Origin of the sequence: Pseudomonas sp. G1002, from assembly GCF_013385455.1 — a bacterium.
Taxonomy (GTDB): Bacteria; Pseudomonadota; Gammaproteobacteria; order Pseudomonadales; family Pseudomonadaceae; genus Aquipseudomonas.
On the sequence record NZ_JACAPY010000002.1, the window covers coordinates 1 to 57,671 of the forward strand.

A 57,671-nucleotide genomic window follows, 5' to 3' on the forward strand; every position below is an offset into this window, starting at 1 on the left:
GATACAACCGCGTCCAGGCAAATGGCAGGACACCCTCCAACGAGCCGTCTGTGAGGGTCAGCAGTTCCTCACCAGTAACCATCGAAACCGGACAGCCATTGGTACAGGTATTCGCCGAACAGACCGAAGCATCCCCATTGGGGTTTTTCGCCGAAGCCGGGGCATCATCCACATGTTCTTGCTTCACCAGCGCCGTGCGTGCCGCTTTAGGCTTTCGGACCAGCGCTGCCGGATTCGAAACCTCGTTTACACCGGCCTTCAACGGCACGGCCGCTGCCTTGATCGACACTGGATCATTTTTAAGCGACACCGGCTTAAGCACACTGGGGTGCCAGTCCAGCCGTGGTGCCTCGCCCAACTTGGCCATCTGCTCGAGTAACACCCGTGCCCGGCCGGACCTGACCTTGCCCAGCACCTGCGGGCCCAAACGCACCGCCACACCCATGCCGCCGGTGGCCAACAGCAACAGCAGGTTGAGCAGTACCTCGGAAGTCATTTCCCCCAGCAGCTCGTTCATGTCCGGCGGCGGAAGCAATTGCGCCCAACTGAACATCGCCGACAGATAGATGAACAACAGCGGTTCATCGCTCAGCACCAGAAGACCGTTGGCAATGGCCTCATTGCTGAGCTTCAACAGCTCTTCAAGCTCGCCTTGGGAGAGGTACTGCAGCAACTTTTCGCTATTGGGTTTGATGTCCGCCAGCCAGTCGTACAGGTTTGGAATACCGTCCCAAAGGCTGTACAGCGTGTTCGTAATCCCTCGCACAAACGCGGCGTCCATCAACTTGCGACGGTCGAGGGCGCTGGCGTTTGAGTACTGTTTCCACTGCTCTTCGAAGGTGCTCGTCCATTCACTGCGCAAGCTGCTTTCCAGTGAGCTGATCACCGACTGATAGGAGGCGTAGAGCGCCTTGACGTGATCTTTGGAAACATCGGGGTAGAAGCTGACCTGATACTGCTGGTCGCGCGTGCAGTCGGTGATTTCGAGGATGCCGCTGGGGCCGATGGTTTTATGAATGGGGGGACCGATCAGGCTGCCGTCCTCGGCGATGGCCTGGAGCATGACCGGCGTGTTGCCGATCGGCACAAACCGCTTGCTCTCAAACATATGCACCAGGGTCAGCGCACCATTGGGTTTGCACATTGCAACGGTGGTACTGGGGGCTTTAGAGGAAACAGGCGCGACCAGCGCGACCTCATCTCCAACCTTGAACACCTGCTCGACTTCCAGCGACGAAAAGCTCCAGAAGCTCTCAGCCCAATCGTCAAACGTGTTAAGGCACTCCCTGAAGTTACGAAAGACCGCTTCAACGTCCTTCGTCTCCACATCCATGGGAGCCAGGGCCAACCTGCCTATGGCGGGATTCAAGAGGCAGCCCCATCGGGCAGGGCATTAATCGAAAAAAACATCGGCGTTCCCTCGCGCTGTGTGATCAGGCGAGGGACTTTGCAGAGGTTTGTAAGAGAAAGAAGTCAGAGCTATCCACTGCTACTGATAGGACGTTTCGCCAAATCCCCGGCTAAACCGACCCGTTTTCGTAAGCCAAATCTCCGACAAAAATAAATCCCACAAAACCCACATATGCAACAAATCCAACTTGACAGCTTCCATTCCCTTGGCGTCTATTGACGTACCCGCTGGATCATTTCGCAGATGTCCCAGGATGCTCAATGAAGACTGATACCTCACTGACCCACATGCCCAGCGTCCTGCACGCAGCCGAAAGCATCCGCCAAGGCACACTGACCCCTGTGCAACTGGTCGAGCAAAGCCTCGAAGCCATCAAAACCCACAATCCCACACTGAATGCCTTCGGCGACGTCTACACCGAATCCGCGCGGGAGCAGGCTGAAATCCTGACCGCAGAAGCGCAGGCCAACCAATTTCGTGGCCCGCTCCACGGCATCCCCTTCGGCATCAAAGACCTGTTCTCCACCGCCAATCTGCGCACCACCCGCGGTTCGCTGACCGGCCTGGACAACGTCCCCACCCAGGACGCCCCGATCATCCGCCGCCTCAAGGAGGCCGGCGCGATCATCCTCGGCAAGACCGCCACCACCGAATTCGGCTGGACCGGCGCCAGCACCTCCCGGGTTTTCGGCAATGGCCGCAACCCCTGGAACCCCCAGCTCACCAGCGGAGGATCCAGTTCCGGCTCGGCCATTGCGGTGGCAGCACGCATGGTCCCGGCCACGCTGGGTTCCGACGGCGGCGGTTCGGTGCGCATTCCCGGCGCCTTTTGCGGTGCATTCGCTCTTAAAGGCTCTCTGGGGCGCATCCCCACCTGGCCCTGGTCCGCCACTGAAATGCTCAGCCACGCCGGCCCGATCACCCGTACCGTGCGCGACAGCGCGTTACTCTTCGATATCCTCTCCGGCCCCGATCCGCTGGATCACCAGGCCTTGCCCGCGCCCACCGAGTCCTACCTGGCGCGCTGCGACCAACCGCTGGGCCCCGTGCGTGTGGCGTATTGCCCGACCTTGTTCGATACGCCGGTGGACCCGGTCATCGCCGCCACCGTCGAAGCGGCGGTGCATTACCTTGCGGATGAGCTGCCGGTCACCGTCACCACCCTGGCCCTGGACTGGCAAGACCCGCTGGCCACCTTCGAAACCCTGTGGGTCGGCGGGCGCGGGATCGCCTATGGCAAATCCCTGGCCGATCGCCTCGACCAACTGGACCCGGGTTTCGCTGCGCTGATCAAGCGCTCCGCCGATTACGATCTGGCGGCCTACCTCAAGGCCGTGCAGCAACGTGCACTGTTCGCCAATCAGGTACACGCGCTGTTTAATGACTACGACGTACTGCTGATGCCGACGATGCCGATCCTTCCGTTCGCCGCCGACCGGGTTGCCCCCGAGGGCTGGCCGGGCGAGGAGGGCGCGGTGCCCTGGGCCCGCTGGACGCCGTTTACCTATCCGTTCAATATCACCGGCAACCCCGCTGCCAGCCTGCCCTGCGGCTTCAGCCCGAGCGGTTTGCCGATTGGCCTGCAGGTGATCGGCCCACGTTTTGCCGACGCCCAGGTGCTGCAATTCTGCGCGGCCGTCGAAGCCATCGCCCCCTGGGATCAGCACCTTCCCCCGATGCTGATGCCCTGATTGATTGCACCCGGAGTGGGCTCAAAAGAAGCCCGCCCGTGATAAACGCTTTGTGTTGTCCTGCCCTTTCACACCCTGATGAGTGAGAGGTACCCGTGACCCTGTCCATGGCTGTATTACGTTCTATGCTCCCCGCTGGACCGGCTCGCGCCGCGTTTCGCCGTGGGGCGCGCAATACCGGCCGCCTGAACCTGCCCTGGAATACCTCTTTTATGCTCAACCAGCCACGTCTCGACGAAATCATGCTCCTGCTCACCCAACACCAGCGCGTCAAGGCGTCGGACCTGGCGCAGGCGCTGTTCGTCTCCGAAGAAACCATCCGCCGCGACTTCAAGTACCTGGAAGAAGCCGGCAAGCTGCGGCGCATCCACGGCGGCGCGATTCTGCCGCGACTCAACGAAGAACAGCCGCTGCAAGTGCGCAGCCGCATCAAGCCCCAGGCCAAGACGCGTATCGCGGTGTGTGCAGCGAAGCTGGTGAGCGAAGGCATGGTGCTGTTCCTCGACACCGGCACCTCGACCCTGGCCCTGGCCCAGCAACTGACCGCGTTCAGCCAGTTGCGCATCATCACCAACTCCCTGGACATCGCCCGCTTGATCACCGAGCAAAGCGCCAACCAGGTGCTGGTGGTGCCCGGTGATGTGCGCCGCAACGACAACGCGCTGATTGGCGCCCACACCCTGGAATTCGTCCGACAGTTCCACTACGACATTGCCTTCATGGGCATCGGCGCTGTCGACCTGGAGCTGGGGTTCATGGACTACCAGGAGCCCGAGGCGCTGCTGCGCCGGGAACTGACCAAACACAGCCTGCGCAGCGTGATCCTGGCCGATGACGCCAAGTTCGGCCACCGCACCTTTATCAATACGCTGCCGTTCAGCGCCATCACGACCCTGGTCACCAATCGTGCGCCGTCCAACGACTTTGCGACCCGCCTGGAGCAAGCCCATGTCGATATCCTTTACCCCTGAGTTGCTGGTGCCCAGTGAACAGGACCTTGAAACCTTCGAGGCGCTGTTCCGCGACACCTCGGCCATCGGCGCGACCAAGGCCGGTGGGCTGCATCGCCTCGCCGCCTCGGCTGAAGACGGCGCCGTGCGCGACCTGTTCGCGGCCTGGCTGACTGAACGCGGTTTTGACGTGCGTGTGGATGCAGTGGGTAACATGTTCGGTTTGATCACCTTTAATCCAGAAGCGCCCTACGTGCTGTGTGGTTCGCATCTGGACAGCCAGCCGAGTGCCGGGCGTTTCGATGGGGTCTATGGCGTACTGGCCGGCGCAGTCGCGGTGGCCAGCCTGGCTCGCCAACTGCGCGAGCGCGGCGAAGTACCGGCGTGCAACCTGGCGGTGGTGAACTGGACAAACGAGGAGGGCGCGCGTTTTCAGCCCAGCCTGATCGGCAGCAGCGTGTTCACCGGTGACCTGGCACTGCAGGACGCCTGGGCCTGCCGCGATGGCGATGGCATCAGCCTCAAGCATGCGCTGCAGCAGATTGGTTATCTGGGGGAGGGCCGCGTCGAGCTGGACGTCGCCGGTTATGTGGAAATCCACGTCGAACAAGGTGATGGTCTTGAGCGCGACGGGCTGGCCATCGGTGTGGTGCGCGACACCTGGGCCGCCCTCAAGCAACGGATTCGGTTCATCGGTGAACAGAACCACACCGGTCCTACACCCATGGCTGCACGCAAGGATGCCTTGCTGGCCGCCGCCCACGCGATCACTGCGGTGCGGGCCGAGGCCGACCTGCACGGCGTGCTGCTGCACAGCTCGGTGGGGCGCCTGGAGATCTATCCCAATTCCCCCAACGTGGTGCCTTCCAGCGTGACGTTGCATGTCGAGTACCGCTCGCCCGACACCGAATTACTGGCCGCAGCCGGTGCGCGCCTGGACGCCAGCCTCAAGGCCACCGCCAGCGCCACGTCGACTGACTACAGCATCGAAAGCCGCGCCCTGCGTGAGCCGAGCCACCTGCATCACGGTTTTGCCGAGCTGGCCTACGGGGTCGGCCAGCAACTGCGCTTGCCCATCGGCAATAGCGTCACCGTGTCAGGCCACGACGCCATCAGCCTGAGCCGGCATTACCCGGTGTGCCTGCTGTTTATCCCGAGCAGCAATGGCGTGTCCCACAACGAAGCGGAATTCACCAGCGAACAGGACATGCGCAACGGCCTGCACATGCTGACCGCGTTGCTGCACCGCGCCTGTTCCACCCCCAACGCCTACCGCTGAGGTCTGCCATGTCGAGTCGTTTGCAAGCAAAGTCACGGCTGCTGGGCGCCCTGGAGGCCGCCGGCTTGTCTGCCCATGTGGTGGTCGAAGAGGGCACCGCCGGGATTGCCTCGCCGGTACGCCTGGCCACCGAGTGGGCCGGTTTTACCGTCAGCGCACCGTGGGGCCAGTGTTACGCCAAAGTCTTGCATGACGACATGCGCGCGCTGATCGACATTGAACGCACTGCCCGCGCCACCCAACTGGCAGCTGATTGCGACGTGACGCCGGGTGTGCGCCTGGTGGATGCCACGGCCGGCGTGTTGCTGCTGGATGCGTTGCCCACCAGCGAGTGGCGTTGGGCCCGCCTCGACGAATTGATGCAGCCCCAGCGCCTGCAAGCGCTCTGGGCCCTGAAGAAACAATTGCACCAAGGCACCTCGCCGGGCTTCGCCCGCTCGCCGCTGCAAGACATCCAGCACCTGCGCGAATTATGCGTGCGCTACAGCGTGGCCTTGCCCATCGACCACGCCTGGATCAGCACCTGCATTGACCTGGCCTGGACCTCGCTGCAACTGAACGCCAGCGACTCGGTGCCGCTGCACGGCGACGGCGTGGCGAGCAACGTGATGATCGGCCCGGACGGCGCCTTGCAACTGATCGACTTCGATTACGCCGGCAGTGGTGATCCCTGGTACGACGTGGCCATCAGCCTTAACGAGTTGTACGTCTTCGAAAACGACTGGCGCGAAGGCATCCATGCCTGGGCCGGCGAGTGCCGTGAAAGCGACTATGCGCGCTGCCGCTTGTACGCCTTGATCAACGATTGGTACTGGACGCTCTGGGGCCTGTGGGTCGGCGCTACCTCGGCGCGGCCGCTGGAGTTTTCCAAGGTCGGGCAGTGGACGCTGTTGCGCTGCCGCCAAAGTCTGCAAGACCCGCGGTTTGAAGGTTGGCTACGTCAGGTACAGGAGGGGCAGGCATGAAAGCGTTAGGTGAGGCGTGTACGCCACAAGAGTGTCAGCTGGAAGCGGCGGTGCGCGGGGTTGCCAGTTGGGGCGGCACCGGCATTCGTTATGAACCGGTCAGCGGCGGGATTTCCAACACCAACTGGCGGGTGGAAGTGGCCGGGATCGACACTGCGTATTTCTTCAAGGTGCCGGGCGTGGGCACCGAGATGTTCATTGACCGCCGCACGGCCCACGACGCCAGCCTCAAGGCGGCGCAAACCGGCTATGGCGCGCCGGTGTTCGCATTCCTTGAAGAGTTCGGCGTGGAAGTCTTCGAGTTCATGGAGGGCTGGCGCGCCTCCTCCAACCACGACTTCCTCGACCGCGACGTGCGCCACAACGCACTGCACGCCCTCAAGGCGTTCAACGACCAGCCGCCACTGGTGCAGACCAAGACCGTGTTCGACATGATTGCCGAGCACCAGCGGCAGGTGGAGCAGCTCAACGGCTGCAAGCCCGCCGACGACGCCTGGCTGCGCCGCCAATGCGACCGCGCCCGGGGCGTGCTGCAAGCTTCCGGCATCGACCTGGCTCCCTGCATGAATGACACCCTGGCGGGTAATTTCATGCTCAACGACCGTCGGCAAATTCGTCTGGTGGACTTCGAATACGCCTCCAACAACGACCGGCATTACGAACTGGCGCTGTGGTTCGGCGAGATGTTTTTCACTGATGAAATGGAACTGGCCCTGATCGAGGATTACTTCGGCCAGGTCACCCCGCAGAACCTCGCGCGCATCAAGTTGCACAAGGCCCTGGCGGACATCAAATGGTCGACCTGGGCGATGGTGCAGCACGCGGTGTCGCAGCTGGATTTCGACTTCTACAAATACGGCACCTGGAAGCACATGCGTGCCCGCAGCATCATCAACGATTCGCAATGGGAAACCTGGCTAAGACAGGCTTGAGCCTGCGCCGTACAACAATAATGCATTGAATGAAGTCACTTGGGCGCTGATTGGTGCCTGCGTTTTCACTGCTTGATTTTTGTTTGATCACACAAAAAAACGATCCACAAATTCAAGGAGCACCCGACTCATGAAATCTGATAGCGCACCACCCGGACGCCTGAAAAGCCAACTCTTTGGCGTGTACTTTTTCCTGTTGCTGATGCTCGCCTTATTCCCGCCGTTCTATTTGAGCGTGAGCGGCAGTACCGCGTTGGTACTGGGCATACCGTTGCCGATCTTCTACTGGATCGCCATTGCCGTCCTCGCAGGCCTGGGCCTGTGGGCGTTGTACGTCGCCGAATTGAAGGCCGGCGAAATACCCGAAGAGGGAGATGCGCAATGATCAGCACCGCCAGCGATGCCAACCTCTTTATCACCTTCGGCGTCATCGGCCTGTTCCTGGCCGGGATGATCGCCGTGCTGTACGCCACCAACCGCGAGAGCACGAGTTTTTCCGATTACGCCGTAGGCGGGCGCTCCTATGGGCCGTGGTACATCGCCATGTGTTACACCAACTCGTGGTGGCCGGGCTCGACCTTTACCGCGTTTTTCGCCCTGACCATCGGCGGCGCCCTGGGCTTCTACGGCATGGTCTACGCCACCCTTGGCGTGACGGCAATGTACCTGATGGCCCGCCGCGCGTGGACCTGGGGCCAGCGTTTCAACCTGCGCACCCAGCCGGACTTGCTCGGCATGCGCTTCAACAGCCCGGTGGTCAAGCGCGTGGCCTCGATCATCGGCATCATCTCGGTATTCCCGTGGGTGGTGATGGGCATCCAGGGTTGGCGATGTTGTTCCAGTTCGCCAGCTTCGGCCGCTGGGGCGTCACCACCTGCCTGGTCGCCGGCGTGGTGGTGGTGCTGGTGCGCCAGTACTGGACCGTGAGCATGGGCATGCGCGGGCTGATCATGACCGACATGTTCCAGGGCCTGATCGCCTATGTCGTGTGTGCGGCGCTGTGTGTGTTCCTGCTGTTCGGCGACCAGGCGTCGTTCTCCAACCTGGCGCACCTGCCGGCGAAAATGTTGCTGATTCCCGGCGCCAGCGGCACCGGTTACGGCCCGCTGTACATGTTCAGCCTGATCTTCACCGGCGTGATCGGCTCGATGTGCTGGCCCATGAGCTTCCAGCGCATCTACACCGCCAGCGGCGTCAAGGCGGTGAAGAAAGGCACGCTGTACACGATCCTGTTGGTGGGTGGTTTCTACGGGATTCTGATGCTGTTTGCCGCGGCCATCAGCCAGGACCCGAACGTCATCGCGCACCCGCAACAAGGCTGGTTCCTCTCGCTGTTCGACATCGGCGGGCCGTGGATGCTGGCGCTGGCGATCGTCATCGTGCTGGCGGCGAGCATCGGCCACGTCGACGGCTGCGTGCAGGTCTGCGGCACCCAATTCGCCAACGACCTGGCTACCTGGAACACCCCGCGTACCGATCGGCAACTGACGCTGTTGGCCAAGTCCGGGATGGTGGTGTTTATCGTTGCCGCCTCGGTGCTGGCGTACCTGACCTTTGATTACGCGCGACTGCAATTGCTGGCGCAGATTTCCTACCAGGGGATTATCCAATTGGCGGTGCCGCTGTTCTTCGGCATTTTCAGCCGCCGCGGCAACAAGGAAGGCGCGATTGCCGGGATGCTGGCGGGGATCGTGATGGCGATTGTGCTGACGACGATGTATCCGGACGACATTCCCGGGCTGGGGTCGTTGACCAGCGGGATTGTGGGGCTGGTGGTCAATGCGGGGATTTTTGTGGCGTGTGCATTGGTGATCAAGCCGAGTGAGGAGGAGAGTGCGCGGGTGGAGCAGTTGTTTGAGATGGCGGCGCCGGGGCGCGAAGTGCCAATGGGGGCAAGGCCGGTCCTGAACTGAACCCACTTCTCTAACCCAATGTAGTTCCAATGTGGGAGCGGGCTTGCTCGCGAATGCAGACTGTCAGTTAAAGCATCAGCGACTGATATACCGCATTCGCGAGCAAGCCCGCTCCCACATTTTTGATTGTGTTTCTACACAGCATTCCCGTTTTGTCGCAGGCGTTTGTAGAGGGTATTACGGCTGACGCCAAGCTCTCTGGCCAGGTGAGAGATATTCCCGCCCACCGCCTTCAGTCGCTCATTCAGGTCCAGACTGTCATCCACTGCATCACACACCGGCACCACCCCATTCAAATCCACAAAAAAATCATCCGGCAAATGTTCCGCCCGAATCGGCTGCTCTTCCGCCATGGCCAGTGCCACCTGCAACACGCTGCTCACCTGGCGCAGGTTCCCCGGCCACGGATGCTGTTCAAACAAGGCCAGCACCTCGTTAGTCAACCCGGCCCACTGCGTCGGCTCGCGATGCTGTTGCCACAGCTGCTTGAACAACGCCTGTTTATCCGTGCGCTCCCGTAGCGGCGGGAGCTCCAGGGTCAGGCCGCCGATGCGGTAATACAGGTCTTCGCGAAAACGCCCGAGCTGTACCTGTTCGCGCAGCGAGCGGTTGGTGGCGGAGATGATCCGCAAATCCACCGGGTACAACTCGCTGCTGCCTACAGGCTGCACACAGCGTTCCTGCAATACCCGCAACAGCCGGGCCTGGGTCGGCAGGGGCATGTCGCCGATCTCGTCGAGGAACAGCGTGCCTTTGTCTGCCTTGCGGATCAGCCCGATGCTGCCTTTCTGGTTGGCGCCGGTGAATGCGCCTTTTTCATAGCCGAACAGTTCCGACTCCACCAGTTCGGCGGGGATCGCTGCGCAGTTGACCGCGATAAACGCTTGTTGGCTGCGAGAGCTGGCCTGGTGCAGGGCTTTGACGAACACTTCCTTGCCGACACCGGTTTCACCGTGGATCAGCAACGGAATATCCTTTTCCAGCAGGCGCTCGGCCTGACGCACGGCCTTTTCCACGCGGGCATCGCCGAAGTGCAGGGTCTTGAGACTGATGGCCGTGGGGCCAGGTTCGCGGGGCTTTTTCGTTTCCACAAACACGCGAGCCTGCACTGGCGCCTGTTTCGGCCGTTTCAGCAGGCACTGGAAACGGTTGCGTCCGGCGGCTTGCAGCGAGAAGGGCAGGCCTTCGGGCTGGTTGAGCAGTTCCAGCAACGAGACCTTGAACAGGCTGTCGATCAATACCCGCGACAGGCTGATGCCCAGCAGGTTGTCGGCCCGGCGATTGGCCGACAGTACCTGACCGCTTTCATCAAAGATCAGCAGTCCGGCCCACTGGCTATCGAGGTTGTTCAGCCCGGTGTTGAACGTCAGCTGGAAATGCTCACCGCGAAACAGGTTGAGGATCAGCCGGTTCTCTACGGTCTGGCTCATCATCTTGACCATGCCGAGGGTGTGGGAGGGCGGCAGGTAGCTGTCGCTGGACACATCCAGCACCGCGATGATTTCCCGCTGCGCATCGAAGATCGGCGCTGCCGAGCCGGTCATGAAACGGTTGGCCTTGAGGAAGTGTTCGTCATGTTCGATATGCACTGCCTGGGCACAGGCCAGGGCGGTGCCGATGGCGTTGGTGCCGCTGGAGCGCTCCATCCAGCTGGCGCCGGCGCTGAAACCACGGGCCAGCTTGGGGTCGATAAAGCGTTGGGTGCCCCACGAAGTCAGCACCTGGCCCTGGTTGTCGGCAAGCATGATCAGGCAGTTGGAGTTGCTGAGGATGTTTTCGTAGTAGGGCAGCACTTCCTGGTGGGTGGTCTGCACAAGGGAATGCTGGCTTTCCAGCAACTGGCTGACGCCGTCTGCGGGCAGTTGGTCGAAGCTCGGTGTGCTCTGGTGATCCAGGCCATAGGCCCGGCAGCGGCGCCAGGAGTCCTGGATGATGGCATCGTGCGCCAGCGGTGTGCTCATGGCGGTGACCCTTGCTTTATTGTTGTTCTGGGGTGCGGAAGGCCCGTTCAGTGTTGTTCAGAACTGTTCATTGTCAACCCGCCGATTGTTCAGTTGTTCAGCCTGACCTGTTCATTTCTGTTCAGAGGCGAATCGCTGTTTTGCCTAACTCGTTGACCGGCCTGAGGTTTGGGTTGTTGGCACGGAACTCGCTCTGTGCTCCTGCCAGAACCATTCCAATAATAAAAAGGTCGTGTCATGTCATTGACCCTGGAGCACGTCACTCGCGTTGTCGAAGGCCAAACCTGGATCGACGACGCCAACCTGCGTTTCGAAGCCGGTTCCTTCAATGTATTGCTGGGCCGCACGCTCTCCGGCAAGACCAGCCTGATGCGCCTGATGGCCGGCCTGGACAAGCCTGACAGCGGGCGCATCCTGATGAATGGCGTGGACGTCACCCAGAAGCCGGTGCGCCTGCGCAATGTGTCGATGGTCTATCAGCAGTTCATCAACTACCCGACCATGACCGTGTTCGAGAACATCGCCTCGCCGCTGCGCCAGGCCGGAGTCTCTGCCGAGCAGATCCAGAGCAAAGTCCTCGAAACCGCGAAAATGTTGCGCATCGAGAAATTCCTCCAGCGTCACCCCCTGGAACTCTCCGGCGGCCAGCAGCAACGCACCGCCATGGCCCGGGCGCTGGTCAAGGATGCCGAGCTGATTCTGTTCGATGAGCCCCTGGTGAACCTGGACTACAAACTGCGCGAAGAACTGCGCCAGGAAATGCGCGAGCTGTTCAAGGCGCGTCACACCATCGCCATCTACGCCACCACCGAACCCAACGAAGCCCTGGCCCTGGGCGGTACCACCACGATTCTCCACGAGGGCCGGGTGATCCAGAGCGGCAAGGCCGCCGAGGTCTATCACCAGCCGCAAACCGTGCTGGCGGCCGAGCTGTTTTCCGAGCCGCCGATCAACCTGATGCCCGGGCGCATCAGTGGCAATGAAGTGAGCTTCGCCAACTTCGTGCACTTCCCGCTGAACGTCGACCTGCGGCCCATCGGCGAAGGCGAGTTTCGCTTTGGCGTGCGTCCCAGCCATATCAGCCTGGTGCCGAGCAACGATGATGACCTGGAGCTGGCAGTGACCGTGGAAGTCGCCGAGATCAGCGGCTCGGAAACCTTCCTGCACGTACGCAGCGAACACTTCCTGCTGGTGCTGCACTTGCCCGGGGTGCATGAGTACGACGTCGACGCGCCGATCCGCATCTATATCCCCACCCACAAACTGTTTGTGTTCGATGGCCAGGGACGGCTGGTCCAGGCCCCCGGCCGACGTGTCGCGAGGGTTGCCTGATGGCCGAGATCCATTTGCAGAACCTGGCCCACAGCTACAGCTCAAAGCCAAACGGCCCCGAGGACTACGCGATTCGCGAGATGAATCACGTCTGGGAGCAGGGCGGCGCCTACGCGTTGTTGGGGCCGTCGGGCTGCGGCAAGTCGACCTTGCTCAACATCATCTCCGGCCTGCTCAGCCCGTCCGAAGGCCAGGTGCTGTTCGACGCCAAGGTGGTCAACGAGCTGACCCCGGAAAAACGCAACATCGCCCAGGTGTTCCAGTTCCCGGTGGTGTACGACACCATGACCGTGTTCGATAACCTGGCTTTTCCCCTGCGAAACCAGGGCATGGCCGAGGCGAAGATTCACAGCAAGGTGCAGGAAATTGCCGAGGTGCTCGACCTGCAAAACCTGCTGGACAAAAAGGCCCGCAACCTCACTGCCGATGAAAAGCAGAAAGTCTCCATGGGCCGCGGCCTGGTGCGGGATGACGTGTCGGCGATCCTGTTCGACGAACCGCTGACGGTGATCGACCCGCACCTGAAATGGAAGCTGCGGCGCAAGCTCAAGCAGATCCACGAGCAGTTCAACATCACCATGGTCTACGTGACCCACGACCAACTGGAAGCCTCGACCTTCGCCGACAAGATCGCGGTGATGTACGGCGGGCAGATCGTGCAGTTCGGCACGCCCCGGGAGTTGTTCGAGCGGCCCAGCCACACCTTTGTCGGCTATTTCATCGGCAGCCCTGGGATGAATCTGATTGAGGTGCAGGCAGAGGCGGGCGGTGTGCGCTTTGCCGGGACACATCTGGCGTTGCCCGAGGCGTTGCAGCAGCGCATTGGCGAAACGCCTTACAAAAGGCTGCAGGTCGGCATCCGCCCGGAATTTATCCATGTGTGGGATGAGCACAATCCCGACGCGCTACAGGCGCAAGTCACCCATGTGGAAGACCTCGGCACCTACAAGATCATGACCCTCAACCTCGATGGCGCACCGTTGAAAGTGCGCCTGGCCGAAGACAAACCGGTGCCCGAGGGCCAGGCGTCCATCAGCTTTCCGGGGCAGTGGCTGATGGTGTATGCCGATGACTACTTGCTTGAGGTGCAGCCATGAACAAGGTGCAGAACAACAAGGCCTGGTGGCTGGTATTGCCGGTGTTCCTGCTGGTGGCCTTCAGCGCGGTGATCCCGATGATGACCGTGGTCAACTACTCGGTGCAGGACATCTTCGACCAATCCAGCCGCTACTTCGTCGGCGCCGACTGGTACAAACAGGTGCTGCTGGACCCGCGCCTGCATGACTCGCTGCTGCGTCAGTTCATCTACTCGGCGTGTGTGCTGTTGATCGAGATTCCGCTGGGCATCGCGATTGCCCTGACGATGCCCACCAAGGGCCGATGGTCGTCGCTGGTGTTGATCGTAATGGCGATTCCGCTGCTGATTCCGTGGAACGTGGTCGGCACCATCTGGCAGATCTTTGGCCGTGCCGACATTGGCCTGATGGGTTCCACGCTCAACGCGATGGGCATCAGCTACAACTACGCCGCCAACACCATGGACGCCTGGGTCACGGTGCTGGTGATGGACGTGTGGCACTGGACGTCCCTGGTGGCGCTGCTGTGTTTCTCGGGGCTGCGGGCGATCCCGGATGTGTACTACCAGGCGGCGCGGATTGATCGGGCGTCCAGCTGGGCGGTGTTCCGACATATCCAGCTGCCAAAACTGAAGAGCGTGCTGTTGATCGCGGTGATGCTGCGCTTCATGGACAGTTTCATGATCTACACCGAACCGTTTGTGCTGACGGGCGGCGGGCCAGGGAACGCCACCACCTTCCTCAGCCAGACGCTTACCCAGATGGCCGTAGGCCAATTCGACCTGGGCCCGGCGGCGGCGTTTTCGCTGGTGTACTTCCTGATCATCCTGTTGGTGTCCTGGCTGTTCTACACCGCCATGACCCACTCCGACGCCAACCGCTGAGGCCGCCAACATGAGCAAGCGCAAGCTGATCCCGCTGCTGGTCTACATCCTGTTCCTGCTGGTGCCGATCTACTGGCTGCTGAACATGTCCTTCAAGAGCAACACCGAAATCCTCGGCGGCCTGACCCTGTTTCCGCAGGACTTCACCTTCGCCAACTACAAGGTGATCTTCACCGACCCGAGCTGGTACACCGGCTACCTCAACTCTCTGTACTACGTCAGCCTCAACACCGTGATTTCCCTGAGCGTGGCGCTGCCGGCGGCCTACGCGTTCTCCCGCTACCGCTTCCTCGGCGACAAGCACTTGTTCTTCTGGTTGCTGACCAACCGCATGGCGCCGCCGGCGGTGTTTTTGCTGCCGTTCTTCCAGCTGTATTCGTCCATTGGCTTGTTCGATACGCATATCGCGGTGGCCTTGGCCCATTGCCTGTTCAACGTGCCGCTGGCGGTGTGGATTCTCGAAGGTTTCATGTCGGGCGTGCCCAAGGAAATCGACGAAACGGCCTACATCGACGGGTATAGCTTCCCCAAGTTTTTCGTGAAGATCTTCATCCCGCTGATTGGCTCGGGGATCGGCGTCACGGCGTTTTTCTGCTTCATGTTTTCCTGGGTCGAGCTCCTGCTGGCACGCACGCTGACGTCGGTGAACGCCAAACCCATCGCCGCAGTGATGACCCGTACGGTTTCGGCCTCCGGCATCGACTGGGGCGTGCTGGCGGCGGCGGGGGTGTTGACCATTTTGCCGGGCATGCTGGTGATCTGGTTCGTTCGCAACCATGTGGCCAAGGGCTTTGCCCTGGGCCGGGTCTGAGGAGTCGATGATGGAATGGATGGCCTGGACCACCCCGACTGCACTGTTCTTTGCCGCGATCGGCCTGCTGCTGGTGGGCATGACGACGTGGGAATTGCGCTCGCCGAGTATCCCCCGGCGCGGCTTTTTACCGATCAGCACCACCCGTGGTGATCGTTTGTTTATCGGTCTTCTCGGCAGCGCCTACCTGCATTTGTTGGTGATCGGCGTAACCGGCTGGAGCATCTGGGTGGCGTCCGCGCTGTCTCTGGTGTGGCTGTTGTCTGTGATGCGCTGGGGCTAGCTGCCCCTTTTGAACCCCAAAACCAGGAGGTCTCTATGTTCGATAAAAACAATAAGCTGCGACATAGCATTTCATTGGCGGCCGTGCTGGCGCTCAGCGGGCTCAGTGCTGCGGCCTGGGCGGATGCTTATGAAGACGCTGCGAAAAAATGGATCGGCAGTGAGTTCAAACCGTCGACCCTCACCGAAGCCCAGCAGCTTGAAGAGCTGAAGTGGTTTATCAAGGCCGCGGAGCCGTTTCGTGGGATGAAGATCAACGTGGTGTCGGAAACCCTCACCACCCACGAGTATGAATCCAAGGTGCTGGCCAAGGCCTTCAGCGAAATCACCGGGATCAAGCTGACCCACGACTTGCTGCAGGAAGGCGACGTGGTGGAAAAGCTGCAAACCCAGATGCAGTCCGACAAGAATATCTATGACGGCTGGGTCAACGATTCCGACTTGATCGGTACGCACTTTCGCTATGGCAAGACAGAATCCATCACCGACCTGATGGCCAACGAAGGCAAGAACTTCACTTCACCCACCCTGGACATCAAGGACTTCATCGGTATTTCGTTCACCACTGCGCCCGACGGCAAGATCTACCAACTGCCCGACCAACAGTTCGCCAACCTGTACTGGTTCCGCGCCGATTGGTTCGAACGGGCAGACCTGAAAGCCAAGTTCAAGGAGAAGTACGGCTATGAACTCGGCGTGCCGGTGAACTGGTCGGCCTACGAAGACATCGCCAAATTCTTCAGCGAAGACGTCAAGGAAATCGACGGCAAGCGCGTCTACGGGCACATGGACTACGGCAAGAAAGACCCGTCCCTGGGCTGGCGCTTCACCGATGCCTGGTTCTCCATGGCCGGTGGCGGCGACAAGGGCCTGCCCAACGGTTTGCCGGTGGACGAATGGGGCATTCGCGTGGAGGATTGCCACCCGGTGGGCTCCAGCGTCACCCGTGGTGGCGACACCAACGGCCCGGCGGCGGTGTATGCCACGCAGAAATACGTGGACTGGATGAAAGCCTATGCACCACCGGAAGCGGCGGGCATGACCTTCTCCGAATCCGGTCCGGTGCCGTCCCAGGGCAACATCGCCCAGCAGATCTTCTGGTACACCGCGTTTACCGCCGACATGACCAAGCCGGGCCTGCCGGTGGTCAACGCCGACGGCACGCCGAAATGGCGCATGGCGCCATCGCCCGTCGGGCCTTACTGGGAAAAGGGCATGAAGAAGGGCTATCAGGACGTAGGTTCCTGGACGTTCCTCAAGTCGACGCCCGAGAAGCAGAAACTGGCGGCCTGGCTGTACGCGCAGTTCGTGACCTCGAAAACCGTGTCGCTGAAGAAAACCATCGTTGGCCTGACGCCGATTCGTGAGTCCGACATCAACTCCCAGGCCATGACCGACCTGGCGCCGAAACTCGGTGGGTTGGTGGAGTTCTACCGCAGCCCGGCCCGGGTGGAGTGGACCCCGACCGGCACCAACGTGCCGGACTATCCACGGTTGGCGCAATTGTGGTGGAGCCATATTTCGGAAGCGGCCAGCGGAGAAAAGACGCCGCAGCAGGCGCTGGACGGGTTGGCCAAGGATCAGGACGCGATCATGACGCGCCTGGAACGCTCCAAGGTGCAGCCGATTTGCGGGCCGAAAATGAACGAAGAACGGGATGCGCAATACTGGTTTGACCAGCCGGGTGCGCCGAAACCGAAGCTGGCGAATGAGAAGCCGCAGGGTGAGACGGTCAGTTATAACGAGTTGCTGAAGTCGTGGGAGGCGGCGCGCAAGTAACCCAGACGCCGCAGATCAAAAATGTGGGAGCGGGCTTGCTCGCGAAGGCGGTAGATCAGTCAGCAGATATGTGACTGACAGACCGCTTTCGCGAGCAAGCCCGCTCCCACATTGGGTTTGCGGTGTTTCTGCAAGGGGGGGCTATTTGGGATACAGCGGCGGCAAGCTGGTGCTGTCCCCCGCAGGGTCCTGCTCGCGCTCCGCCATCGGAATCGCCTTCACCGCCCGCCACAATTCCTCTCCCTGCCAATACTGCCCACTCTCGCTGTACAGCGCGCCGTTCAACCCATCCAGCGCATCCGACAACGGCACAAACCGCGCCGCCATATCCGCCAGGGTCTCCGGCTGCTGTCGCGCCCAGGCATCCAGCGCCTGACGCGTAGCCTGCGGGTCATTCGCCTGGCTCGCCCGCTTGAGGTCGTCCAGCAAAGTTCGCGGGCTCGGGCCGGTTTGCGCGGCACGCAAAATCGCCGGCTGCCAGCGTGCACGCCACCACAAACCGAAGCCCAGCAGGGTGGTGCAGGCCAGGATCAGGCTGGTCAGTTGCCAGATCCACAGACTGTCGTTGTCCGGCGCGGTGATCACGGTCGGGCTGGCCGGCGTGTCCACGATCAGGCTCGGGTTGGTCGCCACTTGCAGGGTGCGCGCCGGCAGGCTGGTGCGTTCCAGATGGTCTTCGTGGGTGTTCCACCACACCACTTCCACCGCCGGCAGTTCAAGCGCGCCAACGCGGTTGGGCACCAGCGCTTCGCGGTCTTCACGGCTGCCGATCAGGCCACGGTCGTTGTTCTGGTTGCTCAGCACCGGCTGGTCCGGGTAGCGGCGCAGGCCGGGGATGTCGCTCAGTGCCAGCGGTGGCAGTTGCGCGCCGGCCAGGCCTTCGGCTTTCAAGGTCAGGCTGCGGGTCAGGGAGTCGCCCACCTGTACGTGATCGGGCTCGGGGTTCCAGCTTTCCGTGAGGGTCAGGCTGCGGGCCGGCAGCCAGGGAGCGTCGGCCGGGTACATTGCCGGCTTGGCCTTGACCGTCAACGACAGCTCCGGCGAACTGACGTGAATCAGCTTGCCGGGCTTGGAACCCTGGGGGTTGTTGTCCTGGGCGGGCCGTGGCTCTACCAGGGTGGCGCTGAACGTCTGCGTCGGAATGGTCAGCGTGCCGCTGTGCTGCGGGTAGATGGCATAGCGGGTTTCGATCACACCGTGGCGGATGCCGTTGATGACTTTCTCGTAGGTGCGCGACTCGCCCAACTGCTCGATGCGCGTATCGGCGACCTGCAACGGCGTGAGGCTGCTGTCGTCATACAGCGATACCGAGTGGTAGACGCGCACGGTCAGCAACGCCTGGGCCTGGACGTAGACGCTGTCCTGGTCGAGGTTGGTTTCGATGAACACAGGAGCCAGTTGGGCCTCGGTGTTCTGGCTGACGGTTTCCACCACTTGCAGGGTAATCGGCTGGGTCTTGAGTTCGCCGATCTGCAACGGTGGAATCACCACGGTGCCGTTCTCCTTGGGCAGCAGGGTGATGATCCAGCGGGTGGTGGCGTGGTTGTCGCCGCCCAGGGTGGTGAGCTGGTTGATCTGGCGTGTGCCGCTCACTTCAAACAGCGGGTCCAGCGGCGCCAGGTCCGGCTTGCCGAACAGCGTGACGTCGTTGGATTCCACCGTCAGTTCCACCGTCTCCCCGGAATTGATGCGGCTGCGGTCGACACTGGCCACCAGGCCGGCGGCCTGGGCCTGGCTGGCCCACAACGCGAGGGTGAGAAGAAGGGCGGTGCAGCGGTTCATCGAGTCTTGTCCTGATGTTGTTGCTGTTCGTACCAGAATTTGCGTCGCAGCAACTCGCCGGGGTTGTCCGGGATCTGCCGCAGCCATTGTTCCAGGGCCTGGCGCTGCTCGCCTTCAAGCGTGCCGTCGACCGGGCGCAGGGGCGGGGTGGTGGTTTGTTCATCACCCAACTCGCTGCCGGGTACCTCGTTGCTGCCGGCGTGGGGCGTGGCCCCGGTTTGCGTGTCGGTCGCGCCGGGCTGGCCCTGGCCTTGGGACGTCTGCTCGCCACCGGTGGCGGTCTGGCTGCTGGCGCCCGGTTGCGCAGTCTGGCCGGGTTGGGTGGTTTCGTCATCCTCGTTTTTTGCAGGCTTGGCCGGCTCGGTTTTTTCCGGTTCCTGTTGCATCAGGCTTTCCACCAGCGCCTTGTTCTTCAGCGCCGGCTGCAAGTCTGGCTGGGCTTCGAGGGCTTGTTCGTAGGCATCGATCGCCGCTTCCAGCTCGCCGCTTTTGGCCAGGGCATTGCCCCGATTGTAGTGGGAGTAGGCGTCGCTGCCTTCGGCAAACCGCTTGGCGGCTTCGGCATAGTTGCCCGCTTCATACAGTGCGACGCCTTGCCATTGCGGGTCTTCGAAATGTCCGGCTGCTTCGGCCGGGCGTTTTTTCTTCAGCAGCAGTTGGCCCTGTTGGTCGGGGCGCAGCCACAGGTCCTGTAAGTCGAAGGCATAGCTGGGCTGCGGCGCGCCCAACAGCAGCAACGGCAGGAAGAACAGCCAGCCACGGCGCCCGGCGCAGGCGGCCAGCAGCAATAGCGGTAAGAGCAGCCAGTAACCCTGGTCGGCCCAGGTGTCGAGGTGCAGCAGTTGGCCGTCATTGCGCAGGCTTTGCGGGCCGTCCAGCATCCCGAGGTGGCGCAGGTCCTTGTCGTCCAGGCGTGCCTGGCGGTAGAGGCCGCCCATTTCGCTGGCGAAGGCCTTGAGGGTCGGGCTGTCCAGGCGCGGCACGAGGATCGCGCCCTGGGCGTCCTTGAGGAACTCGCCGCTTTCCTGGGTCACCGGCGTGCCTTCGCGGCTGCCAATGCCGAGGATCGACAGGCTCGGCGCCTGGTTGCCTTGCAGCTGCAGGCGGATCCCCTGGCGTTCCTGCTTGGACAGCGACGAGCCGATCAGCAGCAGCCGACCCTGGCCGAGGCCGCCATGCTTGAGCAGGCTCAGGGCCTTCTCCACGGCCAGGTCGGCACGGTGGCCGGGCTCGGGCATGATCGAGGGGCGCAGGGCTTCCAGCAGGTTATGGCTGGTGGCCAGGTCGTCGGACAGCGGCACCAGCGTATGGGCGCTGCCGGCGTAGACCACGATGGCGGTCTGCGCATCGCTGCGGGCCTGAAGCAGGTCGAACAGCTTGCGCCGTGCCTGTTCGAGGCGGCTGGGCGGGCTGTCGGTGGCGAGCATTTCCGGGGTCAGTTCCAGCAGCACCACCAGCGGGTCGGCGGGCTTCTGGCTGGACTGTTCGACGCGTTCCCAGCTCGGGCCCAGCAACGCCAGCACGGCCAGCAGCCAGGCGATGCCGAGCACCACCCATGGCGACTTGCTTTCGCGGCCACTGCCGCCGCTGAGCAGCGCGGCATGGAACGCCGGCGGCAGAATCATCTGCCAGCGCCCGGCGCGTTTCTGGCGGTGCCACAACTGCCACAGCAACCAGCCGAGCAGCGGCAGCAGCAACAGCCACCAGGGACGGAACCAGTGCGGCCACAGGGCGATCATCGACGCCTCCGCAAACGCAAGCGTTTGAGGCGTTCACGCCATTCAGGATTGGGTTGCAGGAAACGGCCCTTGCTTGAGAGTTTGCTGAACAGGCGTTGCAGGGCGTTATCCGGCCAGCGTTCCTGGATCACCAGCAGCATGCTGAGGATCAGCGCCAACGCCAGCGGCGCGCTGTACAGCGCCTGGGCGGGGCGGGCCTGGGTGGGTTGCTGGGCCACGGGTTCGAGCTGGTCGAGGGTTTCCTTGATCTTCAGCAGTTCGTTGCCGTCGCGGGCGCGGAAGTAGCGGCCGCCGGTGGCCTCGGCGATGGCCTTGAGGGCCGGTTCGTCGAGATCGAGGCTCGGGTTGACGCCGAGGATGCCCAGGGAGCCGGTTTGCTCGGGGTCTGCGCCGATGCCGATCGGGTAGATCTTCACCCCTTCTTCGGCGGCCAGGCGGGCGGCGGTCAGCGGGTCGATTTCGCCGGCATTGTTGGCGCCGTCGGTGACCAGGATCAGCACCCGGCTTTGCGCCGGACGCTGGCGCAGGCGCTTGAGGGCCAGGCCGATGGCGTCGCCAATCGCGGTGTTTTTACCGGCGATACCAATCCGCGCCTCATCCAGCCAGGTGTGCACGGTGCGCCGGTCAAAGGTCAGCGGCGCTTGCAGATAGGCCTGGCTGCCGAACAGGATTAATCCCACGCGATCACCTTCGCGGCCCTCCAGGAAATCTCCCAGCAGGTGCTTGACCAGGCTCAGGCGGCTGACGTCTTCGTCTTGCCATTGCATGTCGGGGAAGTCCATCGAGCCGGATACGTCCACCGCCACCAGCAAGTCGCGGCCGCTGGCTGCAATCGGCAAGGGTTCGCCGAGCCATTCCGGGCGGGCGGCGGCGGTCAACAGCAGCAGCCACAGGAACACAAACGGTGCTTGCTGGCGCCAGCCCGGCAGGTTGACCCGCGCGCGGCGGCGGGCCAGGCCTTCGAGGTCGCTGAGGAAGCTGACTTTCAGCGCCGGTTCGCCGCTGTCGGCCGCCGGCAGGATGAGGCGCAGCAACCAGGGCAATGGCAACAGGGCAAAGATCCACGGCCAGGCGAACTCAAACATGTTTGCGAATCCAGGTGTCGACGGCCTGGGTCAGCCCGGCGATGGCCTTGTCGTCGAGTTTGCATTCGGGCTTGTAGGCGCCTTCCACCAGCACCATCCAGCGGGTCAGGCCGGCGGCGGGGCAGCGGTTGTCGAGGAACGCCAGCCACTTGCGGCCATTGAGGGTGTGGCTCTGGCTGTAGGGGTAGTCGTTGCGGCACAGGCGCTTGAGCAGGCCGTTGAGCTGTTGCAGCCAGGCACCGGCCGGTGCGCCGTCGTAGGGTTTGGGCATCAGGGCCAGTTCGGCGAGGGCGGCGATGCGCAGCGGATCCAGGGGTTGTTCGGCACGGGCCAATGGGCGCTTGGCTGGCAGGAAACGGCGCAGCCACCACAGGCCCCAGCCCGCCAACGGGATGATCAGCAGCAACAGCCACCAACCCGGCGCCGGCGGCCAGAAGCCGATCACTGGCGGGGCAATCAGGGGTTGCAGTTGGTCGAGGCTGCTCATTGCTTTTTAACCGGGCGTTGCGGGTTCAGGTATTCGCGCAGTTGCTCGACCATTTCACCCTGGGTACTCAAGGGCATCAACAGCACCCGCAGCTTTTGCGCGAGCAGTTCCCAGCGTGCGCTGCGGGCTTCGGCCTGGGCCTTGTAGGCCTGGCGCAGATCAAAATTCAGGGTGTCCAGCTCCAGCTGTGCGCCGCGCTCGGCGAAGCGCAGCAGGCCGGCGGCGGGCAGGGCGTGGTCCAGCGGGTCGGAAACCGGCAACAGCAGCAGGTCGCAATGCCGCGACAACAGGCTCAGCTGTTGCTCGGCGCCTTCGGTCAGGGCGCGCTCGTCACAGATCACAATCACCAGGCTGCCCGGGCGCAATACTTCCCGGGCTCGGCGCAAGGCCATGCCGAGGGCGTCGGCTTCGGGGCGGCGTTCGGTGTTGAGGCTCTGGTTGACCCGTACCAACCGGTTGAGCAATTGCAGCAGGCTTTGCTTGCTGCGCCGGGGTTTGATTTCATAGTGCTCGCTGTCACCGAACACCAGCCCGCCGACCCGGTCGTTATGGCCCAGCGCCGCCCAGCCGATCAGGCTCGCCGCCTGAGCCGCCAGCACCGACTTGAACATCTGCCCCGAGCCGAAAAACAGCCGGCAGCTTTGCTCCACCATGATGAAGATCGGCCGTTCGCGCTCTTCATGAAACAGCTTGGTGTGTGGCTCCTGGGTGCGTGCGGTGACGCGCCAGTCGATGGTGCGCACATCGTCGCCGGCCTGATACACCCGCACCTGGTCGAAGTCGACCCCGCGCCCGCGCAGTTTCGAGTGGTGCAGGCCGATCAGCGGGCTGCGCTGGCTCGGCGTGGAAAACAGCTGCACTTCTCGCACGCGATGGCGCATCTCGATCAATTCGCTCAGGGTGACACGGGTTCCATCGCCAGCGTTCATGGGCGTCAAGCGACGGCAACGACGTCGAGAATGCGTTGCACCACGCGGTCCTGGTCGATACCGGCCGCTTCAGCTTCGAACGACAGGATGATGCGATGACGCAGCACGTCGAACAGCACCGCCTGGATGTCTTCCGGGCTGACGAAATCGCGGCCGGCCAGCCAGGCGTGGGCCCGGGCGCAGCGGTCCAGGGCAATCGAGCCACGAGGGCTGGCGCCATAGGCAATCCATTCGGCCATTTCCGGATCGAACTTGGCCGGGGTGCGAGTGGCCATGACCAGTTGCACCAGGTATTCCTCCACCGCATCGGCCATGTACAGGCCGAGGATTTCCTTGCGCGCGGCGAAGATCGCCTGCTGGCTGACGCGCCGCTCGGGCTTGGTTTCACCGTTGAGGGCTTCGCCACGGGCCTGCTGCAGGATGCGGCGCTCGACGGCGGCATCGGGGAAGCCGATTTTCACGTGCATCAGGAAACGGTCGAGCTGGGCTTCGGGCAGCGGGTAGGTGCCTTCCTGCTCGATCGGGTTTTGCGTGGCCATCACCAGGAACAGTGGCGACAACTCGTAAGTGCTGCGCCCCACGCTGACCTGGCGCTCGGCCATGGCTTCGAGCAATGCCGACTGCACCTTGGCCGGGGCACGGTTGATTTCGTCCGCCAGCACCAGGTTGTGGAAGATCGGGCCTTGCTGGAACACGAAACTGCCGGTTTCCGGGCGATAGATCTCGGTGCCGGTGATGTCGGCGGGCAGCAGGTCGGGGGTGAACTGGATGCGATGGAACTGTGCCTCGATCCCTTCGGCAAGCTCCTTGATGGCCTTGGTCTTGGCCAGGCCGGGAGCGCCTTCAACCAGCATATGGCCATCGGCGAGCAGGGCAATGAGCAAGCGCTCGATGAGTTTTTCCTGGCCGAGAATCTGCGTTGAAAGAAAGGTTCGCAGCGCAAGCAGCGCTTCACGATGTTCCATCGATGACGGTTCCTGGAGAGGTGAGACTGGGCATTGCGAAAAATGCCAGGCCTGGGGGCGTTACTTTAATGCATCGGAGGGGGTGGAGACTAACGGCGCGGGGGGTATTTTTCGGGAAATGTGGGAAATGTCTGAGGTTTTTTCCGATAGGCGCCTGCCTTTGTGGCGAGGGAGCTTGCTCCCGCTGGGTTGCGCAGCAGCCCCAGCAAGGCTGCCGAGTTTTTCCAGGCAGAACGCAGTTGGCTGGATTGGGGCCGCTTCGCAGCCCAGCGGGAGCAAGCTCCCTCGCCACATTGTGCGGATTTGGCAACTAGGCCCGGATATAGGTCCCGGTGCCCTTGAGAATGTTCTGCAGGGTTTCTTCCACTTCGGCCAGATCCGACTCGGCGGTGCCGTGGGTGATTGCCAATTGATCGTGGCCGCCCAATGCATCGGCATCCGCCGCGCCAATCTCCACCAACAGTGTCGTGGCACTCAGGGTGATCTTCAGCCCGTCCAGGGTCGACGGCTCGTAATCCCAGGTGACTTCCACCTCGTCCTCGTCCGGATAACGGGTCACCATGAACATCTCGCCCTTGTCGCCGTGGCAGCAGAGCATGGCCATGTTGTCTTCTTCGTCATCGCACGGGTTGACGATCAGGTGGGCGGTGGTGAGTTGCAATGGCATGGTTAATCCTGTCTGGGGAAGGGCGAAGCAGGGCAATTGTGCCATTGCGGCGAATTTTGTGCTGCATCGTGTATGAGGGGCTCCTAGCTGTTGCCGGTTTGGTTTTCCAGATCAAAGTCACTTAACAGCGTCAAGATCGACGTTTTGTTAGCCAACTCGCTCCAAGGGCCTTGATCAATGATTGCTCCGTTTGACATGACAATAACCTGATCAAAACGGTGCAGGTGGCGGACATCATGTGTGACGCATATCAATCCGCGTTTGCCGAAGATATCGAACAGCAGATCCCACACAGGCGTGGCCAGTTTTTGTTCAATGGACGCGCTGGGTTCATCGAATAAATTGAATTCCCCGGGCCTGTTGACGAGGCGCAGCAGGGACAGACGCTTTGCTTCGCCTCCTGAAATATTGGACGCGTTTTCGCTGAGGCTGCGGTTTAAAACGATTTCTTCCAGGTTCAGTTGCTCAATTGCGTGGTTCAAGTGTGGGGAGGGGGGGATTCCAAACAGTACGGAGTGATCAAAGTAGCCTTCCAGGAACTGGGGCGACTGGGGGCAATACCTCAGGTACCTCAAATGCGCTTGGGCACTCAGTTCGCAAATGGGCTTGTCGTCGATAAGCAACCTGCTTGTCAGTGAGGGGTTCAAGCCTGCCAGCACTTCCAGCAAGGTAGATTTCCCCGCTCCACTTGGCCCAGTGATGGCAACTGACTGACTTTGGGTAAATTCGATGGCTGTCTTGATGGTCAAGCGGATGGAGCTGGTGTCAGTCACGATGCAGGGATTAAGTATTAACGTTGATTTGGGCTTTAGCGGTATTTCGAGTTGGCCGTTGTCGTCGCCAAAATTTGGTAACGACAGTAGGTGCAGGAGTCGGCGCTGGTCTGCGAGAAATTGATCCAGTACCCGGTAGCCTTCTGTAAGCGCAGTAATGTTGATTAAGAAGCTGCCAGCGATTGAGAATGTCGCAACTAATTGCCCAAGACTAATAACGGGTTGTCCTGAAAGCTGATCCAATACCCCCCAGCCAAGTAGCCCTCCGGTGGCAAGGCTGATGAATAGGATCTTTATACCGTTTAAAAAACCGCCGGAGCTTGTAACTGTTACCGCGGCATTGGCGTATTGGGTGAAAGCTTCATTCAAAGGGTGTGTGGCAGTATGTTCTGCTCCTTCCAGTTTTATAGACTTCCCCGATTTTAAAGTGTTGAACAGAATGGCACCCAGCTCATCTTCTTGTTCGTTGATCCTGTCAATGTGCTTTCTCCGCCATCTTATGATTTTGTGGGCTGTAAAAAGATAGATAGCACTCAGGCCGATCACAGCGAGGAACACTCCGCTACCACCCATATACAAAAAGGCTCCCCCAACAATTAGCAACTCCAGGCACATAGGAAATGCGACAGTGACGAAAAACGTAAGCAATTTTTCGTGAGCCGTGATTCCGCGTTCCACAGACTTTATGAAGTGGCCAATGCGCCATGAGCTAAAGTGATGAAAGTCTTTGTGCAGTAATTGCCCAATCCAATTGATCGAAGCATCTCTTACGATTTGTTGGATTAGCTTGGATAATAGGAATATTTGCGCAGGGTTTACTAAGGCCTGAATGCATCCGGCCAGAATGAAGCCTGCAATCAGTATGAATAAGGTGTTCATTGTTGGCTGGTTGTTGCTAAGTGCGTCTACGACTTCTCCTAGCAGTAAAGGTGGCGCGAGCGCTATAAGTTTAAGCCCTATTGTGGTAAGGACGGTAGACGTAAGCAGAGCTGTATGCTGTTTGCATGCTATTTTAACAAGTGTTTGCATTTGGTCGCCTATAGGCATTCTTCGCTGCATTCATACTTATAGTGTAGGGGTGGGGCAGCTGAGTAGAGTGTGCTGGGGCGCTACCAAGTTTCCACTTCTAATAATGTTGAAGCGCTCAAGGCTGGGGATGTAGATTTGTATAACGCTACAGCCGTTGGCAAACTTGGTGAGTGTTCTGAAGAATATTTTCTTTCCGTCATTGGAAAGGCTGTTTTGTAATATTTGCAGCTGATGCGGGACGCTTGCTGAGAATTGTTTGTGTTGATGTTTAATGAGGGGCAGTCTCAAGTTCTTTATTGAGGAGAACTCAATGAGAGGTTTGAGCTTTTCTGAGCTAGACAGCAGCTCCAGGGTTTTCTTGTCCAGCTCCTCTCCTGCAGAGTCATACAGTTCGTTTGCTTGGAATTGCTCCGTCACCGCTCGCTGCAAAGCTACGTTAACGTCCAGCGAGCAACCTGAGCCAACAGATGCAATATGTAGATCGCCTGCGCCCGCTCTGGGGAAAGCTGCTGCAAAATAAACGCCTAAAAAATCTTTAATGACCACGATCTGGAGACGTTGGGCAGATTTTATTGCATACGGATTGTTATGTAGTGCCATCGCAAGGAGGGATGTGGACGGGGAGTATAAATTTATGGGTGGGCCGATTTTGCAAATTGCCATATAAAAAAGCGATAGAATGTGTCGCTCAATGACTTCGAGAATGCCGTGCAAGAGGGCCTCGTCTTCCGTACATCCGAATGCCATACCTGAATTGGATGAGTAGCGGGCTAGAAAATTTAAGTGAGAGTTTCCTTTGGGATCTTTGTTTTTGGCGATGGCTGGGCAGAGGAGCGCGTGTGGGACTAATAATTTTTCCTTTTTATCAAGGGTTGTGAGCGTTAAGCATTCAAGAGGCTCCTTGATTTGAGAGCAGTTGAAGAGTAAGCCATCGATTTTTGCTGGCGCTTGTGCAGCAACTGCCTTGCAGTGACACGTCGTAATACCAAGGGCGATTGGTTGGCCCGCGATAAGGTGTTCTAAGCTTTCAGCGAGTGCTCCAATAAGTGATTCGGGCCCTTTGCCTGCGCCCGATGCGACTAGTTGGCTATTTGCGTCGTACAGTTCCGTTGTCGCTACTAGGTTTTCTTTGTTTGCATACTGCGTAATCGCAGTTAGGCCAAGGCTATGAATGGTCTCTTTTATTTTTGATAGAGCATTGGTTGGGCTTAGTTCTCGCTCTGACATGCTTGCCTCGTTATTTTTGAATGCCGAAAGGATTTCCTTTCGGCATTTTTTAGCGGGTGCTTCATTTGTATGGAATGTCAGTTTGTGAGTGTGGCGAAGAAGTGGACCTCGGTCGCTAGTAAGCTTTCGGATGCGCCTGCGTTTTGCGGAAAGCCAGTCGGGATGGTTATTTCGGAGCGTTTATTACCCATTTCAATCACCTCGTTTCTATTTTGAATGAGAGGCACTCGATAGTGAGTTCCCCACTTGCGCGTAATTTCGCAAGTGATCAATTAATAGCAGTGGCCCTACCTCGATTCAATTGGTGTGAAGGCGCGAGCGTCCTGTGTTTGTGTAGGAATTATCTCGTCGGGGCGTGGGATGATAGTTGTCTATGTTTGATTTTTTGGCTTAGCTGCGGTTGTACGCAGCTGTTTCAATGGTTTGTGATGTTTATGGTTTTGTGAGAGGTAGGCAAACTAAGAGCGGTTCGACAAATCACTCATTTAGCTTTTGATGTGATTGGGAGTTCAGCCTCTCTATTGGGAAGGGGGCGACCACCGAGAATTTACCCTGATGATTCACTTTCTCAGGAGGCGTGCGGCATGCTGGCGAAAATGCGGCGAATTTTGTGCTGCATCGTGTGTCAGACCTTGAGGCATGACCTGGCGGGCAATATCAGTCATTTCCGGTACTCGGCGCCCCGGGATTTCTCCGAAAACACCCGGTTGCCCAAGTCGCAACCCGCCGGCAGCGTGCCGATGACCGAATATGTCGCAGCGTCGCAAGCAGCTTGCTTCCTACACTCGTTAAGCTGCGCAACGGATGTGCCTCGCCAGGAGTCTGACCTGCCCGTCGTACCGTCACCTGGCAAGGTGCGCATCTTATGGAAGTTGAATGTGACCTCATTGTCTTGTCCAGCTTCACCCACCTGTCACTCTGAATTCGTTACTGTAGACCGCGAACAGAGCTGACGGTCTCCCCGCAAGGGGATAACACGCGACGCTTCCATCAATAACAAGCCCAAGCGGAGTACCACAGATGGCGTTCTTCACCGCAGCCAGCAAAGCCGACTTCCAGCACCAACTGCAAGCGGCACTGGCGCAGCACATCAGTGAACAGGCACTGCCACAAGTGGCGCTGTTCGCTGAACAATTCTTCGGCATCATTTCCCTGGATGAACTGACCCAGCGTCGCTTGTCCGACCTGGCCGGTTGCACCCTGTCTGCCTGGCGCCTGCTTGAGCGCTTTGATCACAACCAACCGCAAGTGCGGGTCTACAACCCCGATTACGAACGTCATGGCTGGCAATCGACCCACACCGCGGTCGAAGTGCTGCACCACGACCTGCCATTCCTGGTGGACTCGGTGCGTACCGAGCTGAACCGCCGTGGCTACAGCATCCACACCCTGCAAACCACCGTACTCAGCGTGCGTCGTGGCAAGAAGGGCGAATTGCTGGAAATCCTGCCCAAAGGCACCCAGGGCGAAGACGTTCAGCAAGAATCGCTGATGTACCTGGAAATCGACCGTTGCGCCAACGCCGCCGAGCTGAGTGTCCTGAGCAAGGAACTTGAGCAGGTACTGGGCGAAGTGCGCGTTGCCGTCGCCGATTTCGAACCGATGAAAGCCAAGGTCCAGGAACTGCTGGCCGGTATCGACGCCAGCCCATACGTGATCGACGGCGAAGAAAAAGCCGAGATCAAGAGCTTCCTGGAATGGCTGGTGGGCAACCACTTCACCTTCCTCGGCTATGAAGAGTTTGTGGTACGTGACGAGGCGGACGGCGGTCATATCGAATATGACGCCAACTCGTTCCTCGGTCTGACCAAACTGCTGCGCCCAGGCCTGACGGCCGACGAGCTGCGCATCGAAGACTACGCGGTGAACTACCTGCGTGAGCCGGCCGTGCTGTCGTTCGCCAAGGCTGCACACCCAAGCCGCGTGCACCGCCCGGCCTACCCGGACTACGTGTCGATCCGCCAGATCGACGCCGACGGCAAGGTCATCAAGGAATGCCGCTTCATGGGCCTCTACACCTCCTCGGTGTACGGCGAAAGCGTGCGGGTGATTCCTTACATCCGTCGCAAGGTGACGGAAATCGAGCGTCGCTCGGGCTTCCAGGCCAAGGCGCACTTGGGCAAGGAACTGGCCCAGGTGGTCGAGGTGCTGCCCCGTGATGACCTGTTCCAGACCCCGGTGGACGAGCTGTTCAGCACCGTGATGTCGATCGTGCAGATCCAGGAACGCAACAAGATCCGCGTGTTTCTGCGCAAAGACCCGTACGGCCGCTTCTGCTACTGCCTGGCCTACGTGCCGCGCGACATCTATTCCACCGAGGTGCGCCAGAAGATCCAGCAAGTGCTGATGGATCGCCTGAAAGCCTCGGACTGCGAGTTCTGGACGTTCTTCTCCGAGTCCGTACTGGCTCGCGTGCAGTTGATCCTGCGGGTAGACCCGAAGAACCGCCTGGACATCGACCCGCTGCAACTGGAAAAAGAAGTGGTGCAGGCCTGCCGCAGCTGGCAGGACGACTACTCCAGCCTGGTGGTGGAAAGCTTCGGCGAAGCCCATGGCACCAACGTGCTGGCGGATTTTCCGAAAGGTTTCCCGGCCGGCTACCGCGAGCGTTTCGCCGCGCATTCGGCCGTGGTCGACATGCAGCACTTGCTCAGCCTGACCGAAGCCAACCCGCTGGTGATGAGCTTCTACCAGCCGCTGGGCCAGGTTTCCGGCCAGCGCGAGCTGCATTGCAAGCTGTATCACGCCGATACGCCGCTGGCGCTGTCCGATGTGCTGCCGATCCTGGAAAACCTCGGCCTGCGTGTCCTGGGTGAATTCCCGTACCGCCTGCGTCATGCCAATGGCCGCGAGTTCTGGATTCACGATTTCGCGTTCATCGCCGCCGAAGGTGTGAACCTCGATATCCAGCAATTGAACGACACCCTGCAGGACGCATTCGTGCATATCGTGCACGGCGATGCCGAAAACGATGCGTTCAACCGTCTGGTGCTGACGGCCGGCCTGCCATGGCGCGACGTGGCGCTGCTGCGTGCCTACGCCCGTTACCTGAAGCAGATTCGCCTGGGCTTCGACCTGGGTTACATCGCCAGTACCCTGAACAACCACACCGACATCGCCCGCGAGTTGACCCGGTTGTTCAAGACCCGTTTCTACCTGGCGCGCAAGCTCACCGCCGAAGACCTCGAAGACAAGCAGCAACGCCTGGAACAAGCGATCCTCACGGCCCTGGACGACGTTCAGGTGCTCAACGAAGACCGCATCCTGCGTCGCTACCTGGACCTGATCAAGGCGACCCTGCGGACCAACTTCTACCAGGCTGACGCCAACGGCCAGAACAAGTCGTACTTCAGCTTCAAGTTCAACCCGCACGCGATTCCTGAGCTGCCCAAGCCGGTGCCGAAGTTTGAAATCTTCGTCTACTCGCCTCGGGTTGAAGGCGTGCACCTGCGCTTTGGCAACGTCGCTCGCGGCGGCCTGCGCTGGTCCGACCGTGAAGAAGACTTCCGCACTGAAGTGCTGGGCCTGGTAAAAGCCCAGCAAGTGAAGAACTCGGTGATCGTGCCGGTGGGCGCCAAGGGCGGTTTCCTGCCGCGTCGTCTGCCATTGGGCGGCAGCCGGGACGAGATCGCGGCCGAGGGCATCGCCTGCTACCGCATCTTCATTTCCGGCCTGTTGGACATTACCGACAACCTGAAAGACGGCGCCCTGGTGCCACCGTTGAACGTGGTGCGCCACGACAACGATGACCCGTACCTGGTAGTAGCAGCGGACAAGGGCACTGCGACCTTCTCCGACATCGCCAACGGCATCGCCATCGACTACGGCTTCTGGCTGGGTGATGCGTTCGCTTCCGGTGGTTCTGCCGGTTACGACCACAAGAAAATGGGCATCACCGCCAAGGGCGCGTGGGTGGGTGTGCAGCGTCACTTCCGTGAGCGCGGCATCAACGTCCAGCAAGACAGCATCACCGTGGTGGGCGTGGGCGACATGGCCGGCGACGTGTTCGGCAACGGCCTGTTGATGTCCGACAAGCTGCAACTGGTCGCGGCCTTCAACCACCTGCACATCTTCATCGATCCAAACCCGAACCCGGCCAACAGCTTCGCTGAACGTCAGCGCCTGTTCGACCTGCCGCGCTCGGCCTGGACCGACTACGACACCAGCATCATGTCCGAAGGCGGCGGTATCTTCTCGCGCAGCGCGAAGAGCATTGCCATCTCGCCACAGATGAAAGAACGCTTCGACATCCAGGCCGACAAGCTGACCCCGACCGAACTGCTGAATGCCTTGCTCAAGGCGCCTGTGGACCTGTTGTGGAACGGCGGTATCGGCACCTACGTCAAGGCCAGCACCGAGAGCCACGCCGATGTGGGCGACAAGGCCAACGACGCCCTGCGCGTCAATGGCAACGAGCTGCGCTGCAAGGTGGTGGGCGAGGGCGGTAACCTCGGCATGACCCAGCTGGGTCGTGTGGAATTCGGCCTCAATGGCGGCGGTTCCAACACCGACTTCATCGACAACGCCGGTGGTGTGGATTGCTCCGACCACGAAGTGAACATCAAGATCCTGCTCAACGAAGTGGTGCAGGCCGGTGACATGACCGACAAGCAGCGCAACCAGTTGCTGGCGAGCATGACCGACGAAGTCGGCAGCCTGGTGTTGGGCAACAACTACAAGCAAACCCAGGCCCTGTCCCTGGCTGCCCGCAAAGCCTTCGAGCGCGTGGCCGAGTACAAGCGCCTGATGAGCGATCTGGAAGGCCGTGGCAAGCTGGACCGCGCCATCGAGTACCTGCCGACCGAGGAGCAGCTCAACGAGCGCGCCGCTGCGGGCAAGGGCCTGACCCGTCCGGAGCTGTCGGTACTGATCTCCTACAGCAAGATCGACCTCAAGGAAGCGTTGCTCAAATCCCTGGTGCCGGATGACGACTACCTGACCCGTGACATGGAGACCGCTTTCCCGCCGAGCCTGGTGGCGAAGTTCTCCGAAGCCATGCGTCGCCACCGTCTGAAGCGCGAGATCGTCAGCACCCAGATCGCCAACGACCTGGTCAACCACATGGGCATCACCTTCGTTCAGCGCCTCAAAGAGTCCACCGGCATGAGCCCGGCGAACGTGGCGGGCGCCTACGTGATCGTGCGTGACATCTTCCACCTCCCGCACTGGTTCCGTCAGATCGAAGCCCTGGACCACCAGGTCTCGGCCGACGTGCAACTGGAGCTGATGGACGAGCTGATGCGCCTGGGCCGCCGTGCCACGCGCTGGTTCCTGCGCAGCCGTCGCAACGAACAGGATGCCGGACGTGATGTTGCGCACTTCGGTCCGCACCTTGCCGCGCTGGGCCTCAAGCTCGACGAACTGCTGGAAGGCCCGACCCGCGAAGGTTGGCAGAACCGTTACCAGGCTTACGTCGAAGCCGGTGTGCCGGAGTTGTTGGCGCGCATGGTTGCAGGCACTACCCACCTGTACACCCTGCTGCCAATCATCGAAGCCGCCGACGTGACAGGCCAAAGTGCGGCAGACGTCGCGAAGGCTTACTTCGCCGTCGGCAGCGCCCTGGACTTGCCGTGGTACCTGCAGCAGATCAGCAGCCTGCCCGTGGGCAACAACTGGCAGGCCCAGGCCCGCGAGGCCTTCCGCGATGACGTGGATTGGCAGCAACGGGCGATCACCATTTCCGTACTGCAAATGGCCGATGCGCCAGAAGACATGGAAGCCCGCGTGGCCCTGTGGCTTGAGCAGCACCAGGACATGGCTGATCGCTGGCGCACCATGATGGTGGAGATTCGTGCTGCAGTCGGCACGGACTACGCCATGTACGCGGTGGCCAACCGTGAGTTGCTGGACCTGGCGATGAGCGGTCAATCGGTGCTGTAACTGGCTTGATTGAGCGGTAAAACCAAAAGCCCGGTATCGAAAGATATCGGGCTTTTTTGCATTTGATTATCGGCGTGTTATCTCAACTTGTGGCGAGGGAGCTTGCTCCCGTTGGGCTGCGCAGCAGTCCCGTTTTTGGGGCCGCTGCGCGTCCCAGCGGGAGCAAGCTCCCTCGCCACAGGTTAAAACAGTGTGATCAATTGCTGCGTAGTAGCTTGGCTTCCAGATGATCCAGATGCCGGGTCATCAAGTTGACGGCTTTGCCGGCATCGCCATGCTCCACCGCATCCACAATTGCCCTATGTTCCTGCCATGCGCAATACGTGCAAGCCTTGGCCTCAAACTGCGCAATCGCCAATGAGGTCAGCGGCACCAGGCTGTTGAGAAACTGTGCCAACGGTGCATTCCCGGCGATGGCTGCCAGTTGCAGGTGAAACTCCCCGGAGAGCCGAATCGCCGGGCCACGTTCGTCACGCTCGATGCAGTCGCGCTCCCGTGCGATCAACTCCCGCAGTTGGCGGATCTGCGCCGGTTTCGCCTGGGCACACGCCAACTGCACCACGGTGATTTCCGTCAGGCGCCGCGCCTCGAGAATCTGCTGGGTCTGTTGTGCATCCGGTGCCGCCACCTGGGCCCGATGGTTGGGCCGAAGGATGATCACTTGCTGGTGCGACAGCCGCGCCAGCACCCGGCGAATCACGCTGCGGCTGACGCCAAAACTTTGCCCGAGGCTCTCCTCGGTAAAACGGCTGGCGGGGGCGATGCGTTGCTCGAGAATGGCGTCGAACAGTGCCGGGTAGATGTCGTCCACCGAGAGTTTCGGCTTGCCCACCAGGCGCAACGGCGTAAAGGGGAAAGGGGTGTGCAGGGCGTGAGCGGTCATGCGCGGTCTCCTGGAAGTCAGCTACCCAGATGGTCATCCGGGATGTTCAAGCGAATGCCCATGCGCAAGCCTTCCTGCAGGATATGCCGGCGCATTTCGGCGCTGGCCAGGGCGCTGTTCTTGTTGCGGATCGCGCGCACCACGGCGTCGTTTTCCTGCAAGCGTTCCGCCAGGTGTTCGGGGGAGTTGCGCAGCACCTGGGCGCTTTGCTTGAGGGCGTTGCTGGTTTGTTGCACCACGTTCTGGAAGATCGGGTTGGAGGTCAGGGCGAACAGTTCTTCGTGGAACGCGATGTAGGCGTTCATCCCGGCTTCGCTGTCGCCGGCGTCGAGGGCTTCGCGCATGTCCATCAGGGTCAGGCGCAGTTGCCCGACTTCCTTGCTGCTGATGGATTGCGCCACTAAACCTACGATAAAGGGCTCGAGGGTGTAGCGCAGTTGCAGGATGTCTTCGAGGCTGGCGTCCGCCACGCCGCTGTCCTGGGCCTGGGATTCGCTGAGGGTGGTTTCCAGCACCACCACGCCCTTGCCGGGCATGGAACGTACCAGGCCGAGGGTTTCGAGCACGATCACCGCTTCGCGCAGGCTTGGGCGGCTGATGCCCATTTGCTCGGCCAGTTCACGCTGGCCGGGCAGCATCTCGCCGCGCCGCCACTGACCCCTCGCCAGGGCGGCGCGCAGTTTTTCTACCACTGAATTGACGACGGTTGACGAGGTGATCACGTGTGGCTCCCTTTAAATTGAACTGTCTGCTTGGTGTGGCGAGGGAGCTTGCTCCCGCTGGACTGCGCAGCAGGCCCATTTTTTGGGGCCGCTTCGCGCCCCAGCGGGAGCAAGCTCCCTCGCCACAGGGGGTGAGTCTGTCTCATCAGAACTCTTGGTGGGCGGGCAGCACCGGTTTCTTGGCCTGGAAGGCATACCCTTGTTGACCGTCCAGCACCTTGTTGGCGCGCTGGATATCGATGTCTTTTTCCCAGCGGGCGATGGCCACGGTGGCGACGCAGTTGCCGATCAGGTTGGTCAGCGCCCGGCCAATGCCCATGAACCAGTCCACCGCCAGCACCAGCACCAGGCCCACCACCGGAATCGCCGGGATTGCGGTGAGTGTCGCCGCCAGAATCACCAGTGCCGAACCCGGAATCCCGTGGGCGCCCTTGGAGGTGATCAGCGACACCAGCAGGATGGTCAGCAGGTCGGTCATCGACAGCGGTGTGCCGGTGGCATTGGCGATAAACACGATGGCCAGGGTCAGGTAGATCGAGAAACCGTCGAGGTTGAACGAGTACCCGGTCGGAATCACCAGGCCCACGGTGGAGCTGCCAATGCCAAGGTGTTCCAGTTTACGCATGATCTGTGGCAACACGGCATCGGAGGACGCGGTGCCCATCACGATCAACAGTTCTTCCCGCAGGTACTTGAGCAGCGGCATCATCCGCAGGCCCGACAGGCGCATCACCAGCCCCAGAATCACCGCGACGAACAGGAAGCACGTAAGGTAGAACAGGCCCACCAGGCTGCCCAGGTGTTGCAGGGAATCCAGGCCATACGTGCTGGTGGTGAAGGCGATGGCGCCGAACACGCCGATGGGCGCCAGGCGCACGATCATGCCCATGATGCGGAAGATCACGTGGCTCAGCTCGTTGATCAACCGCGAGATGCCGGAAGCGGCTTCGCCCACCAGGTTCAGCGCGCTGCCGAACAACACGGAAAACAACAGCACTTGCAGCACGTTGTTGTCCGCGAAGGCGCCGATCACCGAGTTGGGGATCAGGTCCATCAGGAACTGGCTGGTACCCTTGATGTGTTGGCCACGGTCTGCCAGTTCATTCAGGCCGGCAGACGACAGTTGCTCCAGGTGGATATTGGCGCCGGTGCCGATCCCGGTGCTGAAGGCCATGATCAGGCCGATCACCAGGGCCACGGTGGTCAGTGCTTCAAAGTAGATCACCGACTTGAGGCCGATGCGCCCGACTTTCTTCAAGTCGCCGGCACCGGAAATACCGCTGACCACCACGCAGAAGACGATCAGGCCAATCAGCATTTTGATCAGCTTGATGAAGCCGTCACCCAGGGGTTTGAGTTGCGAGGAGAATTCAGGGAGGGCGAGGCCGCAGATTATGCCGATCACCAGGCCAATCACGACTTGCAGGAAAATCGAACGCGAGCACCATCTGAGCATGGGAAGGATCTCTATTCGGTGCCCTGGTGGGTCCAGGGCTTAATTGTTGTGGTCTGACCGGTATGTCCAGTGCGGGGCCAGTCTACGCTCGGTTTTTTTCAAGTCGCAAGTAAATATTACGCGGATGGCAGGTCCCGGTCTGACCAGTTGGTTCGCAAGGTTCGTGCTTGAGCGGTTGGCGGCCCGGAATTTTTTTCGCTTATCATCCCGGGCTTGGTTCACAGGGTGAGTTATGGATATTCCAGGATTGATCACGGACGCGGCGGGCGTCACCAGCTGTACGTGGCGCACGGCGGCGCCGGAGTACCCGGATTACCACGACCACGAATGGGGCGTGCCGGTGGCCGATGACATTGCGCTGTACGAGAAGATTTGCCTGGAAGGTTTTCAGGCCGGCATGGCGTGGGTCACCATCCTGCGCAAGCGCGAGGCGTTTCGCCGGGCGTTCGAGGGCTTTGATTTTCGCCGGGTGGCGCAGTACACCGAGCAGGACATCGAGCGATTGATGGCCGACCCGGGCATCGTGCGCAATCGCGCCAAGATCGTGTCCACCATCAACAACGCCCGGCGCGCCTGTGAGCTGGTGGATGAGACCGGCTCGCTGGCGGCGTGGTTGTGGTCGTTTGAACCGGCCGCCGATGAGCGCCCGGCGGTGGTGGACATGGCGTACTGGACGGCCAACCCCACGTCAGCCGCGTCAACACGTTTGTCCAAGGCCCTGAAGAAACGTGGCTGGAGCTATGTGGGCCCGACCACGATGTATGCGTTCATGCAGGCGATGGGCATGGTCAACGACCACCTTGAAGGCTGTACCTGCCGGCCTCGAATCGAACACCTGCGCCACCACTTCAAACGACCCTGAGCCACTGACTGTGCGCGGTTATAACTGTGTGTGGCTTGCCGGCGATGGCGGTGGATCAGCAAACACAACTGTGTCTGATGCACCGCCATCGCCGGCAAGCCAGCTCCCACAGGAGGGTGCGGTGGAGCGGGTTAGTGGGGCAGCGGCGTGAGCACGTCGGCCTTGTCATCCATCACCATCACTACCAGCAGTTTCGCCGGTTGGGTCTGGCTGGCATTGCTGGATTCAAAGTGCCGCGAGCCGGCAGGTTCATAGAACGACTGGCCGACCTTGTAGGTGATCGCCTTTTCATCGTTGACCCGCGAGGTGATTGCACCTTCCAGCACATAGGCCACGGCCGTGCCGGTGTGGCTATGGGGCACGGTGGCCTGGCCCGGGGCGTAGTCCACGGTGAGCATCACGGTTTTCTTGCCGGGGACGTTGGCCAGGGCGTGTTCCTGCAACACGTTGATCTTTTCCTGGTTGTACACCGGGTCGTGGGCAAAGGCGCTTAACGAGGCCAGCAGCAGGGTGGTGCCGAGCAGTACTTTCATGGTGAGGCTCCGAGTGAGTCGAGACCCGTTCACCCTAGGCCCCGATCCGGATTTGACCAATAGCCAATCCGGCGGAAATTCCCTCAGCCAATCTGTCGCAGGATATCCCGCACCACGTCCAGCGCCGGGTCAATGTCCAGGGTTTCGATCGCGCCAAACCCGATCTTCAGTCCCTCGCGTACCGGTGTGTCGTGGAAAAACACGCTCAGCGGATAGAGCCCCACGTCAGCCTCCCGTGCCAATTGGGTAAGCTGCGGAATATTCACCGGCACCTTGCACAGTGCGGCCAGATGGAACCCGGCCACGGTGGGCACCACGTCGAACCACGGCGAGAGGTCCCCCGCCAGGCGCTGCAGAATCCGTTCCCGGCGCCCGGCATATACCCCATGGCAGCGCCGAATGTGCTTGAGCAGGTAGCCTTCGCTGATGAACTTGGCCAGGGCCCATTGCGGCAGGGTGGAGCTGTGCTGGTCGGTGAGTTGCTTGGCCTTGAGCACCGCGCCGAAAATCGCCGGCGGCAACACCGTGTAGCCCAGGCGCAACTCCGGCAGCAGGGTTTTCGAGAAGGTCCCGACGTAGGCGACCACGCCGCGGGTGTCCATGCTTTGCAGGGAGTCGGTGGGGCGGCCCTCGTAGCGGAATTCGCTGTCGTAGTCATCCTCGATCACGATGGCGCCCAACGCCAGCGCACGTGCCAGCAACGCCTCACGGCGCGGCACGCTCATGGGCATGCCCAGCGGGAACTGATGGGACGGTGTCACGTAGATCAGCCGCGCGCCGTCGGGAATCAAGTCGACCCGCAGGCCGTGTTCGTCCACCGGCACGCCCACCACGGTCGCCCCCATGGCGTCGAACATCAGTCGCACCGGGGTGTAGCCGGGGTCTTCCATGGCGACGACGGTGCCCGGTTCCAGCACCACGCGGGCGATCAGGTCGAGCGCCTGCTGGGCGCCGTTGGTGACTACGATGTCGTCTTCGCTGCACCTGACCCCACGGGAAAATGCGATATGCCCGGCGATTGCACTGCGCAGGGCCGGCAAGCCTTCCGGCCGGCTGTAGAAGCCGCTGTCCTGTGAGATACGGCGCAAGGCATCGAGGGTGCAGCGCCGCCATTCATCCTGGGGGAACTGGCTGCGGGCGGTGGCACCGCCGATAAAGTCCCGGCTCGGGCGGGTTTCACGGTTGGGGTGACCCATGGGCGCGGGAAGGGCCTGCCACTTGGCCAGGTTGGCGGCGCAGGCAAGGTCGGCGGCACTTTGCAGGTGTTCGCGGCGCGTGGCCCAGGCGTTGACGAACGTGCCACGGCCGATCCTGCCGACCAACAACCCTTCGTAGGTCAGCGCCGCGTAGGTGTCTGAGACTGTCTTGCGCGACACGCCCAGTTGCAGGGCCAGCAAGCGGCTGGGAGGCAATTGCGACCCGGCCACCAGTTGTCCCGACTCAATGGCCGTGCGCAATTGCTGGTAAAGCTGTTCGGCCAGGTCCTTGCGGCCCTTGATAACGACGTGCAGTTCCATGTTTCATCCAGAGGCAAGCAATCACCCGCAAGATTACCGCAAGTCACCCGCCAGCCGAATCAGGACAGGAAACCACCGTCTACATTCAGCGATACACCGGTGGTGTAGCTCGACGCGTCGCTGGCCAGGTACAGCACCGCGCCGGCCATCTCGCTCGGGTCGGCCACGCGCTTGAGGGGGATCTGCGCCAGGGCCATTTTCAGGATCGAGTCGTTCTTCACCAGCGCGGAGGCGAACTTGGTGTCGGTCAGGCCCGGCAGCAGCGCGTTGCAGCGAATGCCGAACGGCGCGCATTCCTTGGCGAAGACTTTGGTCATGTTGATCACGGCGGCCTTGGTCACCGAGTAGATGCCCTGGAATACGCCCGGCGAAATCCCGTTGATCGAGGCCACGTTGATGATGCTGCCACCGCCGTTTTCGCGCATCAGCTTGCCGGCTTCCACGGACATGAAGAAGTAGCCGCGAATGTTCACGTCGACGGTTTTCTGGAACGCGCCCAGGTCGGTGTCCAGCACGTTGCAGAACTGCGGGTTGGTGGCGGCGTTGTTGACCAGGATATCCAGGCGGCCGAACTGTTCGCGGATCGCGGCAAACACGTTGGTGATCTGGTCCATTTCGCCGATATGGCAAGCAATGGCGGTGGCCTTGCCGCCGTCGGCGATGATCGCGTCGGCCACGTGCTGGCAGCCGTCGATCTTGCGGCTCGACACGATCACGTGGGCGCCTTGCTGGGCCAGCAACTTGGCGATGGCCTCACCGATACCGCGGCTGGCGCCGGAAACGAAAGCGATCTTGCCGTCGAGGTCGAACAGTTGGGTCTTGGACATGGTTTTTCCTTGAAGAGGGTCAGAGGGAAGACTGTTTGATGACATTCAGGCTCATCTGCTCAAGCAGCTTGTTCATGTGAATGAACTGCGCAAAGCGTTTGTCCTGGGTCTGGCCATGGAAGAAGCGGTAGTAGATCTGCTGCACGATGCCGGCCAGGCGGAACAGGCCGTAGGTGTAGTAGAAGTCGAAATTGTCGATCTGGATCCCGGAGCGTTCGGCGTAGTAGTCGACGAACTGGCGGCGGGTAAGCATGCCGGGGGCGTTGCTCGGCTGGCGGCGCATCAGTTGCACCGGGGCCGGGTCGGCCGCTTCGATCCAGTAGGCGAGGGTGTTGCCCAGGTCCATCAGCGGGTCGCCGAGGGTGGTCAGTTCCCAGTCCAGCACGCCGATGATCTGCATCGGGTTATGCGGGTCGAGGATCACGTTGTCGAAGCGGTAGTCGTTGTGGACGATGCTCGAGGTGGGGTGGTCGGCCGGCATCTTGTCGTTGAGCCAGGCACGTACCGCTTCCCAGCTGGGGGCGTCGGGGGTCAGGGCTTTTTCGTAGCGGTCGCTCCAGCCGCGAATCTGCCGCTCCACGTAACCTTCGGGCTTGCCCAGGTCGGCCAGGCCGCAGGCGCTGTAGTCGACCTGGTGCAGCTCGACGAACTTGTCGATAAAGCTTTTGCACAAGGCTTCGGTTTTCGCCGCGTCCAGGCCCAGTTCCGGCGGCAGGTCCGAGCGCAGGATGATCCCGTTGACCCGCTCCATCACGTAGAACTCGGCGCCGATCACCGACTCGTCGGTGCAGTGCACGTAGGCCTTGGGGCAATACGGGAAACCGTCCTTGAGCTGGTTGAGAATCCGGTATTCGCGGCCCATGTCGTGGGCGGACTTGGCCTTGTGGCCAAAGGGCGGGCGGCGCAGCACGAATTCCTGGCCGGGGTATTCCAGCAGGTACGTCAGGTTGGAGGCACCCCCGGGGAACTGGCTGATTTTGACGCTGCCGCTCAAGCCCGGGATATGGGCCTTGAGGTAGGGATCGATGAGGCTGGCATCAAGTTCTTCGCCGGGGCGAATCTGGGTCGATTGGTCATTAAGCGCCATGCTTATCCCTTCTGCTTATTCTTAAGGCCTTGGACTATTGGCTAATCTAATGCGCGCGGCCGCCAAGCCACAAGGTTGGGGCGGCTTAATAGGTTAGCGTGTTGGCCGATGATCAGCGTGCTTGATGTGCTCAGATCACCAGAACTGCGCGCCCGCCGGGGTTGCAGGACAGGTTGGCACCGATTTCGACTTTTGCCAGGTCGATGCCCAGGCCGGCGAGCAGGTTATTGACCAGCGGGTCGAGGAGCGGGCTGAGCAGTCCGGAGATGATGCCGCTGAGCAGATTCAGTACGCCGGTGATCAGGCCGACCACCAGGTTCAGCACCAGCCCAATCAGTCCGCCCTGTGTCGGTGGATGGTTGATCAACTGGATGCCATTGAGGGTGTTGCTCAAGCTGCCCACCACGTTGTTGGAACTGAAACTGAAGTAATCCGGGGGGCTTTTCAACTCGGGCGGCGACAGGTAAGTGTGGTTCCGGACGGTCTTGGCCACGCTGCTGTCGATCTTCAGGCTGATGCCACCCACGCCATACGGTTGCCGGGGATCGCAGACACCGTTGCTACAGGTCTTCACCCCAAGGTCGAGTAATGGGAATTCGTCAACGTTCAGTGGTGCTGTGGAGGAAAACAGGTTTTTTGGGTCGATCTGGCCCACCATCAGCCTAACCGCCGAGGTGGTACCGAGCACCGACAAGGCTTTGTCCGCAGGCCCGTTGCAACGATATCCGGTGACCGTGCTGCTGCCGCTGGCGGCTTCCAGTGCTACATCGATTTGCTGGCCGATTTTGGGGTCAAAGGAGCTGCCTAACAAGAGGCCCACCAGCGCCGTTACCCCGCCCAGTAAATCGTTCACCGCGCCGATTGCCGGCAGTTTCACCGAGATCAACGTCCTGACTTGCGCGGTCCTGACGTAGATCGGCTGGGTGGCGATCAGCTTGGGGTTACCTATGGCGGAAACCTGCGCCGGTTCAATGACCTTGGTCTTGACCGTGATATTCAGCAGTCCCAGCACATCCACCGGCAACTCCACCGCGACCGCGTTGTACTTGTTCGACAGTTGCACAAACCCCTGGATCAGGTTGAACAGTTGCAGGTTAACGTCCAGGGCGCTCTTGTCGGTGCCGTTCTGGATGGTCAGCAGGTCGCCCAGGTGCAGGATCTTGGTGCCGGGTGCAATCAGCTTGATCGCTTCCAGGTTATTGATCACCACCTTGACCGCATCGCCCCCCAGCTTGAGTACATCTATCGCGGCCTGGATCAGATCGCCGACGCTGGCGTCGGTCTTGAGCAACTCGTCGTAGTTGCCGGCGCTGACCTTCAATTGAATCGCCAGCGCGTCCAGGTAACTGAGCAGGTTGATATCGGTATTGATCAGGCCCTTCCAGCCCACCGCGTCGAGTTGCAATTTGCCCCCCAGCAGTCCGCCGATCAACGCATTGAGTGCGGCGGACTTGGTGCTGTCCACGGTCAGCAAGGTGCTGCGGATGGTCAGTACGGCCACCGGTGGCGCGGGCACGGCGGCCACGGCCACTGCCTGCAACCGGATGGTCGGCTCGAAAGGGCCGGTGGAGAGCAGCATGAACAGGCGGTTGGCGATACTGGTGACGACGCGGTGGGTGGCGATGACCTGGATCGCATCGGACCTTGAGGGATTGGGGCTGAAGGCGCGCATGAAGTCAGCCCCGGTGACCAGGGTGCCACAGGTGGTCGCCAGGGTACGGTCTTCGTTCAGCGGGAAATCATTGCGGGCTGCGCTTTGGATCGCGAATTGCGCGGCGTTGGTATTCGGCGTCACGCAGGCGCCGCCGCGGGTGACCACTTCCAGCGCCGCGGTGTCGGCAACCCGTTGCAGCTTGCGCTTTTCCAGGTACAGCCGGCCGCTGTCGACCACCAGCAACAGGAACAACAGTGCGACCCCCAGGGTCATCGCACCCATCAGTCCTATTGCACCGCGTTGGCGGGCCGAGCCGGGTCCTTGGCAAACCATCCTGCGTTCCTTCGCCGATCCAGTACCGGCATCCTGAATATCCCCTCAGGCAGTGTAGTCAGGTTTTGGAGAATTTATGGCTATTGGCCATTATTTTCGCGGAGGCAGTGCCACGGGCGTCAGCACAGGGCGGCCGGCAAAGTATTCCAGCAGGTTGTCCGCCACGCGCTGCACGGTGTCATGGGCGGCTTCCGGCGACAGGCCGGCGACGTGGGGCGTGAGCACGGTATTGCTGAGGCGCTTGAGCGCGTCGGGCACGTTGGGTTCATCGTCGAACACGTCCAGTGCCGCGCCGCCGATGCGCCGTTGCTCCAGGGCGGTAATCAGGTCGGCGGTGACCACCACGCTGCCACGGCCGATGTTCACCAGGAAACCGTTGGGCCCCAGTGCGTCGAGGGCCTGGCGGTCGATCAAATGTCGCGTGCTGGCGCCGCCCGGGGTGGCCAGGATCAGGAAGTCCGAGGCCCGCGCCAGTTCCACGGCGGTGGCGCAGTAGGTGTAGTCCACATCTTCGCGGGGCTGGCGGTTGTGATAACTCACCTCCATGCCAAAACCCAGGGCAGCCCGCTTGGCGATTTCCAGGCCCACGGCCCCCAGGCCGAGAATGCCCAGCTGTTTGCCGGCCAGGGAAGGGCGCATTATCTTGGGCCATTCGCTGCGCCGTACTGCTGCGTCCGCCCGGGGAATGTCCCGCACCAGGCACAGCAACAACGCCATGGCGTGGTCGGCCACCGACGGCGCATTCACCCCGGCACCATTGGTGACCACGATTCCACGGTTGCTGGCGGCTTGCAGGTCCACGTGTTCATACCCGGCGCCGATCACGCAGATGATCTCAAGCAGCGGCAGCGCGGCGATTTCCTCGGCGTACAGGCCCAGCGGGCCACGGGTCAGCACCGCCTGGACCTGCCCGCCGTGGGTCTTGATGGCCTTGGCGCGTTCGGCCGGGGTGGGGGCAAGAATCACGTGAAAGCCATTGCCTTCGATGATCGGCAGGTAGTCGTTGATGGTTTCAACCAGGACCAGAACGGTGACGGGCATCGGAAGGTTCTTCCTGAAGGATTAGAGGCTTGGATTATGCGGGATTTGTAGTCCCGATCGTTTCTTTACCGCAGAAAAATTTCATTTCTCACCAGCCTAATCTGATTTTCCAGACCGCTCGTCCCAGGCCTTTTTACTGCCGCAGACTTCGACGACTTTCCTTAGCAGAGACGTCATGGATGCATGTTCCTGCCACCTCCGAAATCGTCGAGTGGACCTCTTATGGCTACAAGCACAGCCCATCAAAAAACCTAGCTTGGGAAGATATTGTCAGCAGCACCCGATACGGCCCGGCCAAATACAAGCCCGGTATAAATATTGAAAAGCTTGAGCGAGAAGCCTATAAAAATGGAGTGCCAAGCACTCATGCAAAACCCTGGAAACTCAGGGAGTATCCGCAAGTCATAGGTGCCAGTGATGGCAAGCCCAGTTACTGGGTTCGAATTGAGTCAAGCGCGGGCGTCATACATGGTCATCCGATTTCCGAGCAGGAATTCAGGAGGTTAACAAGTTGATCTCACTAGGCTTTATTGACGGAAACGTCACCCATGATGATCTCTCCATCTTGCAGGATGGGGCGATGGAGAGTCAGGTTCACCTGTTGAAAGAGGACATGCTTCAGGTTGAATACGCCGGTGGGCTTATATTGGATGTCGGCTGGTACCCCTCCTTCGATACCCATGGTGGGTTCCGCATCAATGTAATAAGAAATTACGACTGGGACCGCCCAGTGATTGCGTTAACGGCGCACGCAGCCGGTGATCTGGTGGAGCAACTGGCTGTTGCGCAGAGCGCGATCAATGGCGAACTGCGCAACGTATTGAGAACCTCGGCTTAGATAAAGCTCTAGGCTTTAGAAGCAGATATCGTCAGCTTTCACACGCTGCACAAATGCCCCGGCCAAGGTTGCGTTATGGTGCTCGATAATCGATGCGGCCGATAACGCCGGAGTGTCCATACAAGTATGGGCATCCTCCGGCAGCAGCACCGAGAACCCCAGCTCCACGGCCACTCGGCACGTCGTGTCGATGCAGTACTGGGTTTTCATCCCGACGATCACCAGTTCATTCACCTGTGCCGCCGCCAGTTGCTGCGACAGCTCGGTGCCGAGAAAACAGCTGGGCCGGGTTTTATTGAAAACCGTGTCGCGAGCTTCATCAACCTCCAGTGCTGGCCATAGTTGCCAAAACGGGCTGCCCACCTCGATGGGCGAACCTGCCGGGCCGGTGTGACGGGCGGCGAAGATCGGCACGCCAGCGTGTCTGGCACGCTGTATCAACTGGTTGATGATGTCGAGTACGCGCTGGCGTTCGTAGGGTTTTTCCGGACCATCGTACAGACCGGTCTGCATGTCGATGATCAGCAGGGCGGGGCGCTTGTTGTCAGGCATGGTACTGCTCCTTGTGTTTGCCAGATGGCGGAGCAATAAAAAGGCCCCGTCCATTGCTGGCGGGGCCTTGGGTAAATCCGGGTGGCTTAGTTTGCGCGCCACTCACCGCTACCACACGACCCGCCGGAAGCGGTCGTGGTGGTACGGGTGAGGGCCAGCTGGAAAGTGTTCATGGGCCGATCATGCTGGCGCTGGCGTTTGCCTGTCAACGCGTCAGTCGAGTTTTTTTTGCGGGATCAGCAGATTTCTGGCTGCTTCGAGGAATTCATCAGACAGGCTGTTTCCCTTGGTCGCACGGGCGAGGGTAATTGCGCCTACCATCATCGCGTACTGGGCAATGGCGGCCTGGCGGTCACCCTCAGGTGTGCCGGTCGCCTGGGTAGCGCTCAGGATCCCCACGGATGCCTCAAAGCCTTGGATAAAGCTCTGCTGCAGCGGACTGTCGACCGCTTCGTGACATATCTCCCCGGCAAACGCCGCTACCGGGCAACTGTCCCCGGGGTTGTCACGATTGGCGGCCGACAGATACGGATCAATCAACGCCAGGCGTGCAGTCTCGGGGTCGGGGCTCTGCTCGACCCTGGCCTGCCAGCGCTCGTTCGATTGTTCGAATGCCCGGTTGCAGGCTTCCGTGGCCAGCGCCTCGCGGGACTCGAAGTGCCCGTAGAAACCGCCATGGGTCAGCCCGGCGGCGGCCATCACGTCCGACACGCTGATGCCATGGATGCCCCGCTCACGAAACAGCCGCGTGGCGGCCTCGACGATGATTTCGCGGTTGAGTTCGGCTTGTTTGCGGGACACGCGTGGCATCGAGGGCTCTCTGGATCAGGTGGTGGCAGGGATGGGTGGCATCATAAAACGTTTAGCTGGCGTACTGCGCAATCCCGTTGCCGAACGACCAGTTTTCCTTCTTGACCTCCACCAGGCTGATAAACACATCTTCCAGGCGCACCGCCAGTTCACGGTTCAAGCTCTCGGCGATGGTCTTGTACAACAGCTTTTTCTGCTCGGTGCTGCGGCCTTCATTCAGGGTGATCTGGATGATCACCAGGTTGTCGGTGCGCTGGATGCCCAGGTACTCCGGGTCATAGATGAAGTGGTGTTCATCGTGCTCGGTGAGGATCTGGAAGTTGTCGTGCTCAGGCACGCCGATAGCCGTGTGCATGGCGTTGTAGATCAATACGCCGACGCGCTTGGCGTAGGTGACGTCGGGGTTTTTCCGAAGGTCGATGCGCACGATTGGCATGGCAGGTAGTCCAGTGAGGGGCGTGCTTTAAAAATACATGACGTGATGAATTTATAAAATAGATTTCTTATGAAATGTAAAATTGACCCTGCCGGAAACGTATTCAATCCTCTGCACTGCACAACCATTCCTCAGCTAAGTCTTTGCTTCTTCAAGCGAATCCCGGACAATCGCGCCCCTGTTTCGGTCGTGGCGCTGCCTGTCAGGTTTTTCTGACTCGTCTCGACTGAGTGAATGCGGAGATCCGAACGGATGAATGATCAGGCCAATAGCGTCGACGAACGCTACGCAACGACACCTGCAACCCTCACAAGCTGGAGCCGCCAGGACACCACCTGGATGCTCGGCCTGTTCGGTACGGCCATCGGCGCCGGCACCTTGTTCCTGCCGATCAACGCGGGCCTTGGCGGCTTCTGGCCGTTGGTGATCCTCGCGCTGCTGGCATTCCCGATGACGTTTTTCGCGCACCGTGGCCTGACCCGCTTTGTGCTCTCGGGCCGTGAAGGCTCGGACATCACCGACGTGGTCGAAGAACATTTCGGCCTCAAGGCCGGCGCCGCGATCACCTTGCTGTACTTCTTCGCGATCTTCCCGATCCTGCTGATCTACAGCGTGGCGCTGACCAACACCGTCGGCAGTTTCATGGAACATCAACTGCACATCGCGCCGCCGCCGCGGGCGATCCTGTCGCTGGTGCTGATCCTCGGCCTGCTGGCCGTGGTGCGGTGTGGCGAGCAGGTGATCGTCAAGGCCATGAGCCTGATGGTGTATCCGTTTATCGTCGCCTTGCTGTTCCTCGCCGTGTACCTGGTGCCGCACTGGAACGGCGGCATCCTCAGCACCGCCAGCACCGTGCCGGCCCCGTCGGCGCTGCTGCACACGCTGTGGCTGGCGATTCCGGTGATGGTGTTCTCGTTCAACCATTCGCCGATCATCTCGGCCTTTGCGGTGGACCAGAAGCGCCAGTACGGCGAACACGCCGAGGAACGCAGCTCGCAGATCCTGTCCCGGGCACACATCCTGATGGTGGTGATGGTGCTGTTCTTCGTGTTCAGTTGCGTACTGACCCTGTCGCCTGCGCAACTGGCCGAAGCCAAGGCGCAGAACCTGTCGATCCTGTCCTACCTGGCGAACCACTTCAGCAACCCGACCATCGAGTTCGCCGCGCCGCTGATCGCGTTTGTGGCGATTGCCAAGTCGTTCCTGGGCCATTACATCGGCGCCAGTGAAGGTCTCAAGGGCCTGGTGCTCAAAAGCGGCCGTCGCCCGGCTGCCAAGACCCTGGACCGCATGACGGCTGCCTTCATGCTGGTGGTGTGCTGGATCGTCGCGACCCTCAACCCTAGCATCCTCGGCATGATCGAGACCCTGGGCGGGCCGATCATTGCGTCGATCCTGTTCCTGATGCCGATGTACGCGATCCGCAAGGTACCGGCGATGGCCAAGTACCGTGGCCAGGCGTCCAACGTGTTCGTGACGGCGGTGGGCCTGGTGGCGATTACCGCGCTGATCTACTCGTTGATGTCCTGATCGCCGGGGCGCTGTGAAAAAAGGCCGACTTGCCATAACGCGAGTCGGCCTTTTTTTGTGCCTGCACGCCGCAAGGTGCTGATAAGTATCAACGCCAGGCGATCAATCACGGCTAAGCTTGTCGCGGGTGTCTGACAGGGCACGTCGAATTCTTACCTGGAGGTTGTTCATGGCTCGCGCCCGCCCGCAGTTGATCACCGGCAAGCTGGAAAAGCTGCACCCCACTCAATTGACGGTGGGCCTCGCCGAGGTCGCGACCAAGCGCGAGGCCTGGAAAAAGCTCAAGCGCAAGGAGCGCGCCGCCGCACTCGACCAGCATTGGTTTCCCTGTGTAATTGGGCCGGACGAGCGTTACTACATCACCGACCATCATCACTTCGGCCTGGCGTTGTTGCAGGAAGAGGTCAAGAGTGTGTCGTTGCTGGTGCTCAAGGACCTGTCGTTTGTCGAGCGTACTACGTTCTGGAACGTCATGACCTTCAACCAATGGGTGCATCCCTATGATGCGCGGGGTATCCGCCGCTCCTACGACGCCATTCCCCGGAGGATTACCGATTTGCAGGATGATCCCTACCGCAGTCTCGCGGGCCTGCTGCGTACCGCCGGCGGGTATGCCAAGGACGCCGCGCCTTTCAGCGAGTTTCTCTGGGCCGACTTTCTCCGCAGCCGTATCGGCAGCGACCTGATCGGCGACCTGAGCCCCAAGTTGATGGGCAAGGCCATGACCCTGGCCCGCAGCCAGGAAGCCCGTTACTTGCCAGGATGGGTAGGCCCGATTGACCACTGAAACCCGACAGAGCCGCGTCCAGGATTTATTGGCAGGCCTGTCCATCGCCGGCCTGTTGCTGCCCGAGGCCGTGGCCTATTCCAGTATCGCCGCGTTGCCGCCCCAGGCGGGCGTGATCGCCTTGTTTGCCGGATTGTTGTGCTACGGCCTGTTTGGCACCAGCCGCTTCGCGATTGTCTCTGCCACATCGTCCTCGGCAGCGGTGCTGGCGGCGGCCACGGCAACGCTGGCGGGGGATGACCCGGCACTCAGGCTGAGCCTGGCAATGGGCCTGGTACTGGTGACGGGGGCGTTTTTCCTGTTGGCCGGGATGCTCAAGCTGGGCGGGCTGACCTCGTTTATCGCCAAGCCGGTGTTGCGTGGCTTTGCCTTTGGCCTGGCGCTGACGATCATCCTCAAGCAGTTGGCCAGCGTGGTGGGCGTGCACCTGACCGACAACAACCTGATTCGCTTCCTGCCCCAGCTCCTGGAGCAACTGCCGCGCTGGAACTGGGCCGCCGCCGCCGTCGCGGGCATCGCGTTGCTGCTGCTCTGGCTATGCGCGCGAGTCCGGCGCCTGCCGGGCGGGTTGCTGGTGGTGATCCTCGGGATTGCCGCCGGCCAGTGGCTGGATCTGCAGGCCCATGGCGTGGCGTTGATCGGCGTCATCGACCTGCGCCTGGAACTGGCGCATTTGCCGGTATTGCCGTTCGCCGACTGGCTGCGCCTGGGAGAGTTGGCGTTTGCCATGGTGATGATTCTTTACGCCGAGTCCTACGGCTCCATCAGCTCCTTCGCCCTCAAGCATGGTGATCGCGTGTCATCCAATCGTGACCTGCTGGCGCTGGGGGCCGCCAACCTGCTGTCCGGGCTGTTCCAGGGCATGCCCACCGGCGCCGGGTATTCGGCGACATCGGCCAATGAGGCGGCGGGAGCCAACTCGCGGCTGGCGGGCGCCGTGGCGGCGCTGGTGGTGCTGGCGATCGTGCTGACGGTGCTGCCGCTGGTGGCATTGACGCCGGAGCCGGTGCTTGCCGCCATCGTCATTTACGCCTTGGGCCGTGGCTTGAGCCTGCAGCCCCTGGGCCGCTATTTCTCCTGGCGGCGCGACCGGTTGTTGGTGATTTGCGCGGTGGCGGCGGTGTTGGTGCTGGGGGTGCTGGATGGGTTATTGGTGGCGGTCGGGATCAGCGTGGTGTTGATGTTGCGCCAGATGTCGTCGGCGGACGTGCGCGAGTTGGGGCGCATTGACGGTGGGCATGATTTTGTCGACTTGCTGCATCACCCGAGCGCTGAACGGATCCCCGGTGTGCTGATCGTGCGGCCCAGTGAAGCGCTGTTCTTCGCGAATGCCGAGCGAGTGTTGGGGGCGGTGTTGAGCCTGATGCGGCACGCTACGTTACCGGTGCACACGGTAGTGCTCAGCCTGGAAGAATCCCCCGACCTGGACGGCACCAGCATCGAGGCATTGCAGGCATTTTTCGTACAGGTGCGAGGGGAGGGCAAATGCCTGGTGCTGGCCCGCGTACGGCATGAGGCGCAGGAGGTGTTGCAGACGCTGCCTGAGGCGTGTGCTCCCCAGGTATTGATCAGCGGCTTGAGTGTTGATGGCGCGGTGCAGTTGGCGTTGCAGCCAACTGCCTGAGCTCGACATTAAAACGCCTCGGCGCTGAGCCCAACTTGGGCGAGGTAGCCGTGCAGTTTCTCAACGTCTGTGAAGATCGCGCCGACGTAGCCATCGGGGCGCACCAGCACCCATTCGCCATGGGCGAGGTTGTAAGCGTCATTGAACTGTCGCTGATCATCCACCAGGTCGCCGCCCGGCCCGAAGCGATGGATATGCAGCCCGGCGGCAGGCTTCAGTGACCCGCGTTCCACCTCATAGCCCAGCAATGTCCAATGCACGCCCTGGAACAGCTTGAATAGCCGGGACGAATGGCCGCTGGCGTCCCGCACGGTTGCATCGGGCGCCCGGTCACCGGCGAGCAAGCGGCCTTCTCGTTCTGCCGGTTGCACTGCGAGCGAGGAGTGGGGATACCCGATATCGAGTTGGTGCACCTCGCGGCCGCGGCGCATGTTGCCCTTTTTCATTCCGTCCAGCAGCCTGGTCGACAGGCCGAGCATCGAGGCTGCCACAGGCCGTCGCTCTTCCTCATAGGTGTCGAGCAACGCTTCGGGCGCATCGGCCGTCACCGCCGCCAGCTTCCAGCCCAGATTGTAGGCATCTTGCACGCTGGTATTGAGGCCCTGGCCGCCGGTGGGTGGGTGGATGTGCGCGGCATCGCCGATAAGAAATACCTGTCCTACGCGATAGTGATCGGCCAGCCGCGCATTCATCGTGTAGGCCGACGCCCAGGAGACAGAGTCGATATGAATGTCCTGCCGACCCGTGCGCTCTGCCACCATGTTCATGAGCCCCTCAGCGCTGAGGTCAACTTCTGTGTCCAGCGGAATCGGCGCCTGTATCTGAAACAGCTCGGTCCCCGCCAATGGGCAGATTGCGACCTGCATTGTCATGCACTCAGTGCTGAACCGGTGCCAGTAGTCACGCGACAGGCCGGTCATAAGCACATCGGCTACGATGGCACGGACCCCGAGGGTCTGCCCAGGAAATCCGATGTCCAGCGTGCGGCGTACCACACTGCGGCCGCCGTCTGCGCCAATGAGCCAACGTACACGCAGTGTCTGTTCGCCTTCGTTGCCGACCAAATATGCGGTCACGCCGTGGCTGTCCTGCTCGAAGCTGACTAACTCGCAGCCAAACGCCGGGCGGTGCCCCAATTCCAGAAGGCGCTCGCGCATCACCTGTTCGGTGAGGAACTGCGGCAGCATCATAGGCTGCTGATAAGGTTCGGCTGACGTTGGCGCCGAGAGCTCGATAACCTCGGCGTCGATGTGGCTGCCATCTTCGTTGTATCGCCGCTCGGGCGGGTAGACGTCGCCCGCAGCGGTGATCCGGTCGAGAATGCCGAGGTCTTCGAATATTTCCAGGGTGCGGGGTTGAATACCCTTGCCCCGCGAGCCGTGGAACGGCGCGGGGGATTTTTCGATCAGTCGGAAGGAAATGCCTCGTCGCGCCAGGTCGATCGCCAGGGTCAAACCGGCCGCACCGGCACCACAAATCAGAACGTCGACTGCGCATTGCTCTTTCATCTGGACTGCCTTTATATGTAATATGCACATATATTTGAGCAAGGAAGATTCCGTGTCAACAGAAAGCGTGCAAAATACACCTATAGGTCTTCAGATTCGCGAGCTTCACGGGGCGCTGATTGAAATTGTCGGTGCCATGAACCGGCCGCAGCGCGACGAAGTGATGGTCCGGGAGGCGGGTATCGCCCTTGATCGGGCACTGTTTCCGCTGCTGGTGCTGGTGGAGCGGCTGGGGCCGATCGGCGTTGTGGAGCTGGCCGACCGCGTGGGACGCGACTACACCACGGTCAGCCGCCAGGTGGCGAAGCTGGAAAGCCTCGGTTTGGTCGACCGCCAGGAAAATGCCAAGGACCGCCGGGTTCGCGAGTCGGTGATCACCCCGCAGGGCAAGGCAATGACGGATCGGGTGGATGAGGCACGTACGCGAATGGGGATGGCCATTTTCGCCACCTGGGAACAGCAGGACATCGACGACCTGGTGCGACTGATGGGCAAGTTTGCCGCCGACCTCAACGACGATGCGCTGGTCACTCTGACGCTTGAGAATCGATAGAAAAGCCGGGCAAAAAAATACCCCTCAATGAGGGGTATTTTTAAACGACTCCCAGCGGTTACCGGCGGCGGAACAACGGCAACGGTTCATCCGTCGCGGCCTGGTACGTCACCGAGAAATCCTTGAGGCTTTCCAGCGCTTCATACGGGTCTTTGTCCGCGCGCAAGGCGAAGGCATCGAACCCGCAGCGGCGCAGGTAGAACAACTGGTCGCGCAGCACATCGCCAATCGCCCGCAGCTCGCCCTTGTAACCATAACGGTCACGCAGCAGGCGGGCGTTGGAGTAGTTGCGACCGTCGGTGAAGGCCGGGAAGTTCAGGGCGATGACCTGGAAGTGCTCCACGTCATCACCGATCTCTTCGGCTTCTTCATCGGCGTCCAGCCATACACCCAGGCCGCCGTCGCGGGCCTTGAGGGCGTGAGCGTGCTCGCGCCACAGGGCCAGTGGCACGATCAGGTCGTCGCAGTTGGAGATGCCATCGAAGCTCGCGTCCTTGGGCAGCAGGTGCCAGGTTTCGTCGAGGACTTCGTTGTTCTTAATGATTCGCTGCATAGACGCGCTCCTTGAACAGGTCAATGCCGATGCGCTGGTAAGTGTCGATGAAACGCTCATCTTCGGTGCGCTGTTCAACGTACACGTCGATCAGCTTGCCGATCACGTCAGGCATGGCTTCCTGGGCGAAGGACGGGCCGAGGATCTTGCCCAGGCTCGCATCGCGGCTGGCGCTGCCACCCAGGGACACTTGGTAGAATTCTTCGCCTTTCTTGTCCACGCCCAGGATGCCGATGTGGCCGACGTGGTGGTGACCACAGGCGTTCATGCAACCGGAGATGTTCAGGTCCAGCTCGCCGATGTCGAACAGGTAGTCCAGGTCGTCGAAACGGCGCTGGATCGATTCGGCAATCGGGATCGACTTGGCGTTGGCCAGGGAGCAGAAGTCGCCGCCCGGGCAGCAGATGATGTCGGTCAGCAAGCCGATGTTCGGCGTGGCAAAACCCTGCTCGCGCAGCTCGCCCCACAGGGTGAACAGTTGAGACTGTTCAACATCGGCGAGGATGATGTTCTGCTCGTGGGAGGTGCGCAGTTGGCCGAAGCTGTAGCGCTCGGCCAGGTCGGCGACGCCGTCCAGTTGCTTGTCGGTGATGTCACCCGGTGCAACACCGGTAGGTTTCAGCGACAGGGTCACGGCCACATAGCCCGGCTTTTTGTGGGCCAGGGTGTTGCGGGTGCGCCAGCGGGCGAAACCCGGGTGCTGCGCATCGAGCTCGGCCAACGCGGCGTCCTGATTGCTCAGGGCCTTGTAGTCCGGGTCGACGAAGTGTTTGGCAACGCGGTGCACTTCGGCGTCGGTCAGGGTGGTCTGGCCGCCGCGCAGGTGTTCCATCTCGGCGTCGACTTTCTGGGCGAACACCTCGGGGGTCAGCGCTTTTACCAGGATCTTGATCCGGGCCTTGTACTTGTTGTCACGACGGCCGTAGCGGTTGTAGACCCGCAGGATCGCGTCGAGGTAGCTCAACAGGTCCTGCCACGGCAGGAATTCGTTGATGAAGGCACCCACTACCGGCGTACGACCGAGGCCACCGCCGACGAGCACACGGAAGCCCAACTCGCCCGCCGCGTTATGCACCGGCTCCAGGCCGATATCGTGCACTTCGATGGCGGCGCGGTCCGAGGTCGAGCCATTGATGGCGATCTTGAACTTGCGCGGCAGGTAGGCGAATTCCGGGTGGAAGGTGGTCCATTGACGGACGATTTCACACCATGGGCGGGGGTCGATCAGCTCGTCAGCGGCAACGCCGGCGAACTGGTCGGTGGTCACGTTGCGCAGGCAGTTACCGCTGGTCTGAATGGCGTGCATCTGCACGGTGGCCAATTCAGCCAGGATGTCCGGCACGTCTTCCAGGGCCGGCCAGTTGAACTGAACGTTCTGGCGAGTACTGATGTGGGCGTAGCCCTTGTCGAAGTCGCGGGCAATCTTGGCCATCATGCGCGTCTGACGGGAAGTCAGTTGGCCATAAGGCACGGCAACCCGCAGCATCGGCGCAAAGCGCTGAACATAAAGGCCATTTTGCAGGCGCAGAGGGCGGAACTCTTCTTCGCTCAGTTCACCTGCCAGATAGCGTCGGGTCTGATCACGGAACTGCTTGACGCGGTCCTCGATGATGCGCTGATCGTATTCGTCGTATACGTACATATAGGTCCTGTTCTCGGCAAATCTGCGCGCACGGCCGCGCACTCCCAACGGAGCCGGCGCACGATACCAGTTTGCGTTTATGCGCAAAAGTGATGTTTGAGTATATGCAAATAACCAAATGGCCTAATGAGAACGGTTATCGCGATACCCACATTTGTCATGCGGGCAATCATGAACTTTACTGTGCTCGTGTCTTTGTGCAATCACCTATAAAACCGACAAGAGGCGATGCTATGAGCAATCCGACCAAAGCCCGCAAAAGTGACAGCAGTGTCGATGCGTGGGCCATTCTGTTCTTGATTATCCTGGTGGTTTCCACTGCCGTGTTCTGGGTCAGCCATCAATAAAAGGGCGTTATCGAGCCTTGTTGTCGACAATCGGCAATTAGCCGAGATTGACCGGCCTGATGCCATTATCATGGGCCGTCATTCCGAAGGGCTCAGGCAACGATGTTGAAGGTTCTCTGCAAGTGCTTGCTGGTGCTGAGCATGCCGTTCTGGGCCATCGCCCAGGCGACGTCGGTGGTGTTTCTCAACCCTGGCAATTCGACCGAGACCTTCTGGGTCAGCTACGCGCAATTCATGCAGGCCGCCGCCAGGGACCTCGGCCTGGATTTGCGTGTGCGCTATTCCGAGCGCAATCCCGAGACCACGCTGGTGCAGGCCCGTGAAGCCCTGCTAGGCGCCGAGCGCCCGGACTACCTGGTGCTGGTCAACGAGCAGTACATCGCCCCACAGATCTTGCGCCTGGCCCAGGGCAGCGGGGTCAAGCTGCTGATCGTCAACAACGCGCTGACCGCGGACCAGACTCAACTGCTGGACGCCGGCAAATACCCTGACTGGATCGGCAGCATGGTCGCCGACGACGAACAGGCGGGCTACTTGATGCTCACCCAGTTGTTGCGCCTGCATGGGCCTGTCGCCCCCGGCCAGACCCTCGACCTGATCGCGTTCTCCGGGGCCAAGACCACTCCCGCCGCGCAACTGCGCGAGCGAGGCTTGCAGCGCGCCCTGGCGGATCATCCGCAGGTGCGCCTGCGCCAGTTGGTGTATGGCGAGTGGAGTCGCCAGCGCGCTTTCGACCAGGCCACGCAGTTATTCAAACGCTACCCGCAGACCGCGCTGGTGTGGGCGGCCAACGATGAAATGGCGCTGGGGGCAATGGATGCACTCAAAGGCAGCGGGCGCACGCCGGGCAGGGACGTGTTGTTCAGCGCGGTCAACAGTTCGCCCGAAGTGTTGCAGGCGCGCCTTGACGGGCGCCTGAGTGTGCTGGTGGCCGGGCATTTCACCCTTGGCGGCTGGGCGATGGTGGTGCTGCATGACGATGCCCGTGGCCTGGGCATGGCGCAGTACGGTGGGCGTGAGCGCAAGCTTGGGCTCTTTCGATTGATTGATCCGCCACACGCCACGCGCCTTTTAGAGATGCAGGGGCGCGAGGACTACGGCGTCGACTTTCGAGCACTGTCAGCCCAGGGCAAGCCAGCCACCTATCGCTACCCGTTCAGCCTGCAACTGCTGATGCATTGACCGGCTTCAAACACCGGCCAGGTGCAGCACCAGCTTGACGATGCCAAACAGGGTCAGGGCAAACACGGCGGTAAACACAATACCCAGGATGACAAAGTGGCTGGGCTTGCCATGGGTAAAGTCGCGGGCGCGATTCTTCCCGCTCTGCACCCCGAAGGCGGCTGCCATCACGCTGTGAAGCATCTGCCAGAAAGTCGGTGGCTTGTTGTTGGAATCGTCCATAAAGGCCTCGCGGTAGGGATCAAACCCATGGATGAGGATAGCCAAGTTCCCGCAAAACACCGGCTGTAGCTATCTACCGCCCTGGCGGTTGGCCCGTTCGCTGTACTGGGACTCCTTAACAGAGTCATCAGGAACGAGCGCATGCCAACCTTACCCGCCCCGACAGAGCAGGGGCTACACACCGCATTGATCAAGAACAGCTTGCCCGGCTGGATTGCCCGCAGCGCGGCTGCGGACATCCGACGCTTGAAGCCGGGCCTGCTGCCCGGGCGCGTCCCCGAGGATGCACCACCTGCCTGGCTCAGTAACGCGCCCCAGGGGTTGCGCCAGGCATTCGCCGACA

General features: G+C 61.0%; 49 protein-coding genes and 1 pseudogene (1 of these 50 running past the window's edge). 23 read left to right on the plus strand and 27 right to left on the minus strand.

The window, feature by feature from the left end:
• The coding region (locus HX801_RS01015; RefSeq protein ID WP_256344184.1) for a DUF6531 domain-containing protein at positions 1–1,333 on the minus strand (1,333 nt) is incomplete at its 3' end.
• Between the two features lie 365 nt (positions 1,334–1,698).
• Here HX801_RS01015 and HX801_RS01020 point away from each other — a divergent pair.
• From HX801_RS01020 to HX801_RS01050, 7 genes and pseudogenes are all read left to right on the plus strand, one after another.
• Positions 1,699–3,102 (plus strand): amidase, encoded by a 1,404-nt coding sequence (locus HX801_RS01020; RefSeq protein ID WP_043224881.1) that lies wholly within the window; start codon positions 1,699–1,701, stop codon positions 3,100–3,102.
• A gap of 212 nt (positions 3,103–3,314) precedes the next feature.
• Positions 3,315–4,073, plus strand: a complete 759-nt coding sequence (locus HX801_RS01025) for a DeoR/GlpR family DNA-binding transcription regulator (RefSeq protein WP_008433061.1) — start codon at positions 3,315–3,317, stop codon at positions 4,071–4,073.
• A complete protein-coding gene (locus tag HX801_RS01030) occupies positions 4,051–5,331 on the plus strand; it encodes a M20 family metallo-hydrolase (RefSeq protein WP_177021417.1) in 1,281 nt (426 codons plus the stop codon). The genes HX801_RS01025 and HX801_RS01030 overlap by 23 nt, the downstream gene beginning before the upstream one ends.
• An 8-nt stretch (positions 5,332–5,339) precedes the next feature.
• A complete protein-coding gene (locus tag HX801_RS01035; RefSeq protein ID WP_177021418.1) occupies positions 5,340–6,296 on the plus strand; it encodes an aminoglycoside phosphotransferase family protein in 957 nt (318 codons plus the stop codon).
• A complete protein-coding gene (locus HX801_RS01040; RefSeq protein WP_003218516.1) occupies positions 6,293–7,228 on the plus strand; it encodes a choline kinase family protein in 936 nt (311 codons plus the stop codon). The genes HX801_RS01035 and HX801_RS01040 overlap by 4 nt, the downstream gene beginning before the upstream one ends.
• 130 nt (positions 7,229–7,358) lie before the next feature.
• Complete coding sequence (locus tag HX801_RS01045) at positions 7,359–7,613, plus strand: hypothetical protein (RefSeq protein ID WP_003218518.1); 255 nt, start codon at positions 7,359–7,361, stop codon at positions 7,611–7,613.
• Positions 7,610–9,141, plus strand: a pseudogene (locus HX801_RS01050) (sodium:solute symporter). Before HX801_RS01045 ends, HX801_RS01050 begins: the two are co-directional and overlap by 4 nt.
• A gap of 134 nt (positions 9,142–9,275) precedes the next feature.
• On the opposite strand, the gene HX801_RS01055 reads toward HX801_RS01050, so the two are convergent.
• Positions 9,276–11,102 (minus strand): sigma-54-dependent Fis family transcriptional regulator, encoded by a 1,827-nt coding sequence (locus HX801_RS01055; RefSeq protein WP_134326816.1) that lies wholly within the window; start codon positions 11,100–11,102, stop codon positions 9,276–9,278.
• Positions 11,103–11,339: 237 nt separating this feature from the next.
• Between HX801_RS01055 and HX801_RS01060 the strand changes: the two genes are divergently transcribed.
• The 6 genes from HX801_RS01060 to HX801_RS01085 are packed head-to-tail and all read left to right on the plus strand — an operon-like array spanning position 11,340 to position 17,266.
• Positions 11,340–12,434, plus strand: coding sequence for an ABC transporter ATP-binding protein (locus HX801_RS01060; RefSeq protein WP_003218524.1), 1,095 nt, complete (start codon positions 11,340–11,342; stop codon positions 12,432–12,434).
• Complete coding sequence (locus HX801_RS01065; protein WP_102369282.1) at positions 12,434–13,531, plus strand: ABC transporter ATP-binding protein; 1,098 nt, start codon at positions 12,434–12,436, stop codon at positions 13,529–13,531. The genes HX801_RS01060 and HX801_RS01065 overlap by 1 nt, the downstream gene beginning before the upstream one ends.
• A complete protein-coding gene (locus HX801_RS01070) occupies positions 13,528–14,394 on the plus strand; it encodes a carbohydrate ABC transporter permease (protein WP_003218527.1) in 867 nt (288 codons plus the stop codon). The genes HX801_RS01065 and HX801_RS01070 overlap by 4 nt, the downstream gene beginning before the upstream one ends.
• A gap of 10 nt (positions 14,395–14,404) precedes the next feature.
• Entirely contained in the window at positions 14,405–15,205 is an 801-nt protein-coding gene (locus tag HX801_RS01075; protein ID WP_003218530.1) for a carbohydrate ABC transporter permease, read from the plus strand.
• A 10-nt stretch (positions 15,206–15,215) separates the two neighbouring features.
• Complete coding sequence (locus tag HX801_RS01080; protein WP_003218532.1) at positions 15,216–15,488, plus strand: DUF2160 domain-containing protein; 273 nt, start codon at positions 15,216–15,218, stop codon at positions 15,486–15,488.
• A 35-nt stretch (positions 15,489–15,523) separates the two neighbouring features.
• Positions 15,524–17,266 (plus strand): ABC transporter substrate-binding protein, encoded by a 1,743-nt coding sequence (locus tag HX801_RS01085; protein ID WP_003218534.1) that lies wholly within the window; start codon positions 15,524–15,526, stop codon positions 17,264–17,266.
• Positions 17,267–17,407: 141 nt separating this feature from the next.
• Here HX801_RS01085 and HX801_RS01090 read toward each other — a convergent pair whose 3' ends face one another.
• From HX801_RS01090 to HX801_RS01130, 9 genes are all read right to left on the minus strand, one after another.
• Positions 17,408–19,048, minus strand: a complete 1,641-nt coding sequence (locus HX801_RS01090; protein WP_008433046.1) for a BatD family protein — start codon at positions 19,046–19,048, stop codon at positions 17,408–17,410.
• Positions 19,045–20,787, minus strand: coding sequence for a tetratricopeptide repeat protein (locus HX801_RS01095; protein WP_177021419.1), 1,743 nt, complete (start codon positions 20,785–20,787; stop codon positions 19,045–19,047). Before HX801_RS01095 ends, HX801_RS01090 begins: the two co-directional genes overlap by 4 nt.
• On the minus strand, positions 20,784–21,872 hold the full coding sequence (locus HX801_RS01100) for a VWA domain-containing protein (RefSeq protein ID WP_177021420.1): 1,089 nt from the start codon (positions 21,870–21,872) through the stop codon (positions 20,784–20,786). The genes HX801_RS01095 and HX801_RS01100 overlap by 4 nt, the downstream gene beginning before the upstream one ends.
• Complete coding sequence (locus HX801_RS01105; RefSeq protein WP_003218539.1) at positions 21,865–22,359, minus strand: DUF4381 domain-containing protein; 495 nt, start codon at positions 22,357–22,359, stop codon at positions 21,865–21,867. The genes HX801_RS01100 and HX801_RS01105 overlap by 8 nt, the downstream gene beginning before the upstream one ends.
• Entirely contained in the window at positions 22,356–23,288 is a 933-nt protein-coding gene (locus HX801_RS01110) for a DUF58 domain-containing protein (RefSeq protein ID WP_003218540.1), read from the minus strand. The genes HX801_RS01105 and HX801_RS01110 overlap by 4 nt, the downstream gene beginning before the upstream one ends.
• A 5-nt stretch (positions 23,289–23,293) precedes the next feature.
• The gene (locus tag HX801_RS01115) at positions 23,294–24,253 is read right to left on the minus strand and encodes a MoxR family ATPase (RefSeq protein ID WP_003218556.1); all 960 of its coding nucleotides are present in this window, start codon (positions 24,251–24,253) and stop codon (positions 23,294–23,296) included.
• Between the two features lie 310 nt (positions 24,254–24,563).
• Positions 24,564–24,920 (minus strand): hypothetical protein, encoded by a 357-nt coding sequence (locus HX801_RS01120; RefSeq protein ID WP_003212949.1) that lies wholly within the window; start codon positions 24,918–24,920, stop codon positions 24,564–24,566.
• An 83-nt stretch (positions 24,921–25,003) separates the two neighbouring features.
• Positions 25,004–26,752, minus strand: a complete 1,749-nt coding sequence (locus HX801_RS01125) for an ATP-binding cassette domain-containing protein (RefSeq protein ID WP_371316551.1) — start codon at positions 26,750–26,752, stop codon at positions 25,004–25,006.
• 6 nt (positions 26,753–26,758) lie between these two features.
• The gene (locus HX801_RS01130) at positions 26,759–27,949 is read right to left on the minus strand and encodes a YcaO-like family protein (protein ID WP_256344185.1); all 1,191 of its coding nucleotides are present in this window, start codon (positions 27,947–27,949) and stop codon (positions 26,759–26,761) included.
• Positions 27,950–28,969: 1,020 nt separating this feature from the next.
• Between HX801_RS01130 and HX801_RS01135 the strand changes: the two genes are divergently transcribed.
• On the plus strand, positions 28,970–33,829 hold the full coding sequence (locus tag HX801_RS01135) for an NAD-glutamate dehydrogenase (RefSeq protein ID WP_003212956.1): 4,860 nt from the start codon (positions 28,970–28,972) through the stop codon (positions 33,827–33,829).
• A gap of 196 nt (positions 33,830–34,025) precedes the next feature.
• On the opposite strand, the gene HX801_RS01140 is transcribed toward HX801_RS01135, so the two are convergent.
• The 3 genes from HX801_RS01140 to HX801_RS01150 form a co-directional block, all read right to left on the minus strand.
• Positions 34,026–34,712 (minus strand): GntR family transcriptional regulator, encoded by a 687-nt coding sequence (locus HX801_RS01140; protein WP_102369279.1) that lies wholly within the window; start codon positions 34,710–34,712, stop codon positions 34,026–34,028.
• 17 nt (positions 34,713–34,729) lie between these two features.
• Entirely contained in the window at positions 34,730–35,434 is a 705-nt protein-coding gene (locus HX801_RS01145) for a FadR/GntR family transcriptional regulator (RefSeq protein ID WP_003212959.1), read from the minus strand.
• A 145-nt stretch (positions 35,435–35,579) separates the two neighbouring features.
• Positions 35,580–36,890, minus strand: a complete 1,311-nt coding sequence (locus HX801_RS01150; RefSeq protein WP_008433031.1) for a C4-dicarboxylate transporter DctA — start codon at positions 36,888–36,890, stop codon at positions 35,580–35,582.
• A gap of 232 nt (positions 36,891–37,122) precedes the next feature.
• Between HX801_RS01150 and HX801_RS01155 the strand changes: the two genes are divergently transcribed.
• Positions 37,123–37,752 carry a DNA-3-methyladenine glycosylase I gene (locus tag HX801_RS01155; protein ID WP_177021422.1) on the plus strand — a complete coding sequence of 210 codons (630 nt, stop codon included), beginning with the start codon at positions 37,123–37,125 and terminating at the stop codon, positions 37,750–37,752.
• A 131-nt stretch (positions 37,753–37,883) separates the two neighbouring features.
• Here the strand turns inward: HX801_RS01155 and HX801_RS01160 are convergent, their stop codons facing one another.
• From HX801_RS01160 to HX801_RS01185, 6 genes are all read right to left on the minus strand, one after another.
• On the minus strand, positions 37,884–38,285 hold the full coding sequence (locus HX801_RS01160; protein WP_003210770.1) for a cupin domain-containing protein: 402 nt from the start codon (positions 38,283–38,285) through the stop codon (positions 37,884–37,886).
• Between the two features lie 83 nt (positions 38,286–38,368).
• Positions 38,369–39,802 carry a PLP-dependent aminotransferase family protein gene (locus tag HX801_RS01165; RefSeq protein WP_177021423.1) on the minus strand — a complete coding sequence of 478 codons (1,434 nt, stop codon included), beginning with the start codon at positions 39,800–39,802 and terminating at the stop codon, positions 38,369–38,371.
• Between the two features lie 59 nt (positions 39,803–39,861).
• Entirely contained in the window at positions 39,862–40,629 is a 768-nt protein-coding gene (locus HX801_RS01170; protein ID WP_087692885.1) for an SDR family oxidoreductase, read from the minus strand.
• Positions 40,630–40,648: 19 nt separating this feature from the next.
• Positions 40,649–41,716: a phosphotransferase family protein gene (locus HX801_RS01175; RefSeq protein WP_003210778.1), complete on the minus strand. Its 1,068-nt coding sequence runs from the start codon at positions 41,714–41,716 to the stop codon at positions 40,649–40,651.
• Between the two features lie 130 nt (positions 41,717–41,846).
• The gene (locus HX801_RS01180; RefSeq protein ID WP_177021424.1) at positions 41,847–43,703 is read right to left on the minus strand and encodes a pilus assembly protein TadG-related protein; all 1,857 of its coding nucleotides are present in this window, start codon (positions 43,701–43,703) and stop codon (positions 41,847–41,849) included.
• A 90-nt stretch (positions 43,704–43,793) separates the two neighbouring features.
• The gene (locus HX801_RS01185; RefSeq protein WP_087692887.1) at positions 43,794–44,744 is read right to left on the minus strand and encodes a 2-hydroxyacid dehydrogenase; all 951 of its coding nucleotides are present in this window, start codon (positions 44,742–44,744) and stop codon (positions 43,794–43,796) included.
• Between the two features lie 29 nt (positions 44,745–44,773).
• On the opposite strand from HX801_RS01185, the gene HX801_RS01190 reads away from it, so the two are divergent.
• Together HX801_RS01190 and HX801_RS01195 are read left to right on the plus strand one after the other, a co-directional pair.
• Positions 44,774–45,259, plus strand: coding sequence for a hypothetical protein (locus tag HX801_RS01190; RefSeq protein ID WP_177021425.1), 486 nt, complete (start codon positions 44,774–44,776; stop codon positions 45,257–45,259).
• Positions 45,256–45,582, plus strand: a complete 327-nt coding sequence (locus tag HX801_RS01195; RefSeq protein ID WP_003210784.1) for a hypothetical protein — start codon at positions 45,256–45,258, stop codon at positions 45,580–45,582. The genes HX801_RS01190 and HX801_RS01195 overlap by 4 nt, the downstream gene beginning before the upstream one ends.
• 15 nt (positions 45,583–45,597) lie before the next feature.
• On the opposite strand, the gene HX801_RS01200 is transcribed toward HX801_RS01195, so the two are convergent.
• From HX801_RS01200 to HX801_RS01210, 3 genes are all read right to left on the minus strand, one after another.
• The gene (locus HX801_RS01200; protein ID WP_177021426.1) at positions 45,598–46,134 is read right to left on the minus strand and encodes a cysteine hydrolase family protein; all 537 of its coding nucleotides are present in this window, start codon (positions 46,132–46,134) and stop codon (positions 45,598–45,600) included.
• Positions 46,135–46,347: 213 nt separating this feature from the next.
• Positions 46,348–46,944, minus strand: a complete 597-nt coding sequence (locus tag HX801_RS01205) for a TetR/AcrR family transcriptional regulator (protein ID WP_177021427.1) — start codon at positions 46,942–46,944, stop codon at positions 46,348–46,350.
• A gap of 52 nt (positions 46,945–46,996) precedes the next feature.
• Positions 46,997–47,380 carry a tautomerase family protein gene (locus HX801_RS01210; protein ID WP_003210790.1) on the minus strand — a complete coding sequence of 128 codons (384 nt, stop codon included), beginning with the start codon at positions 47,378–47,380 and terminating at the stop codon, positions 46,997–46,999.
• 252 nt (positions 47,381–47,632) lie between these two features.
• Here HX801_RS01210 and HX801_RS01215 point away from each other — a divergent pair, with 252 nt between their 5' ends.
• The 3 genes from HX801_RS01215 (at position 47,633) to HX801_RS01225 (ending at position 51,321) form a co-directional block, all read left to right on the plus strand.
• Positions 47,633–48,910, plus strand: coding sequence for a serine/threonine transporter (locus HX801_RS01215; RefSeq protein WP_008433015.1), 1,278 nt, complete (start codon positions 47,633–47,635; stop codon positions 48,908–48,910).
• A gap of 169 nt (positions 48,911–49,079) precedes the next feature.
• Positions 49,080–49,697 (plus strand): ParB-like protein, encoded by a 618-nt coding sequence (locus HX801_RS01220; RefSeq protein WP_087692889.1) that lies wholly within the window; start codon positions 49,080–49,082, stop codon positions 49,695–49,697.
• A complete protein-coding gene (locus HX801_RS01225; protein ID WP_177021428.1) occupies positions 49,687–51,321 on the plus strand; it encodes a SulP family inorganic anion transporter in 1,635 nt (544 codons plus the stop codon). The genes HX801_RS01220 and HX801_RS01225 overlap by 11 nt, the downstream gene beginning before the upstream one ends.
• 8 nt (positions 51,322–51,329) lie before the next feature.
• On the opposite strand, the gene HX801_RS01230 is transcribed toward HX801_RS01225, so the two are convergent.
• Positions 51,330–52,829, minus strand: coding sequence for an FAD-dependent oxidoreductase (locus HX801_RS01230; RefSeq protein ID WP_177021429.1), 1,500 nt, complete (start codon positions 52,827–52,829; stop codon positions 51,330–51,332).
• A gap of 52 nt (positions 52,830–52,881) precedes the next feature.
• Between HX801_RS01230 and HX801_RS01235 the strand changes: the two genes are divergently transcribed.
• Positions 52,882–53,382 (plus strand): MarR family winged helix-turn-helix transcriptional regulator, encoded by a 501-nt coding sequence (locus tag HX801_RS01235; protein ID WP_032899084.1) that lies wholly within the window; start codon positions 52,882–52,884, stop codon positions 53,380–53,382.
• A 58-nt stretch (positions 53,383–53,440) separates the two neighbouring features.
• On the opposite strand, the gene HX801_RS01240 is transcribed toward HX801_RS01235, so the two are convergent.
• A complete protein-coding gene (locus HX801_RS01240; protein ID WP_003210798.1) occupies positions 53,441–53,935 on the minus strand; it encodes a DUF934 domain-containing protein in 495 nt (164 codons plus the stop codon).
• Positions 53,919–55,577 (minus strand): nitrite/sulfite reductase, encoded by a 1,659-nt coding sequence (locus tag HX801_RS01245; RefSeq protein WP_003210800.1) that lies wholly within the window; start codon positions 55,575–55,577, stop codon positions 53,919–53,921. Before HX801_RS01245 ends, HX801_RS01240 begins: the two co-directional genes overlap by 17 nt.
• Positions 55,578–56,026: 449 nt before the next feature.
• Between HX801_RS01245 and HX801_RS01250 the strand changes: the two genes are divergently transcribed.
• Positions 56,027–57,106 carry an ABC transporter substrate-binding protein gene (locus HX801_RS01250; protein WP_177021430.1) on the plus strand — a complete coding sequence of 360 codons (1,080 nt, stop codon included), beginning with the start codon at positions 56,027–56,029 and terminating at the stop codon, positions 57,104–57,106.
• A gap of 6 nt (positions 57,107–57,112) precedes the next feature.
• Here the strand turns inward: HX801_RS01250 and HX801_RS01255 are convergent, their stop codons facing one another.
• Positions 57,113–57,328 carry a DUF2970 domain-containing protein gene (locus HX801_RS01255; RefSeq protein ID WP_008432997.1) on the minus strand — a complete coding sequence of 72 codons (216 nt, stop codon included), beginning with the start codon at positions 57,326–57,328 and terminating at the stop codon, positions 57,113–57,115.
• Between the two features lie 141 nt (positions 57,329–57,469).
• Between HX801_RS01255 and HX801_RS01260 the strand changes: the two genes are divergently transcribed.
• Positions 57,470–57,671 carry the start of an NEL-type E3 ubiquitin ligase domain-containing protein gene (locus tag HX801_RS01260; RefSeq protein WP_256344186.1) on the plus strand. Its footprint extends 6,431 nt past the window's final position, so 202 of the gene's 6,633 nt are visible here — the first part of the coding sequence; its start codon is at positions 57,470–57,472; the stop codon falls past the right edge of the window.

What these genes read in the sequence shown, in the direction of transcription:
- HX801_RS01020 (WP_043224881.1), top strand. Translation starts at nt 1,699, where the DNA reads ATGCCCAGCGTCCTGCACGCAGCCGAAAGCATCCGCCAAGGCACACTG.
- HX801_RS01025 (WP_008433061.1), top strand. Translation starts at nt 3,315, where the DNA reads ATGCTCAACCAGCCACGTCTCGACGAAATCATGCTCCTGCTCACCCAA.
- HX801_RS01030 (WP_177021417.1), top strand. Translation starts at nt 4,051, where the DNA reads ATGTCGATATCCTTTACCCCTGAGTTGCTGGTGCCCAGTGAACAGGAC.
- HX801_RS01035 (WP_177021418.1), top strand. Translation starts at nt 5,340, where the DNA reads ATGTCGAGTCGTTTGCAAGCAAAGTCACGGCTGCTGGGCGCCCTGGAG.
- HX801_RS01040 (WP_003218516.1), top strand. Translation starts at nt 6,293, where the DNA reads ATGAAAGCGTTAGGTGAGGCGTGTACGCCACAAGAGTGTCAGCTGGAA.
- HX801_RS01045 (WP_003218518.1), top strand. Translation starts at nt 7,359, where the DNA reads ATGAAATCTGATAGCGCACCACCCGGACGCCTGAAAAGCCAACTCTTT.
- HX801_RS01055 (WP_134326816.1), bottom strand. Translation starts at nt 11,102, where the DNA reads ATGAGCACACCGCTGGCGCACGATGCCATCATCCAGGACTCCTGGCGC.
- HX801_RS01060 (WP_003218524.1), top strand. Translation starts at nt 11,340, where the DNA reads ATGTCATTGACCCTGGAGCACGTCACTCGCGTTGTCGAAGGCCAAACC.
- HX801_RS01065 (WP_102369282.1), top strand. Translation starts at nt 12,434, where the DNA reads ATGGCCGAGATCCATTTGCAGAACCTGGCCCACAGCTACAGCTCAAAG.
- HX801_RS01070 (WP_003218527.1), top strand. Translation starts at nt 13,528, where the DNA reads ATGAACAAGGTGCAGAACAACAAGGCCTGGTGGCTGGTATTGCCGGTG.
- HX801_RS01075 (WP_003218530.1), top strand. Translation starts at nt 14,405, where the DNA reads ATGAGCAAGCGCAAGCTGATCCCGCTGCTGGTCTACATCCTGTTCCTG.
- HX801_RS01080 (WP_003218532.1), top strand. Translation starts at nt 15,216, where the DNA reads ATGGAATGGATGGCCTGGACCACCCCGACTGCACTGTTCTTTGCCGCG.
- HX801_RS01085 (WP_003218534.1), top strand. Translation starts at nt 15,524, where the DNA reads ATGTTCGATAAAAACAATAAGCTGCGACATAGCATTTCATTGGCGGCC.
- HX801_RS01090 (WP_008433046.1), bottom strand. Translation starts at nt 19,048, where the DNA reads ATGAACCGCTGCACCGCCCTTCTTCTCACCCTCGCGTTGTGGGCCAGC.
- HX801_RS01095 (WP_177021419.1), bottom strand. Translation starts at nt 20,787, where the DNA reads ATGATCGCCCTGTGGCCGCACTGGTTCCGTCCCTGGTGGCTGTTGCTG.
- HX801_RS01100 (WP_177021420.1), bottom strand. Translation starts at nt 21,872, where the DNA reads ATGTTTGAGTTCGCCTGGCCGTGGATCTTTGCCCTGTTGCCATTGCCC.
- HX801_RS01105 (WP_003218539.1), bottom strand. Translation starts at nt 22,359, where the DNA reads ATGAGCAGCCTCGACCAACTGCAACCCCTGATTGCCCCGCCAGTGATC.
- HX801_RS01110 (WP_003218540.1), bottom strand. Translation starts at nt 23,288, where the DNA reads ATGAACGCTGGCGATGGAACCCGTGTCACCCTGAGCGAATTGATCGAG.
- HX801_RS01115 (WP_003218556.1), bottom strand. Translation starts at nt 24,253, where the DNA reads ATGGAACATCGTGAAGCGCTGCTTGCGCTGCGAACCTTTCTTTCAACG.
- HX801_RS01120 (WP_003212949.1), bottom strand. Translation starts at nt 24,920, where the DNA reads ATGCCATTGCAACTCACCACCGCCCACCTGATCGTCAACCCGTGCGAT.
- HX801_RS01125 (WP_371316551.1), bottom strand. Translation starts at nt 26,752, where the DNA reads ATGCAGCGAAGAATGCCTATAGGCGACCAAATGCAAACACTTGTTAAA.
- HX801_RS01130 (WP_256344185.1), bottom strand. Translation starts at nt 27,949, where the DNA reads ATGTCAGAGCGAGAACTAAGCCCAACCAATGCTCTATCAAAAATAAAA.
- HX801_RS01135 (WP_003212956.1), top strand. Translation starts at nt 28,970, where the DNA reads ATGGCGTTCTTCACCGCAGCCAGCAAAGCCGACTTCCAGCACCAACTG.
- HX801_RS01140 (WP_102369279.1), bottom strand. Translation starts at nt 34,712, where the DNA reads ATGACCGCTCACGCCCTGCACACCCCTTTCCCCTTTACGCCGTTGCGC.
- HX801_RS01150 (WP_008433031.1), bottom strand. Translation starts at nt 36,890, where the DNA reads ATGCTCAGATGGTGCTCGCGTTCGATTTTCCTGCAAGTCGTGATTGGC.
- HX801_RS01155 (WP_177021422.1), top strand. Translation starts at nt 37,123, where the DNA reads ATGGATATTCCAGGATTGATCACGGACGCGGCGGGCGTCACCAGCTGT.
- HX801_RS01160 (WP_003210770.1), bottom strand. Translation starts at nt 38,285, where the DNA reads ATGAAAGTACTGCTCGGCACCACCCTGCTGCTGGCCTCGTTAAGCGCC.
- HX801_RS01165 (WP_177021423.1), bottom strand. Translation starts at nt 39,802, where the DNA reads ATGGAACTGCACGTCGTTATCAAGGGCCGCAAGGACCTGGCCGAACAG.
- HX801_RS01170 (WP_087692885.1), bottom strand. Translation starts at nt 40,629, where the DNA reads ATGTCCAAGACCCAACTGTTCGACCTCGACGGCAAGATCGCTTTCGTT.
- HX801_RS01175 (WP_003210778.1), bottom strand. Translation starts at nt 41,716, where the DNA reads ATGGCGCTTAATGACCAATCGACCCAGATTCGCCCCGGCGAAGAACTT.
- HX801_RS01180 (WP_177021424.1), bottom strand. Translation starts at nt 43,703, where the DNA reads ATGGTTTGCCAAGGACCCGGCTCGGCCCGCCAACGCGGTGCAATAGGA.
- HX801_RS01185 (WP_087692887.1), bottom strand. Translation starts at nt 44,744, where the DNA reads ATGCCCGTCACCGTTCTGGTCCTGGTTGAAACCATCAACGACTACCTG.
- HX801_RS01200 (WP_177021426.1), bottom strand. Translation starts at nt 46,134, where the DNA reads ATGCCTGACAACAAGCGCCCCGCCCTGCTGATCATCGACATGCAGACC.
- HX801_RS01205 (WP_177021427.1), bottom strand. Translation starts at nt 46,944, where the DNA reads ATGCCACGCGTGTCCCGCAAACAAGCCGAACTCAACCGCGAAATCATC.
- HX801_RS01210 (WP_003210790.1), bottom strand. Translation starts at nt 47,380, where the DNA reads ATGCCAATCGTGCGCATCGACCTTCGGAAAAACCCCGACGTCACCTAC.
- HX801_RS01215 (WP_008433015.1), top strand. Translation starts at nt 47,633, where the DNA reads ATGAATGATCAGGCCAATAGCGTCGACGAACGCTACGCAACGACACCT.
- HX801_RS01220 (WP_087692889.1), top strand. Translation starts at nt 49,080, where the DNA reads ATGGCTCGCGCCCGCCCGCAGTTGATCACCGGCAAGCTGGAAAAGCTG.
- HX801_RS01230 (WP_177021429.1), bottom strand. Translation starts at nt 52,829, where the DNA reads ATGAAAGAGCAATGCGCAGTCGACGTTCTGATTTGTGGTGCCGGTGCG.
- HX801_RS01240 (WP_003210798.1), bottom strand. Translation starts at nt 53,935, where the DNA reads ATGCAGCGAATCATTAAGAACAACGAAGTCCTCGACGAAACCTGGCAC.
- HX801_RS01245 (WP_003210800.1), bottom strand. Translation starts at nt 55,577, where the DNA reads ATGTACGTATACGACGAATACGATCAGCGCATCATCGAGGACCGCGTC.
- HX801_RS01250 (WP_177021430.1), top strand. Translation starts at nt 56,027, where the DNA reads ATGTTGAAGGTTCTCTGCAAGTGCTTGCTGGTGCTGAGCATGCCGTTC.
- HX801_RS01255 (WP_008432997.1), bottom strand. Translation starts at nt 57,328, where the DNA reads ATGGACGATTCCAACAACAAGCCACCGACTTTCTGGCAGATGCTTCAC.